The organism is Coleofasciculus sp. D1-CHI-01 (genome assembly GCF_040218875.1).
Classification (GTDB): Bacteria; Cyanobacteriota; Cyanobacteriia; order Cyanobacteriales; family Coleofasciculaceae; genus Coleofasciculus.
Window position 1 is genome coordinate 1 of sequence record NZ_JAVJQP010000170.1, and the last position, 57,671, is coordinate 57,671.

The 57,671-nt window shown below is 44.9% G+C and carries 50 protein-coding genes; 14 read left to right on the plus strand and 36 right to left on the minus strand.

What is annotated here, in order from left to right; all coding sequences use genetic code 11:
* Positions 1 to 152 precede the first annotated feature (152 nt).
* The 3 genes from RIB93_RS29420 to RIB93_RS29430 all read left to right on the plus strand — a co-directional run bounded on the left by RIB93_RS29420 (position 153) and on the right by RIB93_RS29430 (position 2,727).
* Positions 153 to 482, plus strand: a complete 330-nt coding sequence (locus RIB93_RS29420) for a hypothetical protein (protein ID WP_446378369.1) — start codon at positions 153 to 155, stop codon at positions 480 to 482.
* A gap of 18 nt (positions 483 to 500) precedes the next feature.
* The gene (locus tag RIB93_RS29425) at positions 501 to 1,349 is read left to right on the plus strand and encodes an SMI1/KNR4 family protein (RefSeq protein WP_446378371.1); all 849 of its coding nucleotides are present in this window, start codon (positions 501 to 503) and stop codon (positions 1,347 to 1,349) included.
* 172 nt (positions 1,350 to 1,521) lie between these two features.
* Entirely contained in the window at positions 1,522 to 2,727 is a 1,206-nt protein-coding gene (locus RIB93_RS29430) for a YbjN domain-containing protein (RefSeq protein ID WP_446378373.1), read from the plus strand.
* A 99-nt stretch (positions 2,728 to 2,826) separates the two neighbouring features.
* On the opposite strand, the gene ruvA is transcribed toward RIB93_RS29430, so the two are convergent.
* The 14 genes from ruvA to RIB93_RS29500 all read right to left on the minus strand — a co-directional run bounded on the left by ruvA (position 2,827) and on the right by RIB93_RS29500 (position 17,958).
* Positions 2,827 to 3,459, minus strand: a complete 633-nt coding sequence (ruvA, locus tag RIB93_RS29435) for a Holliday junction branch migration protein RuvA (RefSeq protein ID WP_446345165.1) — start codon at positions 3,457 to 3,459, stop codon at positions 2,827 to 2,829.
* 105 nt (positions 3,460 to 3,564) lie between these two features.
* On the minus strand, positions 3,565 to 4,317 hold the full coding sequence (locus RIB93_RS29440; RefSeq protein WP_446378460.1) for a sucrose-phosphate phosphatase: 753 nt from the start codon (positions 4,315 to 4,317) through the stop codon (positions 3,565 to 3,567).
* Between the two features lie 75 nt (positions 4,318 to 4,392).
* Positions 4,393 to 7,065, minus strand: a complete 2,673-nt coding sequence (locus RIB93_RS29445; RefSeq protein ID WP_446378375.1) for a P-loop ATPase, Sll1717 family — start codon at positions 7,063 to 7,065, stop codon at positions 4,393 to 4,395.
* The gene (locus RIB93_RS29450; RefSeq protein WP_446378377.1) at positions 7,062 to 7,508 is read right to left on the minus strand and encodes a hypothetical protein; all 447 of its coding nucleotides are present in this window, start codon (positions 7,506 to 7,508) and stop codon (positions 7,062 to 7,064) included. The genes RIB93_RS29445 and RIB93_RS29450 overlap by 4 nt, the downstream gene beginning before the upstream one ends.
* 60 nt (positions 7,509 to 7,568) lie before the next feature.
* The gene (locus RIB93_RS29455) at positions 7,569 to 7,817 is read right to left on the minus strand and encodes a HepT-like ribonuclease domain-containing protein (protein ID WP_446378379.1); all 249 of its coding nucleotides are present in this window, start codon (positions 7,815 to 7,817) and stop codon (positions 7,569 to 7,571) included.
* 8 nt (positions 7,818 to 7,825) lie between these two features.
* Complete coding sequence (locus RIB93_RS29460) at positions 7,826 to 8,146, minus strand: nucleotidyltransferase family protein (RefSeq protein WP_446378381.1); 321 nt, start codon at positions 8,144 to 8,146, stop codon at positions 7,826 to 7,828.
* Between the two features lie 466 nt (positions 8,147 to 8,612).
* The gene (locus RIB93_RS29465; protein WP_446378383.1) at positions 8,613 to 9,458 is read right to left on the minus strand and encodes a DUF928 domain-containing protein; all 846 of its coding nucleotides are present in this window, start codon (positions 9,456 to 9,458) and stop codon (positions 8,613 to 8,615) included.
* A gap of 107 nt (positions 9,459 to 9,565) precedes the next feature.
* A complete protein-coding gene (gene bchH, locus RIB93_RS29470; RefSeq protein WP_446378385.1) occupies positions 9,566 to 13,426 on the minus strand; it encodes a magnesium chelatase subunit H in 3,861 nt (1,286 codons plus the stop codon).
* A 113-nt stretch (positions 13,427 to 13,539) separates the two neighbouring features.
* The gene (locus RIB93_RS29475) at positions 13,540 to 13,941 is read right to left on the minus strand and encodes an HNH endonuclease (protein WP_446378387.1); all 402 of its coding nucleotides are present in this window, start codon (positions 13,939 to 13,941) and stop codon (positions 13,540 to 13,542) included.
* Positions 13,938 to 14,327: a hypothetical protein gene (locus RIB93_RS29480; protein WP_446378389.1), complete on the minus strand. Its 390-nt coding sequence runs from the start codon at positions 14,325 to 14,327 to the stop codon at positions 13,938 to 13,940. Before RIB93_RS29480 ends, RIB93_RS29475 begins: the two co-directional genes overlap by 4 nt.
* 172 nt (positions 14,328 to 14,499) lie before the next feature.
* The gene (locus RIB93_RS29485; protein WP_446378391.1) at positions 14,500 to 15,141 is read right to left on the minus strand and encodes a DUF3386 domain-containing protein; all 642 of its coding nucleotides are present in this window, start codon (positions 15,139 to 15,141) and stop codon (positions 14,500 to 14,502) included.
* A 189-nt stretch (positions 15,142 to 15,330) separates the two neighbouring features.
* Positions 15,331 to 16,452: an alanine/ornithine racemase family PLP-dependent enzyme gene (locus RIB93_RS29490; protein ID WP_446378392.1), complete on the minus strand. Its 1,122-nt coding sequence runs from the start codon at positions 16,450 to 16,452 to the stop codon at positions 15,331 to 15,333.
* A gap of 23 nt (positions 16,453 to 16,475) precedes the next feature.
* Entirely contained in the window at positions 16,476 to 17,597 is a 1,122-nt protein-coding gene (locus tag RIB93_RS29495) for a DUF1611 domain-containing protein (RefSeq protein WP_446378393.1), read from the minus strand.
* 121 nt (positions 17,598 to 17,718) lie between these two features.
* The gene (locus RIB93_RS29500) at positions 17,719 to 17,958 is read right to left on the minus strand and encodes a hypothetical protein (protein WP_446378395.1); all 240 of its coding nucleotides are present in this window, start codon (positions 17,956 to 17,958) and stop codon (positions 17,719 to 17,721) included.
* Positions 17,959 to 18,326: 368 nt separating this feature from the next.
* On the opposite strand from RIB93_RS29500, the gene RIB93_RS29505 reads away from it, so the two are divergent.
* Entirely contained in the window at positions 18,327 to 19,061 is a 735-nt protein-coding gene (locus RIB93_RS29505; protein ID WP_446378397.1) for a helix-turn-helix transcriptional regulator, read from the plus strand.
* Positions 19,062 to 19,471: 410 nt separating this feature from the next.
* Here the strand turns inward: RIB93_RS29505 and RIB93_RS29510 are convergent, their stop codons facing one another.
* Entirely contained in the window at positions 19,472 to 21,172 is a 1,701-nt protein-coding gene (locus tag RIB93_RS29510; protein ID WP_446378399.1) for a DUF262 domain-containing protein, read from the minus strand.
* A 248-nt stretch (positions 21,173 to 21,420) separates the two neighbouring features.
* Here RIB93_RS29510 and RIB93_RS29515 point away from each other — a divergent pair, with 248 nt between their 5' ends.
* Together RIB93_RS29515 and RIB93_RS29520 are read left to right on the plus strand one after the other, a co-directional pair.
* Positions 21,421 to 22,056: a type I restriction endonuclease subunit R gene (locus tag RIB93_RS29515; RefSeq protein WP_446378401.1), complete on the plus strand. Its 636-nt coding sequence runs from the start codon at positions 21,421 to 21,423 to the stop codon at positions 22,054 to 22,056.
* Positions 22,057 to 22,136: 80 nt separating this feature from the next.
* Positions 22,137 to 22,622: an STM4504/CBY_0614 family protein gene (locus RIB93_RS29520; RefSeq protein WP_446378403.1), complete on the plus strand. Its 486-nt coding sequence runs from the start codon at positions 22,137 to 22,139 to the stop codon at positions 22,620 to 22,622.
* Between the two features lie 400 nt (positions 22,623 to 23,022).
* On the opposite strand, the gene ahr is transcribed toward RIB93_RS29520, so the two are convergent.
* Positions 23,023 to 24,024: an NADPH-dependent aldehyde reductase Ahr gene (gene ahr / locus RIB93_RS29525; protein WP_446378405.1), complete on the minus strand. Its 1,002-nt coding sequence runs from the start codon at positions 24,022 to 24,024 to the stop codon at positions 23,023 to 23,025.
* Positions 24,025 to 24,180: 156 nt separating this feature from the next.
* Here ahr and RIB93_RS29530 point away from each other — a divergent pair, with 156 nt between their 5' ends.
* Positions 24,181 to 25,848 (plus strand): dynamin family protein, encoded by a 1,668-nt coding sequence (locus RIB93_RS29530; protein WP_446378407.1) that lies wholly within the window; start codon positions 24,181 to 24,183, stop codon positions 25,846 to 25,848.
* A 142-nt stretch (positions 25,849 to 25,990) separates the two neighbouring features.
* Here the strand turns inward: RIB93_RS29530 and RIB93_RS29535 are convergent, their stop codons facing one another.
* From RIB93_RS29535 to RIB93_RS29545, 3 genes are all read right to left on the minus strand, one after another.
* Positions 25,991 to 26,179 (minus strand): hypothetical protein, encoded by a 189-nt coding sequence (locus RIB93_RS29535; protein WP_446378409.1) that lies wholly within the window; start codon positions 26,177 to 26,179, stop codon positions 25,991 to 25,993.
* A gap of 825 nt (positions 26,180 to 27,004) precedes the next feature.
* Positions 27,005 to 27,424 (minus strand): acyl-CoA thioesterase, encoded by a 420-nt coding sequence (locus RIB93_RS29540; RefSeq protein WP_446378411.1) that lies wholly within the window; start codon positions 27,422 to 27,424, stop codon positions 27,005 to 27,007.
* 141 nt (positions 27,425 to 27,565) lie between these two features.
* A complete protein-coding gene (locus RIB93_RS29545) occupies positions 27,566 to 28,657 on the minus strand; it encodes a protein kinase domain-containing protein (protein WP_446378413.1) in 1,092 nt (363 codons plus the stop codon).
* A gap of 200 nt (positions 28,658 to 28,857) precedes the next feature.
* Here RIB93_RS29545 and RIB93_RS29550 point away from each other — a divergent pair, with 200 nt between their 5' ends.
* Positions 28,858 to 29,619, plus strand: a complete 762-nt coding sequence (locus RIB93_RS29550) for a DUF561 domain-containing protein (protein ID WP_446378415.1) — start codon at positions 28,858 to 28,860, stop codon at positions 29,617 to 29,619.
* A 358-nt stretch (positions 29,620 to 29,977) separates the two neighbouring features.
* Here the strand turns inward: RIB93_RS29550 and RIB93_RS29555 are convergent, their stop codons facing one another.
* Entirely contained in the window at positions 29,978 to 30,952 is a 975-nt protein-coding gene (locus tag RIB93_RS29555) for an alpha/beta fold hydrolase (RefSeq protein WP_446378417.1), read from the minus strand.
* 261 nt (positions 30,953 to 31,213) lie between these two features.
* On the opposite strand from RIB93_RS29555, the gene RIB93_RS29560 reads away from it, so the two are divergent.
* Positions 31,214 to 33,589 (plus strand): heavy metal translocating P-type ATPase, encoded by a 2,376-nt coding sequence (locus RIB93_RS29560; protein WP_446378419.1) that lies wholly within the window; start codon positions 31,214 to 31,216, stop codon positions 33,587 to 33,589.
* Positions 33,590 to 33,747: 158 nt separating this feature from the next.
* Here the strand turns inward: RIB93_RS29560 and RIB93_RS29565 are convergent, their stop codons facing one another.
* The 9 genes from RIB93_RS29565 to RIB93_RS29605 all read right to left on the minus strand — a co-directional run bounded on the left by RIB93_RS29565 (position 33,748) and on the right by RIB93_RS29605 (position 41,820).
* Complete coding sequence (locus RIB93_RS29565; protein ID WP_006098983.1) at positions 33,748 to 34,251, minus strand: DUF3172 domain-containing protein; 504 nt, start codon at positions 34,249 to 34,251, stop codon at positions 33,748 to 33,750.
* A 311-nt stretch (positions 34,252 to 34,562) separates the two neighbouring features.
* Complete coding sequence (locus tag RIB93_RS29570) at positions 34,563 to 34,808, minus strand: helix-turn-helix domain-containing protein (RefSeq protein WP_006098931.1); 246 nt, start codon at positions 34,806 to 34,808, stop codon at positions 34,563 to 34,565.
* 185 nt (positions 34,809 to 34,993) lie between these two features.
* Positions 34,994 to 35,353 carry a carbon dioxide-concentrating mechanism protein CcmK gene (locus RIB93_RS29575; protein ID WP_446356939.1) on the minus strand — a complete coding sequence of 120 codons (360 nt, stop codon included), beginning with the start codon at positions 35,351 to 35,353 and terminating at the stop codon, positions 34,994 to 34,996.
* 148 nt (positions 35,354 to 35,501) lie between these two features.
* On the minus strand, positions 35,502 to 35,813 hold the full coding sequence (locus tag RIB93_RS29580) for a carbon dioxide-concentrating mechanism protein CcmK (RefSeq protein ID WP_446378421.1): 312 nt from the start codon (positions 35,811 to 35,813) through the stop codon (positions 35,502 to 35,504).
* A 125-nt stretch (positions 35,814 to 35,938) separates the two neighbouring features.
* Positions 35,939 to 37,519, minus strand: a complete 1,581-nt coding sequence (locus RIB93_RS29585) for an ATP-binding protein (RefSeq protein ID WP_446378423.1) — start codon at positions 37,517 to 37,519, stop codon at positions 35,939 to 35,941.
* 46 nt (positions 37,520 to 37,565) lie between these two features.
* Positions 37,566 to 38,762 carry an RNA-guided endonuclease InsQ/TnpB family protein gene (locus tag RIB93_RS29590; RefSeq protein ID WP_446378425.1) on the minus strand — a complete coding sequence of 399 codons (1,197 nt, stop codon included), beginning with the start codon at positions 38,760 to 38,762 and terminating at the stop codon, positions 37,566 to 37,568.
* A complete protein-coding gene (locus RIB93_RS29595) occupies positions 38,743 to 38,934 on the minus strand; it encodes a hypothetical protein (protein WP_446378427.1) in 192 nt (63 codons plus the stop codon). The genes RIB93_RS29590 and RIB93_RS29595 overlap by 20 nt, the downstream gene beginning before the upstream one ends.
* Positions 38,935 to 39,511: 577 nt before the next feature.
* Complete coding sequence (hpf, locus tag RIB93_RS29600) at positions 39,512 to 40,159, minus strand: ribosome hibernation-promoting factor, HPF/YfiA family (RefSeq protein WP_446378429.1); 648 nt, start codon at positions 40,157 to 40,159, stop codon at positions 39,512 to 39,514.
* Positions 40,160 to 40,350: 191 nt separating this feature from the next.
* The gene (locus RIB93_RS29605; protein WP_446378431.1) at positions 40,351 to 41,820 is read right to left on the minus strand and encodes a glycoside hydrolase family 13 protein; all 1,470 of its coding nucleotides are present in this window, start codon (positions 41,818 to 41,820) and stop codon (positions 40,351 to 40,353) included.
* A gap of 148 nt (positions 41,821 to 41,968) precedes the next feature.
* Between RIB93_RS29605 and nrtS the strand changes: the two genes are divergently transcribed.
* On the plus strand, positions 41,969 to 42,202 hold the full coding sequence (nrtS, locus tag RIB93_RS29610) for a nitrate/nitrite transporter NrtS (protein WP_446378433.1): 234 nt from the start codon (positions 41,969 to 41,971) through the stop codon (positions 42,200 to 42,202).
* A gap of 144 nt (positions 42,203 to 42,346) precedes the next feature.
* Here nrtS and RIB93_RS29615 read toward each other — a convergent pair whose 3' ends face one another.
* The 4 genes from RIB93_RS29615 to RIB93_RS29630 form a co-directional block, all read right to left on the minus strand.
* Entirely contained in the window at positions 42,347 to 43,072 is a 726-nt protein-coding gene (locus RIB93_RS29615) for a phosphate/phosphite/phosphonate ABC transporter substrate-binding protein (RefSeq protein WP_446378435.1), read from the minus strand.
* A gap of 358 nt (positions 43,073 to 43,430) precedes the next feature.
* Positions 43,431 to 45,338 carry a hypothetical protein gene (locus RIB93_RS29620; protein ID WP_446378437.1) on the minus strand — a complete coding sequence of 636 codons (1,908 nt, stop codon included), beginning with the start codon at positions 45,336 to 45,338 and terminating at the stop codon, positions 43,431 to 43,433.
* A gap of 6 nt (positions 45,339 to 45,344) precedes the next feature.
* Positions 45,345 to 45,899 (minus strand): GAF domain-containing protein, encoded by a 555-nt coding sequence (locus tag RIB93_RS29625; protein ID WP_446378439.1) that lies wholly within the window; start codon positions 45,897 to 45,899, stop codon positions 45,345 to 45,347.
* A 300-nt stretch (positions 45,900 to 46,199) separates the two neighbouring features.
* Complete coding sequence (locus tag RIB93_RS29630) at positions 46,200 to 46,643, minus strand: hypothetical protein (protein ID WP_446378441.1); 444 nt, start codon at positions 46,641 to 46,643, stop codon at positions 46,200 to 46,202.
* Between the two features lie 160 nt (positions 46,644 to 46,803).
* Here RIB93_RS29630 and RIB93_RS29635 point away from each other — a divergent pair, with 160 nt between their 5' ends.
* Positions 46,804 to 47,004, plus strand: a complete 201-nt coding sequence (locus RIB93_RS29635) for a hypothetical protein (protein WP_446378443.1) — start codon at positions 46,804 to 46,806, stop codon at positions 47,002 to 47,004.
* Here the strand turns inward: RIB93_RS29635 and RIB93_RS29640 are convergent.
* Entirely contained in the window at positions 46,988 to 48,370 is a 1,383-nt protein-coding gene (locus tag RIB93_RS29640) for a PAS domain-containing sensor histidine kinase (protein WP_446378445.1), read from the minus strand. The genes RIB93_RS29635 and RIB93_RS29640 overlap by 17 nt on opposite strands.
* Positions 48,371 to 48,584: 214 nt before the next feature.
* Between RIB93_RS29640 and RIB93_RS29645 the strand changes: the two genes are divergently transcribed.
* The 3 genes from RIB93_RS29645 to RIB93_RS29655 all read left to right on the plus strand — a co-directional run bounded on the left by RIB93_RS29645 (position 48,585) and on the right by RIB93_RS29655 (position 50,384).
* The gene (locus RIB93_RS29645) at positions 48,585 to 49,262 is read left to right on the plus strand and encodes a response regulator transcription factor (RefSeq protein ID WP_446378447.1); all 678 of its coding nucleotides are present in this window, start codon (positions 48,585 to 48,587) and stop codon (positions 49,260 to 49,262) included.
* 207 nt (positions 49,263 to 49,469) lie between these two features.
* The gene (locus RIB93_RS29650; RefSeq protein WP_446378449.1) at positions 49,470 to 49,859 is read left to right on the plus strand and encodes a hypothetical protein; all 390 of its coding nucleotides are present in this window, start codon (positions 49,470 to 49,472) and stop codon (positions 49,857 to 49,859) included.
* A gap of 222 nt (positions 49,860 to 50,081) precedes the next feature.
* Positions 50,082 to 50,384 carry a DUF1830 domain-containing protein gene (locus tag RIB93_RS29655; protein WP_446378451.1) on the plus strand — a complete coding sequence of 101 codons (303 nt, stop codon included), beginning with the start codon at positions 50,082 to 50,084 and terminating at the stop codon, positions 50,382 to 50,384.
* Between the two features lie 79 nt (positions 50,385 to 50,463).
* Here RIB93_RS29655 and RIB93_RS29660 read toward each other — a convergent pair whose 3' ends face one another.
* Together RIB93_RS29660 and RIB93_RS29665 are read right to left on the minus strand one after the other, a co-directional pair.
* Positions 50,464 to 51,549, minus strand: coding sequence for a DUF3616 domain-containing protein (locus RIB93_RS29660; RefSeq protein WP_446378453.1), 1,086 nt, complete (start codon positions 51,547 to 51,549; stop codon positions 50,464 to 50,466).
* A gap of 512 nt (positions 51,550 to 52,061) precedes the next feature.
* Complete coding sequence (locus RIB93_RS29665; RefSeq protein ID WP_446378455.1) at positions 52,062 to 57,179, minus strand: WD40 domain-containing protein; 5,118 nt, start codon at positions 57,177 to 57,179, stop codon at positions 52,062 to 52,064.
* Positions 57,180 to 57,671: the final 492 nt, after the last annotated feature.

The following is a 57,671-nucleotide window of genomic DNA, read 5'->3' on the forward strand; positions in this document are numbered from 1 at the left end:
TAATCCTTGCTACGCAAGAATCATGGAGATTAAAAAAAGCAATTCTAATAAAACAGGCTTTTGATTCTGTTAGAGCCTTTGCTACTTAAGGGTTTAAGCTCATTTAAATTGCTAATTTGCCATAACCAGTCTAAGAGAGCCGGAAAAAAGAATTGGAAGAAGAGTTATTAGGTATACGTCAGCAATTGACAGAATCCACTAATGAAGAGGCTCCTTGGCTAGACGAGCAGCAAGATAAGGTACAGCAGCTAAAGCATCGATCTTCTGAATTCCAGCAGAGGCAGGAGCAAAAACTTCAGGAAGTTATTAATAACTGGGAAATCTCTGGAAAAATCATTATAAATGATGAACAGAAACCTTGTGACTCCTGTAGTGGAATTCTTCAACAATTTGTTAATAAATTTGATCCAAGTAGAAAGAATATTGATATTGATGTTACTAAGGGGGTAAAATACTACTATGGAAAAACTGAACCGAGATAGCATCCAAAATTTTAATTTATGGAATATAAATTTATTAGAGATACTGTTGATCTCATAACAAAAGTAGGCAATTTTGACGAACGTGAATTTAGAGGATGTACTGAAAGCCAAATCGAGGCTTTGGAACATCTTTTGCCCGAATATTCATACCTTCCTGAATCTTACTATGAATTTCTTAAATTCGGAGGTAATGGAATATGCAGTATGTTAAGTGGTACAGATTTTTACTTTCCCCAAGTTTATGCTTTAAGGGCAGAACGAAAATTACAAAATTTGAAATCTGCGGGATTCTTTTCGGAAAAATTTGATTATGATTCTTACCTAAAAAATGAACTTTTTTTATTTTATTATCATCAAGGTTATTTTGCTCGATTTTTTTATATGGACGGTAGTGACGATCCGAATATTTATTACTATGAAGCAGGCCTACCTTATGATTTTTTGTTAACTCAAGAGCAATCATTTTCTCAATATCTTTACACTGAAGTAGCGAGTTTTATAACACAATATCAACAAAGCATAGTAAATGTAGATATAGAATTGCGAAACCGAGTAAAGTTTTATCGTAATGGACTCCTAGATACGTTAGATGCACTAGAATCTATTCCTGTTTCTACAGGTACAAAACTTACTCAAGATGCTAAACGGCGATATGCCGAAATAATTCGCAATACATATCGCTTACTGTTCGATTATCCCTTTTACGCTCTATATGAATACGACTATGTATTTTCTCCTAAAAATTATTCTCAATCTCCAGAAATGGGAAATGATGACTTGCAAGAATTAGTAGAGATGATGTACGAATTAGAAAAAGAAGGTAAAGATATTATATTTTATGTTAATGAACTTAAAAAAAATGGCTGATAGACTTTGAATATCGATAGTGATACTATTTTAGGCAATGCCCATTAACAAGGTTTGATGATGGCAGTAGAGTAAAATTTAGTATCGCTATATTTGGTAGCCCTAATTATAATGTGTAAATACACCAGCGCGTAGCGCTAATAACTTCAGTAAAGACTAGAAAATAGCTTCCATGGACGCAAAGATTACAAATCATAAATTAGGGAGCGAACTGACGTTGTATACCCTTTCACGATCGCCTTTAACTAGACGATCGCCTTTAACTATTCACGCTGTTTCCCTATCCCTAACCCAACAAGACAACGAAGTCATAGACTGCCATCTCACATTCCAAGTAACCCCCGAACTCTACCACCGCATTGACACTGAATCCCTATTTAACCTCAAACCAGAAGTCCGCACTCCCCTCACTAACGGCGACTTCCAACCCTCACCTGACATCCAAATCGAAGCTAGCCTAAAACCCGACTTACTTCCCCTCCTCCTAGAAAAAGCTACCAACCCTGAAAAAGCCGCAGCTTCCCTTGTAAACCTCAGTCAACAGCAACCTGAACTAACATCCGATTCCAGTAACAAAAAAGTCGATACACAGGAAACTGACAAATCACCTGACAATTCCCAATCCCCCTACTGCTTACTATCCACCGAAAGTTGGTTAGCTCTATCAGTCAAACAGCAACAGGAATCAGGCGAAACAGGCTACCGTACCTTTTGGTCTTATCTTAGTCCCCAAGCTTTATCCAAAGAAACACCTGATTCTGAAGAAATCTCTGAAAGCATCACTAATTTCTTCACCGATTTAGTCGGTGGTAGTTTGGATACGGTGGCTAAAGACTTCGCTAATGAAACAATCGGGGCAATATCTAACTTCTTCCAAGAATTAGCTCAAGACACCCCAGAACCAACACCTCAAGACACCATTACAACCCAACCCATTTTCCAGACAATGGTCAACTTCTTTACAGAAGATGATTGGTCTTATGCCAAAATTCAAGGAGAACCCGCTTTGTACTTGGCATTTGAGGGAGATAATGGAAGCTGGAACTGTTACGCTAAAGCCAGAGAAGAAGAAGAGCAATTTGTTTTTTACTCAATTTGCCCCATAAAAGTGCCAAAAACCAAGCGTCGAACTCTGGGAGAGTTTATCGCCAGAGCCAATTATGGCATGATGATTGGTAATTTTGAATTAGACTTCACCGATGGTGAGATTCGCTACAAAACCAGTATTGATGTCGAGGGGGATAGACTCAGTTTTGCTCTTATCCAACAGCTAGTTTATGCCAATGTGACAATGATGGATAAATATCTACCTGGGATTAAATTAGTCCTTGAAAGGGGTATGTCACCAGAAGACGCGATCGCACAAATCGAATCCTGATTCCGATCATGTCCTGATGATTGCCCATAATTGCCATGCCATAAGGAGTTTACGCCATTTTGACTCAGGGTATTTGACCGGAGATGATCACCCCCACAGCTACTGACTCAACCATGCGATCGCGCGTCGAATCCATTCCTCGGCGTTGGGGTTTTTCGCCAGCAGTGCATCCTGACTAATCGCGTTCAGCGCCTGGGTAATTTCGGCGGTTTCATACCCTAGGGCTAGTAGGGTCATTTCCACATCTTCTAAAATAGCGGGGGAGGGTCCCGTTGCACTGGCTGGAGTTTCCACACCCGCGAATTTTCGCCATTCAGATAACTTGGTTTTTAGTTCCAAGGCGATGCGTTCAGCGGTTTTGCTACCCACTCCTGGAGTTTTGGCTAAGGTGCGAGTATTCCCGGTGACAATCGCCTGAACCAGATTCTGTAGTCCTAGGGTATCAATAAGTGCGATCGCTAATTGGGCGCCAATCCCACTCACACTCACCAACTGGCGAAATAAATCCCGTTCTGCGGCGGATGCAAAGCCATAGAGGATTTGTTGATCTTCCCGAATTTGCAGGTGAGTAAAAACTTGCACCACTTGTTCTGATCCGATCTGAACCTCTTGGGATAGCTGTCGAGTAATTTGCACCTCATACCCGATTTGGTTAACCTCTAGAATCAGAGTAACTCGATTCCCATTCCCTTTCTGAATCGTCGTGACTGTTCCTTTGAGATAACTAATCATTAATTATAAGTATCCAAATTTAGACTGACCGTTACATCAGTAGAGACGTAGCATGCTACGTCTCTACACTGTTGGCGATCTTCTCTGTTCCTGCTTGCCCAATTCCTAAGTCAGAAATCCAAAATGATGCAGACCTTCTAATATACCATCTGCATAATCGGCTTGAGCGAAATAGTGATAATCTTTTTTGTTCTCCTCATACCATTGACGCAGTTCAGGTTTAGCATTTCCCACCAGAATACCCCGTTCTTCCCCAGCACTAAACAGGGCAATATCATTACCAGAATCACCACAGACAACCGTTTTTGTCGCGTCCATGTCCCATTTTTGCCGCAGGAATTGTACCGCTAAACCTTTATCCCCTTGACGAGGTAAAATATCCAAGTCTTGACCCCCACTATAGATCAGCTTGACATCTAACCCTTTTTCCTTTAATGAGGATTCAAGACGGGGCAAAACCTCTGAAGAAATTTCTTCACTCAACACATAACTGACTTTAAAAGGGCGCTGTTCTGTCTCAGGTTGCAGCACAAGGTCAGAATAATGGGCAGCTATAGCCACAACCGCGTCCCGGTTCCACCCTTGTGCCAGCATATCTGCCCATTCTGGATCAACGATTTCTTCCTGCGGATTGAAGCAAATTTCGGTGCCAACTGAGGTAATCAGCGCATCCGGTGACAGTAGGGACTTTTCGCTAGTCAGTTTCCGGTAGAGGGCAGGCGATCGCCCAGTAGCATAGACTATCTTAGTACCATAGTCTTGGCGATGCTGCTCTAACTGCTGATTGAGTTCCTTCAGGGCATCGTCATCGCCAACTAGAGTGTTATCTAAGTCGGTTATGAATAAAAATGCAGTCATCACAATCTCGCTGATGATTAGAGTTTGCATCTGCATTATTTCGCATCAGCGTGGGATTAGCCAAATCAAGCAATGTTAACGCTGTCCTTTGCGTACCATATTCAATCCATACAAGTACAGTTCAGCCACCGCATAGACACGAGGCGGTGGATCATTGGGACGAGAACGTTCGGTGAGAATACAATATTCTATCATATCCCTGATAGTTTCAGTTAATTTGTTATCCTCCACTTTCCAAATTTCCGCTAGTCTTTCTTCATCAATCGGAGAACGTTCAGTTCGTAATCTGTCCAGATAGACTTGAAGTTCAGGATACTCGTTGCGGACTTCATCAACACGTTGCTCTGAAACATAGGGAAAAGAATCAATCAAAGCTTTGGGGCGCAAGACTATCTCTTTACTATACTCTGTCGAGAAATCTTTTTCCCGTTTAACTGCTTCTTGTAACAATAAGACTAAACTTCTCGGAAAACAGTTCTTTTGACCGTCAGCAATACGAGTCCGCACCCAATTATAAGTATACGCTTTTTTCGTCCGCCCCATCCGCTCACCCCATAGAGGATACAAGCTAGTCCGAAGTTGTTCTAGCTCAATGGCATTTAATCGTTCCACTGTTACCCCCAATTTTTGCTCCAAAAATTGGCTAAGAGTAGCCGAACTGGTTAAAGCTTGGCGTAGCACAAGTCTCCACAGATCAGCCTCATCCCAACGGAGTTGGAGTGACCGCCCAGTGTAATGTCCTTTGTTGGTAAAATTAAGTTGATTCCAAATATCTTCCCGTAAAAATATTTTAGGGACAATACATCTGAGACTTGTCCCACTCTCCAGCCACCAAGCCAGTAACGCTTCAAGTGCTTGTTTGCGACGAACATAGTCTTTTTGAGTCGAACCAAAACCAGCATCTAACTCATCATAAAGTAGCCATACGACCTCTTTATTCTCTTGCAACCAACGGTCAATTGCTCGTAGTTCATCAGCCGCTTGCGACCTAGCTTGTGGAGATTGAGTGCGATGGACTAACCACTCAACAATTGGGGAATGGGGAGGGTTTTCTTGGGCTACTAATGCAACTAACTGTTGATCTGATTCAGGGAGTGAACGTAATTCTGGTATCGAATAACACAGTTGCAACAGAGCATAGTTTAGCCAAAAAATTGACCAACTGTTTTCACCCACTTGCTGCTCATAACTCTCTAAATCATTACTTTCTAAGATGGGACCAGGTAATCTCGGTTGACCATGGGCGGCTAAAAACTTAACATTATTTAAGTTAACCTCAGAATGGGCTAATTCTTTCGCTTTTTGTGATTGTTCGACAAACAGACGAAACAGCAAGCTTTTTCCAGTTCCTTTAGCCCCCCGAATTAACCAGTTTTTGTTGCTTAAAAATCGGGGAAAATCTTCAGTGCGGTGAAATATATTTGGGATATTATCCGCTTCTATTTCTTGGGCAGTTGCTGCATCAAAGCTTAATTCATTTAAAATGGATTCACGTTTTTCTGAAGTTTCATCTTTTTCCAGTTCCGGCTTGACATCAGGTAAACTTGCATCAATAGCATCAGCAATTGGCAAATAATCATTCAGTAAACTTCTAGGAATATCAATTAAACTGGATAAAGTTGTAATGCTGGGATTATAGGGAATTTCGTAGTAAAGTTCTCCAACAGTTGTCTCACTCGGTAAACCCCAGTTTTCCTCAATCCAATCTTCCACCCTAGTGATCCAAGTTTGACGCTGTTCTGGTGCAACTAGAGGCATAGGCGTAAGCAGAAAGCGAAGATCAGGTTTTCCTTGATAGTCACGGTGTTTCCGCACCCCTTTTACAACCCAGCGTAATCCTTCAAAACTCTGGTCGGTGGGTGAAAAGCACAGGATACCCGTATCAGCGAGATCAAAAAGTGCGATCGCGCTGGTATCATTAAATCCAGGACGTGCATCAACCAAAATAACATCTGGGTTTAACTGAGTTTTGATATCTTCTATAAGCTGATTAACTGGATTGGTTTCACCTTGATAGAACTTTTCTAGAGTGTGTCGATCCAGATCAGCTAACCGATGAATATAATTTTCATTATACTCTCCCACTGGCACTAAAAACAGTTCACCACGAGTGGGTAAATTGATGGGGTAGATACAACTCTCAATCTGGGGAATATTCTGATCAGGAGTCAAATAGCGTTGGTGCAAGTAATCCAGGACTCCGTAGGTTTCTCCGTTAAACGTTTCTGTATTTGAGCGGAACATAATCGAAATTCCCGGCGCTTCTAGGTCAAAATCGACCATAACAACTCGACGATTACGCCTTGCCAATATACTGGCGACTAAGCCTAGAGCAGTAGAACGTCCTACACCTCCCTTGAATGAGTAAAACGTAACAATCAAAGGACGCTTAGGACTATCTTCATCGATCTGAATCGGTTGGTCAGATTCTGGAGCCATTAAGATGTCTGACCACAGGGGTAATTGGATAGTAGCTGAAGGTTTTTCTGTTGCTTCTTGGGGAGTTAACAACTCATAGCCAGCAATGGGATATTGACCAAGATTAGTATTAATAGTCTCTAAAAAAGAATCAATCTTTTGTTCGCGCCATTCTAAGGGATAGTTTGCAAACAAATGAGTAGTCACTCTAATTTTCAGCCCTCCTAGTGAAGTTGGCTTTATTTTTACCTGTGCATCGGGATCTTCAGATTTTAAAGAATTAATAATATGGTCTTCAATCTGTTGAGAAAATTGAGTTGAATGGGTCATGACGTCTCCCCTTGTTGATCTAAAATAAACCGATGCAATACTTTAATAGCTTTGATAAAGCGTTGACTCTCCTGCTCATCTCCAATTTTATCTGAATAGCGTAAGGAATCATTACGCCAAATGCCTGAAACTGTATTCCAGGCATCTCGATAACGATTAGTGCGGTCTAATTCTATCGCACGTTGTAATGCAGGTACACTTTCCAGTAACTTGCTCAGACTATGTAATTGTGAACCAGATAGTCCCCGTTTAAATACACGAGTATCTTTAAAGTTAGTTTTTCCTTCCCTGTCACAAATAAGAGATTTGAGAGAGCATTCAATGGCATAGCCCCCCAAATAAATAGAACCTGTCCAACGCCCTTGGTCATTTAACACTTGAGCATCTTCAAACCGACGCCGAGAAGCACCAAGCTGGCAACGTCTATCATAAGTATCGGGCAAGTAATAGTCCTCCGATATGATTGAGCCATATTTTCCTAGCGAATAAGGACTATTTTAGGACTATTCTATTTCCGGTGGCAAGGGTGGTATCAAAGGTTCTAATTGAGTAATCAGCGTGGGAATATCTGACGTCACTACAGACCAAATTCGTTCTTGCCTAATCTCTTCATACTGATGGGCAATAACATTCCGTTGTCCGATAATATCACTCCAGGGGATTTCCGGATGTGCTTGACGGAAATTATCTGACATTCGTCTCGCCGCTTCGCCTAGAATCTCTAACTGTCGCTCAACGGCACTCTGAAGCAATATACTCTCTAGATAAGCTTCATAAGATAAATCACCTGTTTTGTACTTAGAATTTCATAACGCCGGAAAGGATTACGTAAACACTCCTTTTCCACTAAATCCACTTTCCGCCTAAACATCGTTTTCAGTTCTTCTTTCATCTTAATGATGTCCCACAGACTCCATTTAGCCTCCGGCGCAAAACTGACCAGTACATCGACATCACTATCGGGGCGAAAATCATCTCGTAAGATAGAACCAAATAGGGCAAACTCAGTAATTTGCCAGCGCTGGCAAAACGCAGCAATCTCGTCCCTAGATACCTCAACCTTTGGGCTAATTGTCGTCATATTGTTTGTAGTAAGGGCTTTAGCCTTATATTTTATTAGCGTTATACTCACATATTAAACCTTGATCAGCCAGCCCAAAAACCTGCAATATTTTTGAGTAATGCTGCGGCAAAATCATTGAACAATGGTGCGTTACGCTACCCTACCCTACCCTTCGGGAACGCTTCGCGAACGGGAACGCTGCGCGAACGCTAACGCTGCACGAACGCTAACGCACGATGGCGGCGTGGCACAGCTAAAATGGTGGAATAGATTTGACCATTGAATCGGGCGCAAGTCTTTGCGCCCCTAAGTCTCCGGGCGTAATTCTAATTCATCGAATTAAGTGTGCCACGCCACTACCTTGAAAAAAGAGCGATCGCGTAATAAAAAGCGCAGTCTAATAAAGGGCGCACGTCGGTGCGCCCCTACAATGTTTATCCATCTTGTTTAATCGGCTATTTGTTAGTTTTATGCATTCTTGAATTTAGCTAAATTCAGCTATAAAGGTATACGCATCCAACTCAACTGATTTAAGCAATTTGTTCCAGGCATCGGTGACATCTTGATCATCGGGACGTTCACGTCGTAGTTCCATTAAAGTATCTACAGTCTCGTACCAAATTCGTTCTTTAGTGTAGAAAGCCAAACGTTCTTCCAGAGTTGCCTGGGTGAGAAAACGTTTATCAAAGGGATTAAATGGGACTCGTTTAATAGCTCCACCCATAAAAATATCACCTGAAGCATCAGGCGGATCGCATATTATTCGTAACCACCAGTGATATTGTTGACCAATTTTTAAGGGAGGAAGTAGTGGGGGACGGGTAGCCAAACCAGGAAGTGTTAAGCTGATAATACCTGGAGTGCCTACTGCTATTTGGATGTCATCACCATGGGAAGTTATTTCTGTGTAATGAGTAAAGGCATACTTAGCGGAATAAACTTCTTCCCTATTAGTATTCATCAACACAAATTCTATTCCCCAAGCGAATGTCTTTGGTATATACCCAAATAAAGTTGGATACTCAGCTACTGTTGTACCGATTCCGGACAGTGGAACTAAGGTTGTCGCAGGAGTTCCGCGAGGGACAACACAACCACCACACGGTCCTACGCCTTCTCGATTACTGGGAAGTGAAGTATCTTGTGAATCAGTCGCAGGTATAACTTCCCATTGCTCAGGAATCAGGCTGCTAAGTGGCGGAGGTTCAGACTGTGCTTGTACCTTAACTGGTAATTTGATAGCTAACCCCAAGGTTAAAACTAAAGTCAGTAAAACTAAGACGACTATGCGGAAGCGGGGTAAGCGGGGTAAGCTAGTTAGAATCGACATATTTATCTTATTTTTGTTGTATTTTATACCTATCGATGCAAATGTGCTAGCACTCAATCAATCTTGAATAGCCCGTTAAGGCTGAACTTTAAAATAGGTGAACACAATTAAACCGTCACTCCTTCTAATTCCTCATCCGTCAACTCATACAACGCCTGCAACTTCTGTAACTTCTCCTCACTCGGTTGCCAAAACCCTCGCCCACTTGCCTCCAACATCCGGGCGACAATATTCCGAAATGCCTCTGGATTTGCTTGTCTTAACCTCTCTGCCATTTCTGTATCTAAGGCATAGGTATCTGCTGCTTGCTCATACACCCAATCATCGGTAAAATCTGCGGTTCCCCCCCAACCAATTAACGCCGTCATTCGTTGGGAGATTTCATACGCACCACCTGAACCCTGACTCGCCATTGCTTCTGCCCATTTTGGATTCAGTAACTTGGTGCGATATTCTAACCGCAGTAAGTCATCTAATTGGCGCGGGGTTGTATCTTTAGAAAAGCTTTCTACAAAACTGGCACTCACTTTCTTTCCCCGTTGTTTCTCAGCCGCTTTTTTCAATCCCCCAGTATTAGCATAATATTCCTGAATATCGGTTAAACCGTATTCCACAGAGTCAATTTCCTGAACCACCTGGCTGGTGGTTTTTAATAGCTGACTTAGAACCTCTGGACGCGCTTGTCCTTTATCTTGACGCCCATAACTAAACGCATTGCGACTTTCCCAGGTTTTGCCTAATTCCTCTCCCGATTCCCAGTTTCCATCTGTCACTTGGTCATTCACGAGAGAACCAAAATCACCAGCCGGGTTAGAAAATAATCGGGCGGAATTATTCTGGATTCCTTGGGCTTGTAACGCTAAAGCGTGTTTCCGAATAAAATTCTGATCTTCTGGTTCCTCCGCCTCCGCCGCCCGTTTAAATAAATCATCGAGTAATTCAATAATATTCACAAAACTATCCCGGAAAATACCCGATAGATTTGCCAATACATCAATCCGGGGATGTCCGACGTCTGCTAGCTGTTGTAACTCATAGCGGACAATTCGTCCTGTTCCTTCTTTGATGGGTTCTGCACCTACTAATTCGAGTAAAATTCCCAGGGATTCTCCTTTAGTTTTAATCGCATCCAATCCCCATAACATTACCGCTACCGTTTCTGGATAGTCTCCCTGTTCTTGGAGGTGTTGGGCGATAATTTGTTTGGCAATTTCTCGTCCTCGCTGATAGGCTCCCGGTGAGGGCATCCGATAGGGGTCTAAGGCATGGATATTTCGTCCGGTGGGTAATACGCCGACACCATCTCGTAATAAGTCGCCGCCCGGTGCTGGGGGAATATATTCTCCATTTAATCCCCGTAATAAGTTGGTCAGTTCATCGGTGTTTTGCTGTAATAAATGGGCAATCGTTTCTATTTCAGTAGCAAGGGAATCTGATTCGCCATTTTTATCCTTAACTAGAGATGTCGCCGATAATTGAGTCGTTTGATCATCTCCTATTTTATCTATTACCTCCTTAACTAAATCTGCTGCGCCATTGTCGCCAAAATAAGCGTTTAAGTAGCTAGCTAACGCTTCTGAGTTCGGCGGTTCACCCAAGGTATGTAATCCGGATGAAAACAGGCGTTGTTCAACCACTTGCAAGTATTCATACAATTTGACCAGATAATGATTAAATGCCTCAGCACTGAACAAGCGCACATTATCAGGTGTGAACGGAATGCCTAATTTCTTCGCCTCATCAAAAGGGCAATCTGTATCTAAGCCACTATCCACAATTTTTTGACAAATGTCAGGCTTCAACGCATAATTCTTTTCTGGGTCTTCCCGATACTCGGTAATTAAATCTCGCAGTGCGACTAATTCTTTATACAATCCCGCCCGCCCATAAGGGGGTACATTATGGGAAATAAGGACGCCATAACCGCGCCGTTTTGCTAAAATGGATTCCGAGGGATTATTGGCAGCATAAATATAGAGATTGGGAATATCTCCCAGCAAAATATCTGACCAAGAATACCCCGTATTGCCTAAGGGAGAACCGGGTAACCATTCCACGGTGCCATGCATGCCAAAGTGAACTATAGCATGAGGTTGAAACTCCTGTTGTAGCCATTGATAAAACGCGGCATATTGAGGATGAGGGGTCATATCCCGTTCAAACATTAACCGCATTGGATCACCTGAAATACCTAAGGGGGGTTGCACGCCTATCCAAATATTTCCTAATTGAATTCCACCAATTTGGAACTCATCCCCGTAAGTTTTAATTCCGGTTCCAGTGAGGGATTTCCACTGCTTTTCGATGCGAGTGGTAAAGAGATAGCCGAGCCATTTTTCTAGGGTTTTAACGTTGACGGAGTTTGTCGGTGAATCCTCATGACTCATCGCTTCATCGGCTGCTTTTACCTGGCGGATAAGTTCTTCGCCATCGTCAGGTAACTCGCCAACAGTATAGCCTTGCTGCTTGAGGGCGTGGAGGACTTTCAGGAGCGATCGCGGTACATTGAGTAAAGCTGCTGTTCCTGTCGCCCCATATCCGGGCGGGAAACCATAGAGAATGATGGCAATTTTCCGTTCTGAGGCGGGTGTCTGTCTCAGTTCAATCCAACGCTTCAGACGCCCAGTTAACCGTTTCACCCGTTCGGGAATCAGATAAATATCCTCTCCCACCAATCCCCCCAGAGGAACTGTGTCAATTGCCCCATCTAATTCCGGTAATGCATAGAGTACGACCGATTGCAAGCCGCCAATTCCTTGTCGCGTCCAAGAGTGAATATCCTGAATTAGTAACGGTGCGGCGACAAGATAGGGAACATTTTTGGCTGTGAGGATGCGTTTTGCCACCTCAATTTGACGCCCCGCCTCCATAGAACCAGCGGGTCCGCCGACTAATGGAAAGCCAATTGTAGAGACAATCGCATCAACTTCAACCGCGTCTTTTGATAAAGATGGTGTATCAATTTTACCCTGTTTGCGTTGGGCAGTTTCATCCGCCGATGTCATCCAATCTCGCACCGCCACATGTCCTTCCACACCATTAATAAAGATAGGGACTGGAATTAATCCAGCGTTCTCAAACTGGCGAATTAATTGGGGAATATACGGTTGTTTAGAGACAACATGTTTTCGGTAAAGAAGAATACCAACAACGGGAAGAGATCCCCCCCAGTTCCCAGGAGAACTCGAAGCGAAGTCTCCACTGGTTTCCGGTGGTTTCCCCCTTTTTAAGGGGGACGGAAGGGGGATCTCAAGGGGGGTGTTAGAGAAAGATGGGGAAGAAGCATTATTGTGCTTTTGCCAATACCACTCCAGATAGTGCCGTGGCGAGGTAAAATACCCGTCATAATCAGGATGCAATAAACCCATATTTGGGGTTTCGACTGGGGGTGGAATGTCTCCCACTTGTAATCCTAAGTATTTTTCAGCGAGTACCCAAAACATTGAAGCGACGTTTTCGGAACCGCCAGCATTCCAGTAGCCGTAGATAATCAGCCAGTTGCGTAAATCTTGAACTTTTTTCGCCGGAATATACTTCAGCAGCTTGGGACCCGTCTTCAGAAAGCTGATGTAACCTGCGAGTTTATCTTCTTCTCGTCCATTGCTAAATTTATCCAGAATAAACTTAATCGGCTTGGGCATTCCTTTGGGCTTATCGCCAATTTTAAACGCCCCGATTTGAGTCAGACTCATTAATTCTAGGGCGGATTCAAAGACGAGGCGGATGGGGATATGTTGCGTTCTCTCCCGCAGCCATAATACTTGGTCATAATCAAACAGCAGACTGGCGAAGAAGACATCAGCATCTTGGAGGGCGGCGGCGACGATATCCGGTTCTGTGGTCAAGGATTGGTCGCTAAATACGCGAATATCCAAGTCTGGACAGCGCTTTGTCGCCCAATCAGCCGCTTGGCGGTACAAATCCGCGTTGAATGATTCAAACCCAGCGATTAAGACGATGCGTTTCATAGACCCAAGCCTGAACGATTTCTTCATACATTGATCTTAATGGGTCTAGGAGATAAAATCCTTTCCTTTCCAGATTTTAGAAACGTTGCAGGCAAATGTCTCTATACTTCAACCTAAGGAAACAAGCTTAAACGAATCCATAGCTGCCGTGCCGTTACTTGTGCTTGACTGTTCATCTCTAAATGAGTGATCGTTACTCTTGCAGTAGGTGTTTTAGCCACAAGTGTTCCCGAATCACTGTCTACTTGGAAATGGTCGTCCCATAGATCTTGCCTTGGGTGAAACAGAGGAACGTCCTGATTGGATTCAGGATCGAGTCCACTGATACGAGTTCCTTTACGAAGATTGCAAGAACGACAAGCGAGAGCGAGATTGAATTCGGCATCAACGCCGCCTCGGTACAAGGGTATGATATGTTCGACTTCAAAGGGGAAATTGAAAACTAATTCAGGCGCATGACAATATTCACATCGATGAGTAGCACGGTCAGCAACTAAAGTATAGAAAGAGTTCATTGGCTCAATTGCTGTACCAAAGCTGCACTTCGGGCTGTGGCTGCTTTCAATTCAGCCTCGACAAGACTATCCAGTTCAGCTTGTTGTTCTGGAGGTAGCATCTGTCCGCGATCGCGTGCTGTTCGCCATCGATTCATCAATTCAGATAAACGCTGTTGTTCAAAGGCACTAAAAAACCAGTCAGGGCGAAAACTCTGGAGAATCAGTAGGGTATCTAATTCATTCCCTTCTAACTGAGCGGTCAATGCATCTAGCGCTTCACCTGCGGTTTTACCTGTTGATTGCTTGTTACCTGCAATCGCTCGATAAAGCCTATCACCGCTTGCATCGGATACTGGCAAGATAGCAACTGTCGTCATGTCTTTACCGGAGAGTCTGTTGTTCACCAATTATAGTTGGTTCAAGGCTGTTAAAACCCCTCCCTAACCCTCCCTAAATCAACCCCTCCCTAACCCTCCCCTTGCCAAGGGGAGGGAACTCGAACAGCTAAAATCGCAAAACCAAACAAACAAAGTCCGCCGAGGCGGACTCAGGAAAAATTAGGGAATTATTCACCATTTACAGAAGTTTGACATTTGAGAAGTTAAACTCCTGAACGGACTCTTTTCCATCGGTTTCTGTACGAATAATCCGCTGGGTCAGGATAACATAGTCGCCAACCTTTTCGTAATTATCTTCAAACACACTTTTACCGCCCTTTTGTTCACCCGTTTTGGGGTCATGGTAGACGGAATCATAACGGTGAGAAAGATAACCTTCGCCTGTGTTGTGGGAACTAAAGGTGTTAATCGTGACGACAACGCCGTGGATGTGACGGTGGACGTGGGTTACTTCATTATCACGGACTTTATAGCGATCGCCTTCTGATTTACCACCCATTAACAGTTCCACAGCACCCGTCTCATCGGTATCTCCGAAGGTGAAGGTATTCTTTCCGTGGGTGTCTTCAAAGGAACGGCGAACCCGATGAATCGCGGTTTCCCAGAGTTGAGAGTGAATCGCTTTCTTGGCGTCTTCGTCTTCGACATCAAAGACTTCTGCTTTCATATCCGGGTTAACCCGAACCTTCCCTGTAACCACCTGATCATCCTGTTTGAATGTCACATCTGCGGTGTAACCGGGGAAGTTGTTATCCCAGGTGTAGCGGTTTTCATACGCCGCCCGAAAGAAATCACGAGCTGATGTTTGAACTCCAACCATCTGCCTCTCCTATCATTTTAGTTGCTGTAAACTAGCATAGTCGGGACTATCTAGCCTGTATAGACCCCAAGTGGGTACTGTCTGTGTCAACTACGCCATCGGGGAGATAGGGGAAAATAGTGAGTGGTGCAAGATGTGACTTAAACGGCAAAGATTTTAACATCAACCCCGTTTATTGACTTACAACTTCTAATTTATAGGTGAGACAATTTTTAACGTTTTAACCACAGGAATTATAGCTTCAGTTGTCAGGATAAATTGCTTTCTAATAAAAGGAGAAGTCATCGCGGACAGAAGACCCCCGTAATCCAGGTTAAAATTCACTTCATCTCCAACTTGTAAGTTGTGGTTCTTGCCGTCGAGAATAATATGATCACTGCTAGCTCCTAGTATTTCTAGCTTTTTCTTCGATTTCAAGCTAGATACCAGAACGTCCTGCCTTCCCAAAGCAATAATCACTCTCTGGCTAATTCCTCGATCTGAGAAACTAGGAACGTTTCCAAAAGCATCTTGACAGATCTCGCCAAATGGTAGGGAGGGCTTTGTCTTGGACTCAATAACTTCGGCAACGAGTTTGAATGCCTCTGTGTGTAAACCTGGAATCGCTTTTCGGTTCACAGTTTCGCACCCTAAAAGGATGGATTCACCCAAGCGAAGATTGTTGATATTGCCGATATATTGAGCCGATTTATACCATTCATAATTAGCCGAATTACCGCCGGATATTATTTCCAAATCAATCTGAAATTCTTTTTTGATGCCATTAACCAGTTCAGACAATTTATGCATATTTTTATTGTCTGGCTTTACTCCACCATAACAAGCCAAATTGCAGCCAATACCAACAATTTTTATACGGGATAGAGAAAGAATTTTCCTGATAAATTGAGAAAGATCACCAGGAAGTACGCCTTCCCGCAAATCTCCCAACTCTACCATCACAATTATTTGATGATTTATATTATGTACTTTTGCATAATAGGAAAGTTGCTTAATCGTCTCGATTTCAGTGTTTAGACTAATGTCTACACTTGTAACCACAGCTTCAGCCTGACTTAAAGGAGTGCGTAGAAGCACAAACTGAGTGGATATCCCAGCCTTTTTCATTTTTTGAATGTTTTCAATGCGAGAGTCAGCAATAAATCTGACTCCACCTTGAATCATTGCCTCGACAATAGAAGGTTCTCCTAGCACTGCTTTGGAAACTCCCATCAATGAAATCCCTCTGTGCCCATAAAGTTCACATAGCATTCGGGCATTGTCCCGTATTTGAGATAGGGAAATTTCTATCCTTGGCATAAACAATTTCATTGATTATTTCCAGACGATTACGTCTACCTCATTCCCAATACAGGCATTTTTTCTAAAGTCTTCCCCTCGATGCTTTGATTCAGGTTGGGAAAATGATCACATAAGGCTTGAATGATTTTTTTGCATCCATGATTCAAGACATCCATTGTCGGCAATTGAAACTGCTTCTCATAATCCTCTATGATTGTCAAAATCTCTTCATCTGCTAGGTTTTCATGGCTTAATGCAATCGCCATAACTTTAGCTTGAGAAATCGCTTCAATCAGTTTGATTTCGCTCTCAACAGTTGGCATTGGCAAATGAGGAAAATCGCACCGAAATTTCCTAGCTGGTGGATGTTGAAGGATAATACCATCGGGCATACTTCCTTTCAAGATGCCGAGAGAACTCATAAAAGCGGGATGACTAACGGCACTCTGTCCCTCAACTAAAATGATGTCGGGATATTCGTTCTCAAAGGCTTGAATAATAGAGTTTTCTATTTCACCAATCACAAATTGGGAAACTAAAGCATCAATCGATATGCCATACATTGCTCCCTGCATCAAACCAGTTTGACCCGTCGCTACCAATACTGACTTTATGCCGAGAGTCTTGAGGGACTTGTTGAGTTCTATTGCGGTTGTCATTTTGCCGCAAGCACAATCTGTACCTAATATGGCGATTACAGGAACATTAATTTTAGAGACTTGACCCGTAAAGACGTGCAAATCTTGTAATTGTGGAGGTTTTCTGATATCTTTAATTTGGATATTATGTTGGGCAGCCATCTGGGTAAACTCTTGATCTTCAGAGAAAAACTGATGAAGACCGTTAATGATATCCATTCCTTTTTCCATGGCTTCTAAGATAAGAAACCGTTCTGGCTGGGATATAAAGCCATCTAAAGGAGCTTTGCCATAAATGTAACAGTTGGGAACCTCTGAAAGGTTAATTAATGCTTCATTTAAATTAGCAAAAATGGGTATACCATTCTTTTCTTGCCCTAATTCTTCCCCTGCGTCTTTACCCGCTCGTGAACTATCAATCACCCCAACAATTGTATACAGTTCAGAGTGTCGAACCAACCCAGCGGCAGTTTTTCCGTCGGCTAAACTAAATTGATTTTCGCAGTAAACTAAAGCCGTTTCTTTTCTGATTGTCATTTTAAGTTAGTTTCTTTCAATTTCTTTTCACGAATCAGGATACTTTTTGGTGATTGCCAAGCATTTCGACAATTTATAATTTTATCTACATACTTGAAATCCTTTCCTGGTAAGATTCCTGTTAAATCGTCTTGGAAAAACTTCTGTTTAAGCTAGCCATTTCAACCACAGCCTCTCGCTGAAACTGAATCACACAAGAGGCTGATTCCCGATAATGGATACGGCTACAGGTGGATACTTTTAGTGTGATCGTGTTGGGGGTTGAATCGAGTAACCGTTGCACCGTACAAGGTTGCATCTTATTCTTACAGTAGGCAATGATGCGATCGCCAACTTTAATATCGAGTGCTTGAATGTTCATGAATACTCCTCCTTTGGGTCAATGAGTTGGCTGTGTCAGTCGTATCCAGTACGAAAAACGGTTTATCGGTACGACTCAACCGAGAGACCATTAATTGTCTTGGAGGTGTCGTGATTGGCTACGGCTTTTATCGCTCAAAGCCCGTCAGATCATCAAGAGTAGATTCTTGCTCCTAGCTACTCTACTGTTGTAGTACCTCTTCAGAGTAGCATATAAAAATGGCTAATTATATCAAAGTTAAATTTTTATCGTCAAGATAATGTCGCTATACTGTAATTACTGTTCACACAGATAAAAAAATGAACTCTCCTAAGCGTTCAGGTTAAACTATGCTGACTTATTTAACAATTCGTTCAAAATGATAGATTATGACCGTGCCAAGTACGATGAACCGTTCTCTCCACAGTTTCTTCCAAGCGATCGCAGAGGCTCGTGATGAGCAGGAACTTCGCCTGCAAATCATGGACGAATTAGGGGAGCATTTTCAGGCGCAGTATTGGGGGCTGTGTCTGCTCAACGAAGATTCTCACGCGGCTGAGGTGCAGATGCAAGGGGGAGCAGATACGGAGGGGTTTATGGCAGATTACAATACGTTAGCGCGAAAGGTCGATCCGGTGTTACGCTACGTCATCGAACACCATGCTCCCGCCCATGAACAACTGGTATTCTCTCCAGAGGTTTGGAAACAATCTGAACTGTACCAGAATTGTTATGCTCGCTACGATCACGAACACGTAATGATGGGTCCGATTGTCAGTGGAGGGCGTTTAATGGGTGGGGTATATTTTGCCCGTGCTTCTGATGCGCCTGCGTTTGATTATAAAGACTTGGCTGATTTAACTGGATTATGTTTGCATTTATCCTCACGTCTGGCTACCTTGCGATCGCAAGCCAAAAAATCCCAGTCTCTCGTCGCTAATCGCCTCACCCCACGGGAACGGGAAATTGCTGACTTGGTTGCCAAGGGGTTGACAAATGCAGAAATTGGTGCTGAACTTTGGATTACCCAAAATTCCGTGAAGCAGGCGTTGAAACGGATGTTCCGTAAACTGAATGTATCAGCGCGTGCAGAGTTAGTAGCGCGATTGCAAGATACTGTGTAGAGACGTTGCATGCAACGTCTCTACAATCGTGTAGGAAAAGGGTTCAATAATGTTATACAACCCTAGATATTGCCAGAAGGAAATCAGTTGACAGGAAAATTCCAATGTAGGGGCGGGTTTAGGAAATCAATGAACGGGTAAATGAATACATTTCATACAAAACCCGCCCTTCAACGGTATTGAACCTAACCGATAACCTCAATTCAAAATCCACCCATTACGGTTAAAAATAGGGCGGGTTTCGTTGTTTTATTTGGGGTGTGTCCACTGATTTAATCCCTAAAGGAAGTCCCTACATATTGGGGTGCGATCGCGGCGGTTATCAATGGCGTTAAACAGATGGTTAATTTAACCGACAAACATCAATTTATTTATTTGCCCTCATGTTTAAAATATTAGCAGAGTCTGAGCTATAAAAAATCCGATTGCCAAATATGAACAGCACGTTGGGCAAAATGCCTCTGGCGTACAGCAATTGTATCCGGGTTCCATTCTTCAGCCGTAATTCGTTGAGTGAGCTGATAGACGCTCTGCTGATATTTTTCTTGCTTACTCTGATAGTTTTTTTGTCCAATATCCCGATTAAATGAGGGTTCTAATAGCGTCAGATTTCCCAGACGATAAACCATTTCCTCTAATTGCCGCTCCGTAAAATATTGCCGCCATTCATCGGTTGGTACTTCCGGAAGAATATGCTCAATAGAGAAACTATTTTCCTCTACCTGTATACCTGATGCATCTGCCTCTAACTGACTGAGGATATAACGAACGAGTTTACGCTTTTGCCCTTTTGTCGAGATTGAGAGCAAAGAAAAGTCCTGTTGAAATTTTTCGTCGGTGACATATACCGGACGAAGAGTATCAAATACTTGTCGTGGCGTTGTGATAGTTCCTTCAGCAATATTAGTGGCAACAGTATTGTAAAATGATTCTAATTCATTCGGATTTAAGCGGCTAACAATACTATAGCGGAACGAGATGACAAGGATGAGCTTGAGTAAGCGCGTGAAATTTTCCGGAGAAAACTGCTGATAGGCAGCAAATAGAGTCGGGTAAGCCTGTTTGACTCGAAATAAATTCAACTCACGGATGTAAGGTTGGTTCTCCGGAGTATCACGCCAGAATTCATCATTGGGATTGCTAAGGGCGACATATAAACTACTAAAGTTCTCAAGCTGATCCAATAAATCAAACGCTTTGGTTGCATCATTAACCGATGATCGAACCAGCTTGAATAAACGTTCACGCCGCACTCGAGTATGGTTTAAACTCAAATAGTAACGCAGAAATTCTGGGAACTTCTCCATCTGAACTGTATTGATAATGCGTCGCCATTGGCGCTGTGCTTCTTGTAAGTCATCGGGTCCTCGAAAGAGTGAGAAGAGGTAATTTTTTAACAGATCAGTGGAGGTTAACTCTATTCCTCTAGCATTTAATGTCTCAAAAACCGTATAAGCATTCAGTTCATCTTCAACGCTGATTTGAATTAACAGCAGTCCTTGAGCCACTGTATCGGTAATAAACATTGCCAATTTTTCGCCATCTTGAGTCACCTCTGGCAGTTTTTCTAATTGAGTGAAGAAGTATTCAAAAGCTTGCCATAGGAGTTGATTGGATTTCGAGAGAGAACGAATATTTAGGGGTTTTCTCAGGTTAACTAAATTACTTTGATAAAAATCATTATTATTTTCATTCAAAATCAGTTTACTTGAGTATCGTAGAGAACGAGGATCGCGATCACCGAGATAAGTCCGCTTGAGAATTTCTTGTCGTTCTTGGTTGGCTTGAGGCTCAATATCTTTCTCGACAAGCTGTTGGAGCATTTTAATAACAGCAACGGCAATAATACTGAGTGTGGCTAGGCGTTGCTGACCGTCAATAATGGTAAATGATTGATCAGTTGTCCCAGAACGTTGCAGGACAATTGCTCCCATATAATGACTGATACTAACATTATTATGCAGCATTAAAATATCCTGCCAAAGGTCTTCCCAATTCTCCACCGTCCAGGAATAATCCCGTTGAAACGGCGGGACTCGATAGATTTTTCCGTTGCTAATTAAATCGCCGAAGCTAGTCGTGCGAGTATCTAGGAGGTTAATCCGAACCATAACAAAAAGGTAGAAGGTAAACGACAGAAGGATGTGCAAACTAGATAGATTATCAAGGGGGTAGTCAACTCAGATTTGGTATCACTGGCTTGGAGGAGATGGGGGATCTTGAACACAGGACTTACGCAGACACACCACGGATGGGGATAAAGGTGCGTTACGCTACGCTAACACACCCTACAAATAGAGCCTTTGCGTAAGTTCTAGAACAGTTTGCTAAACTAAGGTTAACAAATAAACAGCAACCGATGGTTACAGGTTTAGGGATTACTGATACTATAAAAAGCTTAAATGATCTGCGGGTGCGCTGTAATTTGCGTCAAGCGGATGATGATAACTTTTTCAGCGAGTGGGTTGATGATTTACCCGAACTCAACGAACGGGAACAGGCGGGTGTTGCTCGGATTAAGCAACGCTATGATTATCATCACGGCGATGGTTTGTTATTGGAAGGTACAATTAATCTGGTGGTAGTTTCGCCACTATTGGAACTTGCAGGGTTTCTTGATCCACCTTTCCGCATTCGTTCGCCTTATGGGGTTGGGTTAGAACTTGATGATCCTGAAGAAACGATTCGCGGTTTTATTGATACGCTAGTTGTACAAGAACAACTTTGGATCTTGGTGATTGAGTCGAAGCGAACCAGTATTCCCGTTCCGGCGGCTTTACCGCAGTTAATGGCTTATATGTTAGCGAGTCCCCAGCGGGGGAGTTCAGTGTTTGGTATGGCGACAAATGGGGATGAGTTTGTGTTTTTAAAGCTGAGTCAAGGAGATAGTCCAGAGTATGATGTATCGCGGACTTTTTCGCTGTTTCCCAGGCGACATGAGTTAAGTGAAGTTCTACGGATTTTGAAACGGTTGGGACAAGTTGTGGTGGAGTGAGAGTATTCTTCGTAAAACGGCAAAAGTAATAAATTGTGCTACATTGGTATAAATGTACTATAAAAATGGTTCTCTAAAAAATGGCAGTCTGCAATCTTTTCTCAAAACGTCACAAAAAACTGAAGGGGGAAGTTCCTGATGTCTATCAGTATGACAATATCCCTCGTCCGCTCCGCGTACAGATTGTTCATATTATGCACGATGCTATGGGTAATGTCCATAGTCGGCACACTGAAAATATATTTCAGTTGATTCATGATATATTGTGTCGTGAATATGGGAAATTTTCTTTATCAGATGACGTTTATGTGAGAGGTATAGATCACGACAATGATGTATTAAAATTTTTGATTAACAGCAATGATGTGGAGCAAGTTCTGGACGTTGTAGAGCTTAGCTTTAAAGCCATTGACACATATTATCGAAAGGAAAATTTCAGACACTTTACTCAATCTAAAATAACCCCCGATGAAGCAATTGAGGAGTTAAACATCAGGTTTAGGGAACAGGGCGTAGGCTATCAGTACGAGTCGGGCGAAAGTTTGATACAAACATCATGCGCCTAGTTGGTCAAAGTAATCCAATAATTATTAGGATAGGACTTACATAAAGCCTCTATTCGTAGGGTGTGTTAGCGTAGCGTAACGCACCTTTGTCCCCATAAGTGGTGTCGCTGCGAAAGAGTACAGGGCGACCCGATTAAATTGAGTGGACAATGGTGTTGATTGGTGCAAGCGGGTCGCCCCTACAATGTGCTATATTCCTTGGAGCGATCGCCTGAGTTTTCATGGCATAAATCCTTGGCAACGCTTGTCGGACATGGCGTGTGATTGTGTAGGGGCGGGTTTCACGATTATTCTTTCGGTTACACCTAGATGTGACTAAACCCGCCCCGACTTCCGCCGATTTCGAGTCTTTTGGTGAAACACTGATCAAAGCACATCCCACAATCGCAATTGTTTTATTCTAATGCTTCAACACCAAGCGATAGCGTGGTTTACCATGGCGCAGTTTTTCCATCGCTTCATTCACCTGCTCAAAGCTGAAGGTTTCCGTAATCGGCTCAACACCCTGTCGTGCAGCGAAATCCAGCATTCGCGTAATGGTGACTGGACTCCCCAGGGGACTGGCTGAAATTGACTTTTGACCAAGAATCAGGGGGAAAATGGGGGTAGAGAGGGGATTGGGGATGACTCCAACAAAGTGTAACCGACCTTTGGGACGTAATGCAGCGATGTAGGCGTTCCAATTGAGGTCAGCACTAGCCGTGGAGAGAATAAAGTCAAAGGAATTTTGCACGGCTTCTAAGGCGTTGACATCGCCCGAATTGATAAAATGAGTTGCTCCCAATTCCCGTGCTTCTGCTTCTTTGTCCGGACTACTGGAAAATGCCGTGATCTCACACCCCCAAGCCTGGAGGAAACGCAGCGCGATATGACCTAATCCACCAATACCAATCACGCCAACGCGATCGCTCGGTTTAATGTCAAACTGAACAATAGGGTTAAATACGGTAATCCCGCCGCAGAACAAAGGACCAGCGGTAGCGGGATTGATCCCATCGGGTAGGGGAACCACCCAACTGTGATCCGCACGAACCTTATCCGCGAATCCACCATGACGACTGACAATGGTTCCTTCTGCATTCGCGCAAAGGTTCTGATTCCCTGACATACACCATTCGCACGTCATGCAGGAACTCGAAAACCACCCTAATCCAACTCGTTGTCCTAGGTTGAGGGTGGTGACTTTATCGCCCAATGCAGCAATTGTACCTACAACTTCATGACCTGGAACAAAGGGATATTCAGTCATTTCCCACTCATTGTCCAGCATACTCAGGTCACTGTGACAAATCCCACAATACTCGACATTAATCTCTACCTCTTCATCGCCGAGACTACCGGGATCGTACTCGAAGGGTTGGAGTTGTCCTCCGGGTTCATGAGCAGCGTAAGCTTTAATCATGGTGAAATCTATAATAGTTGCTGTCTTTAATATTAAAGGATTGAACCACCTTCTATCGGAAAAATGGTGTACCCTTAGTTACGGTTGATGGCAACAAACCAAACTATACTAATTTATATAAAGATTCCTCAAACTCTGACATAAGACGAATGACCAATGGAACAGGACGTTTTCCGCGAACTTGCTAACACGCTGCGATCGGCAATTGGTCTACTGGATGGGGAACAGAACGCCCAACTCCGCCAAGACGCGATCGCACTGTGTGATTATCTGGAGAATCCGATTTTCCGTATCGCTGTTTTTGGTCCGTTTAATTACGGGAAATCGACGTTACTCAATGCTTTACTAGGGAAACGTACCCTACCTATCGACTTAATCCCCACTACAGGCGCGGCGATTCATATCCGTTACGGGAACGAATTACACACGCGCATTACGCTCTCTAATGGTCAACACATCAGCGAAAACGGTACAGATGTCCTGAAACAGTTTGCCATATTAGATGACCAACGGCGGATGCGAGAGGATGTGACCAATGTTGAGGTATTTTGTCCCCATCCGTTCCTAAAAACGGGGGTAGAATTGCTGGATTTACCGGGAACGGATGATCGGGAAGCCCAGGAAACCTTAGTTCGCGACCAACTGCTCACCGCTGATTTAATTGTTCAGGTTCTCGATGGTCGTAAGTTGATGACATTAGGGGAGCGAGAACACCTAAGAGATTGGCTATTGGATCGGGGAATTACTACGGTCATTTTTGTGGTTAATTTTCTGAATTTATTGGAACCAGACGAGCAGAAACAAGTCTATAACCGTCTACTTTTTGTGGCAGAAAGTTTCCGATCACAGCTGCCCAATAATATCAGTAATATCTATCGTGTGGATGCTCTCCCCGCCTTACGCTATCGACTCAAAGGTGATACCGCCGCCGCCCAAACCACGGGCTTAGATATGTTTGAATCGGCGCTACAAAGCATTGCCGCCACGCGCCATGAGAGCCTCGCCATCCGCTTTCCCCGTGTGCAGGCGATCGCGTCTCAAATCCAACAGGCTGCAACCGTAAAAGTGCAAGCCATTTCTGCTGAAATTACGGTGGCGGAACAAAAGCATCAAACTAAATTAGAGATTAAAGAAAAAGCCCAAAACTTGATCCAAAAAGGCTTCGCCGCCAGTGTGTCTGATTTCCAAGGATGGCTATATTTACCTAAACTGTTAGAACGGTATCAATCGGAACTGGTTGCGGCGCTACAACATGGCACATTTAATCTGTGGGAACAAGGCGGTTTTAAAGAGGCGATTCAGGAGCATCAACAGGGAATTGTTAAATGGGTGCATCAAGCCAGTGAATTTTTTGATCGCCAACCCCCGACTGATCTGACAATTCCCTTTCCCAAACCCCCAGAAGTCAAGCTTCCGGAACCCCCACCCCAAGCCAAGGGAACTAAGGGCGTTACTCCAGTTGCGATCGCGACGGGATTGGGTTGGGTATTTTGGGGACCTGTTGGTGCGGCGGTGGCTGGTGGGGCGACGTATTTGTTAAAGAAAACTCCTAGCGATGCTGCACCGCCAAAATCTTCGACGGCTTATGTAGAACAAGTGAATCAAGCTTACACGGATGCGGCGACAGAGTACCTAACTTGTTTTAGCCGCGAGGCGGTTTCCGCTTTGGAAGCATATATGAAATTGGCGGAAACGGTGATTAATGTTAATTTGACGAATGAACCGTTAAAACTGATAATTGAGCATCATCAGTTACAGTTATTGCAAAATGTTTTAGCGAATTTGGAGCAAGAATTGGAGCGGGTGCGGTTAGCCCTGAATTAAAGCCCTGAACTCAAGTACTCGAAGAGAAGCCGCTTCGCGTCTAGGGGCTGAAAGCTCGCGTCCCGTTAAAACGGGTTCAAATCTTTTAATGGAGTAAGCTTTAGCTTACTTAAGCTTTAGGTTCCGGAAATTTATTTCCCGGCTACTTTTGATAACGCCATTTTTGCGCCCGAAACACACCAACTAATTTAATTCCACTCTCAATTTGAGCAAATCGCTCTTGTTTGACGGATCGCGCTGAACTCTCCTGCACGGAGGTTAAGCTAAAACTCAGGAGTGCCAAGATTAATGCCGTGGCGGTTAAATTACACGTAAATCTTATGTTAAACATTGCCCTGAAATAACCTTACTCAATCACTGGCAAGACTCCAGTGGTAAACTCAGCTATGACTTGGTGATGGAAAATCACCGGAATAAAACTCCCTGTCAAGTAAAATCATAAACTAAAAACCCTCTTAAATAGCTTCAGTAAACTTACTGAAAAACTTGCGGCTCTTTTATCAGCCATTTCGCGTATATTCACCGAACAATCTTCATTTTATGAAGATTTGATGAAGATTATGGGTAGTTTACCGATCACTTGGGCGACTCAGCTACGACGGTTAGGCGATGGCTAAATAGGGCTGACAACGCCATAACCGTTCAACTGCCAGTCAAGCTCAAATTAAATATGATCATTTCTGGTTAAAACTTCCAGCATGAATATAATACCCAAAAGCATCACAATAAGAACAGATTCCATAACTAAATCTCCTGCTGTCAATACTTCAACAGTAGAAAAATATAGTTGGGTTTAGAGAGGATAATAGGTAACTCTTTTGATTGACTATTAAATAACCAATCCATCTCACCCAATCTGTAGCTTTGGTAACATCTGGATATGTACAGTTTGCCAATTGGCACGGCTACAATGGCACTTCTCGATTGGATGCCATACAGACTGGGGCAGGGTGTAGGGTGTAGGGTGTGGAGTGTAGTGCTTCAAATGAGAACCGCTATATATTCCGCTTCCCTCCCCTCGCAGGGGAGGGTTAGGGAGGGGTCTCTTAGGGGTTTGAGGAGAGGTCTTTCACCGGACATAATATAGCGATACTCAAGCAGGTTAAGACATTCTCTATTGTTCCCTGTTAAGAGTTCCCTAATCTCAACTGATGTCCTAACGTTTCTTCGTAGTGCTATATAACCAATTAATCATCGCGTCTGGCAAGATAATTTTAGTGCGAGTGTTCGGATCAATACAAACATGGCGAGTTAAGGCATCTGCTAGGTGTCGTTGCGGTGAAGCAGCATCGATAACCTGATACTTAATTTCAAACTTGCTATCACTTAACCGTTGAGGTATCCCATCAATCAGCAGCTTGTCCCCACAAAACATGGGCTGAAAAAAGTCTACACTACTGTGGATAATTGGCACAGCCACAGCAGCGTTACTAAAAAATGTCTTGAGATTAATACCCGCCTTGGCTAGAGAGTCTTCATAGGCTTCGTGACACATCGCCAAAACATTGGCAAAGTAAACGACACCAGCAGCATCGGTATCTTGAAAGCGGACGGTGCGATTATAGGTAAAGGACATGGCACGCTGGTTTAGGACTTACGCAAAGGCTCGATCTGTAGGGTGTGTTAGCGTAGCGTAACGCACCTTAACCAATATATAGGGTGTGGCTGCGTAAGTTCTGTGGTTAAGGCTGGTGGGCAATGCCCACCCTACGGTATTTCACTTAGAAGTCCCCAATGGCGGTTGACTCGGACGCCACCGCTTTTTTTCTCGCCGTTGTTTCCAGTCCCGAATGGCAATCGCCTTTTTTGCGGCGGGAGTGCGATAACCCTTGCGGCTACTTTCATCTTGATTGGCTGAGGTGCTAGTTTTCGGGTGGGGTTGTTTGACTAAATACTGCGCCAGATCATCGTAGGGTGATTTAAAATTCAGGTCTTGCAGAATGTGCCGAACTGAATGATAACGATTCGTCAGCGATACATTCGTCATTTTCCGCAGCACTTGAGTCAAAGGCTGACTGATATGTACCAAGCGTTTCCAGTATAAGGTACCAGTTTGGCGATCGCTCTCCAAATCCATAGGTGCTTTTCCGGTTAGCAGGTAAAGACAGGTCATCCCTAGGGCGTAGATATCACTGGCAAATACCGGGCGCAGCGAAAACTGTTCGGGTGGGGCAAATCCGACGGTGCCGATAAAATGAGTTGAGGCGAGTTTCATGCTACTGTCTAGGGCTTGCACCAACTTCTCCTTAACCGCGCCGAAGTCAATCAACACCAGCCGACCATCGTCTTCACAGCGGATAATGTTTTGCGGCTTGATATCTCGGTGAATCACGTTATTGCGGTGAATGTAGTCAAGTAGGGGTAGCATTTCCGCCAAAAACTGTCTGGCGGCTACCTCCGATAAACAGCCACTCCGCCTGACTAGCCGCGCTAAGGTTGAACCACGGATATATTCCTGAACCAGAAAAAATTCTCCCCCAGTCTCAAAGTAATCAAGTAGCATGGGGATCTGAGAGTGGCTACCCAGTTTACCGAGAATTTTTGCCTCTCGTTCAAAGCGCTGGCGAGCATTCTCTAAGGCTTTCGGGTCATCAACTTTGGGGCAAAGTTGCTTAATCACGCAAAGCGGTTGACCCGGTAACTCAGCATCTTTGGCGAGAAAGGTCACGCCAAACCCACCGCGCCCCAACATTCGCAAGATCTGATAGCGATCGCAAAATCGTTCATTTTGACCGCAAAGCTGACCAAGTTGGGTTTGCTGTAAAATTTCCGAGTGGAAGGAAGACAGGTTTCCCGGCGCAAAATTCATTTTTCCAGAATCCGATGGTACAAGCTCTCCAGCCTGTTCTTAGTTTAGGCAAAGATCTTATCTTTCTTCAAATTTACACGACGCCCCGATAAGTGGCACAATAGATATTTCATATTCATGAATAAATGTAGGCGACCTGAGCGATTAACTTCGACAAAAATAAACGATAGATCGTTAGTATATAGAGCAGACGTGCAACGATGACTATGCATCCAAAACTACAAAAAGCTTTTGAACACCGCCAAGTCCTCAAGGTTATTAGTGGCTTGAATAACTTTGACTCCCAGCGGGTGAGTGCTACCGTTAAGGCGGCGGATCGGGGTGGGGCGACGTTTGTCGATATCGCCGCTGATCCAGATTTGATTCGTTTGATTAAAGGATTGACAAATATACCGATTTGTGTTTCAGCCGTGGAACCCCATCAATTTGTCAGTGCCGTAGAAGCCGGGGCTGATTTGATTGAAATCGGGAATTTCGATAGCTTCTACGCCCAAGGGCGACGGTTTGAGGCAGCAGAGGTTTTAGCCTTGACCCAACAGACGCGATCGCTCTTGCCCGATATTACCCTATCTGTTACCGTTCCGCATATCCTGACGTTAGATCAGCAAGTGGAATTGGCAGAAAAACTGGTGCAAGCTGGGGCAGATATTATCCAAACCGAAGGCGGTACCAGCAGTCAGCCTCGTTCGGCGGGAACCTTGGGCTTGATTGAAAAAGCCGCCCCCACCTTAGCCGCTGCATCCGAAATTTCTCGCGCCGTATCTGTACCTGTACTCTGTGCGTCTGGCTTATCCAGCGTTACCGTACCCATGGCAATTGCCGCAGGCGCGGCTGGCGTTGGCGTGGGTTCGGCGGTAAATCAGTTAGACAACGAAGTGGCGATGGTTGCGGCTGTCCGCAGTTTGGTGGAAGCCTTGGCAACGGTTGAAACCGTTGGGGCGCACCGACGTGCGCCCAAGTGAATCGGCAAATCGATCCCACAATTTTAGCTGTGCCACGCCAGTAGCATCCGGAAGCAGGGCGCACGTCGGTCATCCGTGTCAACTTAAGCTCAACCCCTCTCCCCCAGCCCCTCTCCCACGCCGGGGAGAGGGGAGCAAGAGAATCCGGTTCCCCTTCTCCCCTGCCAAAAAAGCGAAGCATCCTTTGTCCTCCCCCCTCTTGTAGGGGGGAACGAGGGGGGTAGGGGGGAACGAGGGGGGACCGGAGTTGGGGTTAGGGGATGAGGGGGAAAATGTTGAGGAGTAGATAGAAACAGCTTAAAACATTGCCAGCATTGACTTTCACCTTAAGTTGACACCAATGCACGTCGGTGCGCCCCTATCCATGATCATCAACTAAAAGGGTTTGAATCGCGGCTACAATAATTTCCGGTTCATCAACCCAGACAAAATGACTACTCCGAGTCGCAGCTATTTGAGTACAATTGCTTGACAGCTTAAGCAGTTCAGCGTGCATCTGATCCCGCAACGTATCAGCCGCTTGAATTGGCATATAAAAATTCCAGATTGAACGCTTGAAGAAGGTACTCGCTTTGATACTTACCAGAGGAATATTACCTAAACTTTTCACCTGACTCACTTGATAACTACTTCGGTCTAAATTCCACAATTCACGCCACATGGTTAACCAGTGACGATAATGATAAAACGAACGCTTGACCTGTTGTCGCGTTTTTGGCGGAAATTGACGCAGCTCTTTTTTCAGCAACTCAAATATGCCAATTGTGCCTAAAATTCTGACAATTCCCAGGATTGAACCCAAGATTGACATCGCAAATCCTGACAGAAAAAATAATTTTAATCCCCGCAGCATCAAAGGCATCTTTAACATGGCGACTTCATGAAGTCCATCTGTTAGGACAATCCCCACCACTTTTTCCGGGAACTGGTGAGCATAAAACCTGACATTATAACTCCCAAACGAGTCTCCGACCAAAATATAAGGTGGCTGAATTTCCGCTACATTGAGTAGATTATCTAATTCTTGGACAATCTCTTGTGTCGAACGCGGTTTCGGACTAGAATCGCTCCAGCCATAGCCAGCGCGGTCATAAATACAAACCTGGGTCAGTTTAGCGATTTTGTCGATAAGGAAATAACCATCAATTCCGCCAAGACTATGGTCAATGATAACCGTTGGCTTGCCTTGCCCTTTTGAGTAGAGGTGTACCTTGTAACCGCCAATATCAATCCGTTGACCAGGGGGTTGAGACGTTTTATTGTCCCACCACCGGGCTAAACCATGGTAACTGGTTGTAAACAATAGAATCAACCACTGGATAGGAATTTCCATAATTAATTGTTATCAAAGTTCATAAGGATGGTGTCAACTTGTCCAGGTATTAGCTGGATTGGTGGTTGAGTTTCTTTATGAATCGCCTGAATTTTTTCGGTTAATGCAGCAACATCATAGTCCTTAAAACTCATCGTAGTATACTGTTTAAGTTAAAATATTAATAATTTGTGAATAAAAATTGCCAACTCTGAATTAACCATCCTTAACGTTTTACAGTAGAAATGCCTAACACCCAATCAACAGTTCTGAGGCATGAGCATGGTAAATCTGGACACCCGATGGGACGCGATCGCAAGCTACGCAAGTTATGATAACTCCAATGATTTCAATCGGGCAAAGCCATCAGGGAAGAAGGCTGTGTCTGGGAGAAACCCTTGTCGCTTGGTGCATTCGATTCCGGGACGGGTGCGATTTCGTGTGCCTCGGTTGGCGAATGATGCCGATTATGCCCATTGTTTAGAAGCGTTGATGGCATCTCAAGATGGAGTAACTCAGGTGCGTGTGCGTCGCGCCGCCGCCTCTATTGTAATTGGCTATAACACTCAGAGGCTGTCTGATGTTCAGATGGGTGAGGTGTTGCTGGAGTTGATTCAAACATCTCGAAGACGAGACAGGGAGCAGGGGAGCAGGGGAGCAGAGGAGCAGGGGAGCCAATTTGTAGGGGCAGGTTTGACCGATAACGTTAGCCAAGAAACCGCTAACTTGACTAAACCCGCCCTACTTGGGGAATCCCAATCCCCAAATCCCAATCCCCAATCACTAGACGAAAATGACTGGTCAGAATTGAAACGTCCCGCCTTAGCTACTCTCCTGGCACTATTAGCCGGTCCATTACGCCTTCCCATTCCTCAATCGCTGGTGGCGGGTTCTGTCGCGGTGGCGGGATTACCTGTGGCGAAACGTGCCATCACCAGCTTGTTGGGGAAACATCGCCTGACGATTGATTGCTTGGATTTGGTGGCGATTACTTTATCTTCAATTCAGGGAAACTGGCTGACACCCGCCCTGATGATGACACTGCACGAATTAGGAGATATTATCCGCGATCGCACGGCTCGTTCGTCTCAGGCTCAAACCACGGATTTACTCGATTCTATCGGACAATATGCGTGGGTGGAGTGTAATGGGGAAAAACAGCAGGTTGCGTTGACTGAAGTCAAACCGGGGGATACCGTGATAGTCTATCCCGGCGAACAAATCCCTGTTGATGGCATGGTATTGCGGGGAAATGCCACGATTGATCAGCAAAAACTCACTGGGGAATCGATGCCTGTGGTACGAGAAGCCGGACAAACCGTCTATGCATCCACATTAGTGCGATCGGGTGAATTATATATCAAAGTGGAACGGGTTGGTGCAGATACCTGCGCGGGTGCGAGTATTCAGTTAGCCCAGCAAGCCCCTGTCCATGATACGCGCATGGAAAATTATGCGGCACAACTGGCAGAACGGTCAATTATGCCTGCGTTTCTCCTAGCCAGTGGGGTGTGGGCAATTACTCGGAATCCAGCGAGGGCAGCCTCTATCCTCACCCTGGACTTTGTTACCGGGATGCGCGTCTCGATTCCCACCACCTTTCTCGCCGCCCTCACCCATGCTACGCGCCATGGTATTTTAGTCCGTTCAGGACGGGCATTGGAACAACTTGCCCAGGTGGATACGATTGTTTTCGATAAGACGGGAACGTTAACTCAGGGGAATATTCAAGTTGTGGCGGTGGAAACCGTAACTAATCGCTTGTCGGCACAACGTATCTTAGAACTTGCAGCAGCAGCGGAACAACGGTTGACTCATCCAGTGGCTGAAGCGGTAATGCGTTACGTGGAGGAACAGGGTATTGATATCTTACCCCGTGGCGAGTGGCAGTATGAAGTCGGATTGGGTGTGCGGGCGGAGATTGACGGCGAGAGAGTATTAGTGGGTAGCGATCGCTTTTTGCGGCAAGCTGGGATTAGTGTGGATTGTTTTTATGATCAACATCCCTGTTGTCGTCAACTCTGGGGGTGTCAGCACGATTGTCCGATTTCGGCTGATTCTTCCTTAATTTATGTGGCGTGTGAGGATGAATTCCAAGGGGTAATTCAATATAAAGATCCCTTGCGAGGAGAAAGCCGCCGGGTGATTCATCAGTTGCAACACGAGTATGGCATGGAGATTCATCTGTTAACCGGGGATAGCCAAACTAAAGCCGTCGCCGTGGCGCAGGAATTAGAGATTCCCTTGTCGCAGGTTCACGCTGAAGCCTTCCCTCAAACCAAAGCTGATGTGGTACGTCGGTTAAAAGCAGAGGGGAAAACCGTGGCATTTACGGGAGATGGGTTAAATGATTCCGTGGCGCTAGCTTATGCGGATGTATCGATTTCCTTTGGTGATGGTTCAGCGGTGGCGAGGGAAACAGCAGATGTAGTGCTAATGGAGAATGATTTAGCCAGTTTACTGGATGCGATCGCGATCGGCAAGCAAACCCTGGCAATTGTGCAGCAGAATACCGCCTTGGCGGTTACGCCTAATGTGGCGGCGTTGGGATTGGCGTCAACGGTGGGACTTCATCCCCTAGTTGCCACAGGGGTGCATAATGGAAGTGCGATCGTCGCTGGATTAAATGCACTACGACCTTTAATGCATCAGGATTAGTCATTGTTTGTAGTAGGCACTTTAGTGCCAAGGCTTTAATGGTTATGTCCTGATGATTGCTGCTTCAGCAGCGATAGGGGTAAAACCCGCCCCTACACAACAAATGTAGAGACGTTGCATGCAACGTCTCTACATCCGTAAGGTGGGCAAAATGGGCGTTAAAACTTATCGGTTTCAGAGGGTGAACTGCCTCCTCCTGGTTTGGTAAGGAATAAGTTATCCTCTACCTCATTCTGATAGATACATTCAATTTCTGGATTCCCTTCCAAGGGACCGGTGAAGCCAAAGGTATTCATCCGATTTTTACAGGATTTCACTTGATCCGAAGTAACCAGGTTCCGTTTCTCTAAAATTGCCCAGTTGTTCCGGCGCAAAACACATCCAGGGCGCATACTCGGCTGGGTGACGTAAACGTTAAAGGGGTTGAGAGTAACGAAAACCCGCATATCTGTAACCATCGCACTGGCACCATACTGGATACACAATTCCGGATTGGGGGCACTGCGGTCAATGGCTTCACGGGATGCCACATTTTCTAGATTAGGACTCGCTGTAGAACTAAAGGCGATACCGACGCCAATTCCCAGGATAAAAATCCCGCCGAGGATGGCGAGGGTGGTGGCGTTCAGGATAGAAGCGATGGGGTTAGTTCGACGTCTCATAGGGGTTGAATCAACTTTACTAAAATTGCCAGGGAAGGATTAGAGGGATATTAAAATACCAGACGGTCACTTTTAAGACCCTATACAGGAACTAAGTATATTTTATCGGGATTGACACTCCCCGACCATGCTACTGCATAGACGGGGATTCTTGGTTCCTTGACTCACCGTTAACCTGAAGTTCCCCTTTGACAAATCGCTACACTGTATGCATATCTTGGCTTAGGGCGATTTGGCTGACGGCTTCACTTTTGTCAAATCACATTTGGCTAGACTTAATGTTGTCTACTAAGACCACATTAAACGTCCCTTCAATCTTCCTCATCACTCTTGAGGAAATCACCCACGTACAGTCGGATAAATTCTGCTGCTGCATCAGGATTGAGGCTATGAAGTGCCTCAGCAATCTGCACCACGGTTTCGGCTGAGGGATCTCGATTTTCGTGAAACCAGTGAAATACAACTGAACGATCAACCTTCAAAGTTACGGCTAGCTTGTTTTGACTGATGCCGTATGTCTTCAATGCTTGTCTGAGAGCTTTTCCCGCTTTTCCCATACCTCTAATCGTGTCAGAGGATGATCCGCAAGTAAATGTTGTTGGAACTCACAACGTCTGGCAGAATTGATCTAGACTGAGATGGGGTAGGGACACGATAATATCGTGTCCTGATATAGCTAGATCAAACCATTAGCTTAAGCGAATTCCTCAACCTACCAGAGACAAAACTTTCCCTTATTTTCCTAACGTTGCAACCCGTTTCCTCTACCTTGGACTAATGGATTCTCAACCGCTTCTCTGTACTGCTCAACCTCTTCTGTGTACGCAATTGGCAGAACACACTCCACATTTTCATGAGGGCGGGGAATAATCACCCACGATTCTAAGGTTGCACCATAGGTTTTTTCAACGGCTGCAATTCCAGCATCCATGGCGGTTTTCACCTCGGAAACATCGCCACGAATATTCAGATTAAAACGAGCGCTACCAACGCGGATATAGCCGACTATGGTCACTCGACCCGCTTTAACCATAGCATCTGCGGCGGCTAATATACCGGGAAAGCCCTTGGTTTCAATTGACCCAACTGCTACTATTGACATTGCCAATCTCCTCAATCAATGAATTAATGAACTCAAAAACTTATTCTACGAATTATGGGTATTTTTTCAGAAACATACTCTTTGTCTTTAGCTTTTAATCGCGAACCAGACCTAGAGTCACTGAAACATTTCCCCTTCTCTTACTCAGTTAAAATGAGCGAAACTGTTCAACTTGACTGGTATATTCAATCGGTAGAACGGTGTCAACATTTTCGTGGGGATTAGGAATGATGTAGTAACCGGTTATCTCAGCGCCGTGTGTTTTCTCCACCGCTTCTAGACCCGCATCTACAGCCACCTTAACTTCAGATATTTTGCCCCGAACACTGACCATAAAGCGACCACTTTCATTGCGATCAAACTTCACCAGGGTAACCGCGCCAGCTTTGACCATAGCGTCTGCTGCGGCAAGTACCCCAGGAAACCCTAATGCTTCAATCGTCCCAACGGCTGCGGGCATGATTGCTCTGTTACCTCCACCTCAAAAGATTCTATCAAACTATATTGTACGGGGCTTTATCACCCATTGCGGCGAAATTATAGATTATTTTTTAGATGGGATAAAACTTGATCAATTGATACGTCTTAATGGGTCGCATCTCCGGACGACGGCTTGGCGTTGACAGGTAACGTCACCGTCACCGTTGTCCCTTTGCCTACCTCACTCGCGATCGCAATCTGCCCCTGATGCAAGTCTACACAATTTTTAACAATAGACAATCCCATCCCCGTCCCGGCAATTGTGCTGACATTGCTGGCGCGAAAAAAGGGGGAAAATAATCGCGGTTGCTCCGATTCGGGAATACCAATCCCTTGATCTTGAACCTGGATGATCAGGGTGTCATCCTCGCGGCGTAGGGAAAAGGAAACCGTAGTACCTTTGGCAGAATACTTAATCGCATTGCTGAGGAGATTGGTGACAATATGTCGCAGCATCTGCTTATCCAACTCAGCTTCACCAGACGAGAGTTGAGGATTATAGGTCAACGTATAGCGATCGCCAACCATCAGTCGCTGTTCATCTACCAATTGCAGACAAAAGTCTTCCATATTCAACGGTTCGGGATTAAACTGAAGTTCGCCAGCTTGGGCTTTATTAAACGTGAGAACCTCTTCCACCAGTTGAGCCATCTGCTTGACGCCCATTTGAATTCGGTCTAAATAGGTTTGTTGTTTCTCCTGTGATAACTGGGTACTGTAGCGTTTAAGGAGTTCCGTTGAGGTTAAAATGACTGCCAAGGGCGTGCGGTATTCGTGGGAAATCATTGCCACAACCCGAGATTTCAGTTCGCTCAATTCCTGTTCAGTGGTTAAAGCTTTGCGAATTTCGGCTTCAGCTTTTTGACGTTCGGCGACTTCCGTTGCCAGTTTAACCCGTTCCAGTTCTAAGGCTTGGGCTTGACGACGTTCGCTGATATTGCAAACGACTAAAACAGCCCCCTTGATGTCATCATCATTAGGGCGCATTAAGGAAACGTGATCGACGATGGGCGTATTGGTTCCATCTCTAGCAATCAACAGGCGATTATGTCCTTGATTCGGCACAGGTTCACCCCGCAGCAGCAGTATCACCGGGTTTTCCACAACTGTATTCGTGGCTTCATCGAAAATTTGCATCACTTCAGTAACAGGTTTGCCCATCGCCTCAGTAGACGACCAACCCGTTATGGTTTGGGCGATAGGATTCATATAGGTAATCCTGCCTGTTGCATCCGTTGCGACTACCGCATCATGGGTTGAGTCGAGAATCGTGGAGAGAAATTCCTCGCGTTCGATTAACTGCTGTTGGGTTTGATGCTTGTAAAGCGCGATTTCGATGGTAATTCCTAAATCACGCTGATTAAAGGGCTTGACAATATAGCCAAATGGCTCTGTCACTTTCGCACGCGCCAAGGTAGCCGCCTCGGAGTGAGCCGTCAGGTAAATCACGGGTATTTTAAATTGGTTGCGAATCTGCTCGGCGGCTTCAATTCCATCCATGTCTCTGTGTTTGAGAACAATATCCATCAACACCAGATCTGGACAAGTTTCCGCGACTTTAGCGAGGGCGGCTGTACCTGAATTGGCGATATCCACCACATCGTAACCCAATCGTTTGAGTTGACCAGCAATGGCTTGAGCGGTAATAATTTCATCTTCGACAATTAGAATCTTTGCCCTTGCCACGCCACTAATCCTCGATGTACTACAGATACATTTAACCCGGAAAAATCTAGCAATTGCTGGAAATTTCTGAGTAGGGCACAATCTGGAATGAGGCGATCACGCCAGATGCGGAGGTATCTCTCAAAGCCTTCAACAAAATGTTGAAAGCGCCATTAATATCACGCCCAATTGCGTGACCACAGTCGGGGCAGACAAAATGTTTGTTGCCTCCTAGTTTTGTGTGGATATGACCACATTTTGAGCAGGTTTTGCTGGTGTATTCTTCCGTTACGTCTACTACAACACAGCCATATTTAGCTGCTTGATGCTTCAACTTCTGCTTGAAACGATAATGGGACCAAGTAACAAGCTTACGGGCTGTTTGGGTTGATAACCGTCGCTTACCCCGCTTCACCATATTTTTAGTTTCAAAGGTGGGCAAGAATATCACCTTGTATTTAGTACATAGGTAATTAGCCGCTTTTGAATGCAACTCGTCTACTAAATTACGAATTTTAATCCGGATTTTTTGTGCCGCCTTCCGTAGCCGATACCGTAGCCGCTTAAACTGGCGTCCTTTGGCTAGAGCAATCCGTGACATCAACTTGTCAAGATGGCAAGCTAATCGGTAAATGCGTCCCATATCATACTTGCCAATTTCCCAAATTTCGGAGCCATCAAACCCCGTTAAAAACGTTCTGACCCCAGGGTCAAGGGCAATGGCTAATTGGCTCTGATTCGGCTCAAACTTAGGCACGTCTTGAGCGTAGCAGATAAACCAGCGTCCTCTGTCTAGTACCAAGGTCGGCTCATGGTGCATTTGGGGAGCAATCGGTTCACTTGCCTTGAAAGAAAGCCCCTTGGTCTGTGTTGGATAAAACGTTCCTTTTTTCCAGTTGTCTTTTTGAAAGCGGATAGATTTAACGGGTTCACGTACTGACCGGAACTTGGCTACTCCTCCTGATTTTTTAGCCGATGAGTGCGCTTCATAAGCTTGAAATACCGCTAATTGACGGGGATTATATGGGGTTTGACTTACCCAAGATGGAGCCAAACCCATAACTGTTTTTCTTAAGTCGTACTTGCCAATTTTTTGGCTCTTGAGTATGGCTATTGCCTGATTGAAGCACCATCGAGCTGCTCCTATCCATTGAAACCAAATAGATGCCAGCTTTTTTTGAGGGTAGACTCGGATCTTCTTTGATAGCAGATTTGTACTTTCTTTTTCCCGACAATCGGCAACATCAGACCTGGACGATGGCAAGGATATCTTCAACCCTTTGGAGTTGATTAGATAGGTAACATCTGTTGAGAACCACGAGTTTGCCGTCTTTTTGCTTAAAAGACCATTCGATGAGGTTAAGACCGAACCTGACAAGTCGTTCTTGGCGGTTGACCACAACTTCTCTGACGTTTCCTGACAGAACTTGTCCCAAAAGGGATAGAAGTCCTTTGCGCTTTTCCTTGAGCGACTTGCCGACTTCTTTGACGAGCTTTTCATCTGTGAACAGTGATTGTAAGTGGGAACAGGGCTATAGAGAAAAAGCGAGCTGCAACCCGATAACATCTTTAGTCTACCTCCTAACCGCCAAGGCGGTTGCGATACCGCACGCCCGAAAGATAATTCCGGAAATATCTTGAAATTGCCTGTAAATCAGGCTTTAGTCAGCAACAGTCCCAACTTAATGGTAATCCCAAAGATGGGGAAGATGAGGGAGATGAGGGAGATGGGGGAGATGGGGGAGCTGGGGGAGATGGGGAAGATGGGGACAGTCATGGTAAAAACGTACCATGGTGTATCTGTGTGTAGGGGCGGGTTTAGGGACTAATATTGATGGTTTTCCTTAGCTTGGCTGCAAAACCCGCCCTGACCAAATGACATAAGACGAATGACCAAATGACGAATGACCAATGACCAATGACAAATGACCAATGACAAATGACCAATGAGATAATCCCCCGCCTGTCACTCGGGGGAGAATCAAGAGAGGACACCAAGTTTGATAACAGATGCTATGAAACTGTTGATGTATCAGTTACCGCCTCAACATTTTGGGCAGTCTTGCCATTGGTATGATTGGTATGACCATTGCCATTGCGAGGCTGAATCACACCATATCCGCCGTGATTGCGTTCATAAATGACATTAATCTCGTCAGTTTTCGCATTCCGGAACATATAGAAGTCGTGATCAACCAGTTGAAGCTGTTCCGTGGCTTCTTCGATAGTCATCGGCGGCATGGCGAAATATTTCATCCGCACGACTTCTGTGGGCAGTTCGGGAGTGCGATCGCCAATTAAATCCTCGACCACAGGTGCTTCATGAATAACAGCGCCTGTTTTCGGTTGGGTCTGAGTTTTCTTTTGCTGCTTTTCTTTGTATTTACGCAGTTGACGCTGAATCTTATCAGCAACCAGATCGATACTGGCATACAAGTCTTCGCTACTCTCCTGGGCACGAATTACGGTTTTATTGGCATAAATGGTAACTTCGGCAGTTTGCTTCGTGTTGATCCGAGGATTACGGGCAACAGAGAGATGCACGTCCACCTCAGTCGTCATATTTTGAAAGTGATTGACCGCTTTTTCTATTTTTTGATTAACATATTCTCGAATTGCATCAGTGATTTCAATGTTCTTGCCCTGGATCACAAGCTTCATACTGACTACTCCGTCCTGTACTATTGTGTCGTAATAGAGCAGAGCTATGGCTGGTCTTAGTTGCTCTTGGAGGATACTCCTATTGTAGGACTGACTGTCGTGACTTCCGGATGTAAGCAGCAATACTTTACAAAACTGTAACTTTCCACTCAGGGAATAAGGTACAAACAGCAGACAAAGAAAATGAGGGATCAACCCAAAATACAACCTGTCCGAGGCGGTAAGTCGATCGCCAAATGGTTTTGATTCCAGGTGAAGCTGGCGTCACCGTACACGATTTGATGGCGTGGTGATAACTCTGATGGCACTTCCACCTGAACTTGGGCTGTTGTGGTTCCGGTATTAACGGCAATAATTAATTCATCTGTTTCCAGTTGGCGGGCAAAGACATACGTCATTCCCTCAGCGAACAGCACCTTGTAGCTACCTGTACGCAGCGCGGGACGATTATGACGCAGGGCAATAAGCTGACGGTGACAATCGAGAATCTCTGGATTCCATTGAGATTTTAAGGGAAAACCCCGTCGGGAGTCTGGATCTAATGCGCCAGGTAACCCCACTTCATCGCCATAATAGATGCTGGGGGCACCGAGAAAGGTCAACAGTAATAGTGTAGCCAGCTTAACGCTTTCGATCGCTTCGGCGGATGGATCGTTTTTCCCTCCTTCAGCAATAGATAGCAGTCGGGCTGTATCATGACTGGCTAGCAGGTTGAGTTGGGTGAGTTGAATTTCCCAGGGGTATAACTGTAACAGATGCTCGATTTTAGCCGCATAACCCGGTGCATCTAAAGGAGGATAGGGTTCATAAGAGGGTTGTTGGACGTATTTTTGAATCACGCGATCGCCAGCAGCAAAGGCAATGGTGGGTCCGGTGAACAGGTAGTTCATTACCCCGTCAAATTGCGTCCCATCCAACCACTGACGCGAGTCCATCCAAACTTCGCCTACAATATAAGCCTCCGGGTTGATGGCTTTGACGCGATCGCGAAATTCTTGCCAAAATCCTGGCGTTTCAATCTCATACGCTACATCTAAGCGCCAGCCATCGATGCCGAGTTTAATCCAATGTTCGGCAACCTGCATAATATATTCCCGCACGTCAGGATTATCATGGTTAAATTCGGGTAACGCCCGATTTCCTTCCCAACCGACATAGTTAGCGGGTTTGTCGCCATCATAGGCTGACAGGGGCCAGCGCTCAATTTTAAACCAATCTAACCACGGGGAATACGGACCATTTTCGAGAATGTCATTGAAGAAGAAGAAGCCGCGACTGGCATGGTTAAATACACCATCCAGGACGACTTTCATCTCCCGCCGATGACATTCTTCCAAGAGTTTCATGAATGTGCCATTTCCCCCTAATAGGGGGTCGATCTGATAATAATCGTGAGTATGGTAACGGTGGTTACTGGCAGATTGAAAGATGGGGGTAAAGTAAATGGCATTAATGCCTAAATCTTGCAAATAATCGAGTTTTTCCATTACGCCCCAAAGATCTCCGCCCTTATAGCTTTGTAAAGTGGGCAGGGCATCCCAGGGTTCTAGGGGAAGGGTTTTAGCCACTTGCGAATGGGGTTGATTGCCTTTGGCAAAGCGATCGGGAAATATTTGATAGAATACGGCGTGCTTCACCCAATCTGGGGTATGAATCTCCATTGGTAATGGTCTAGCTCTTCTCTACTAGAGTACAAGACTGGTTCGTTTAATACGATTTAGGTTAGGAAGCTAGTATTTTACCCGAAAATTGTCTTTAAGCCAAAGGAAAAGTTATGTAACGAATTTCAATGATGTCTCAATTGTGCTAATGGTGAAACCACTCAAGGACTATTGTGCAGCACTGGTTGACAACGATCTGATGCTAACAGCGCTTAAAGTCGCTGCTGTGGTTGGTTCTGTTTTATTTCTGATTAATCATGGTACTGCTGTCGTACAGGGCAAGATGACGCGCGATCGCTGGATTTCTGGATTCCTCACCTACCTGGTTCCTTATGGAGTGAATATTCATGGGCAATATATCAGTCGCTCTCGAAAACGATGATGGAATTTTGTCAGGGAACAGGCAACAAGAAACACATAATGCAAATATTATCTAAATGTCATCTGTCATAAGTAGTATATTTATCGAATTCGGCGATTCATCCCCGACCCTACTAAAAAGTTGGTTGGGGATGAATCGAATGGTTTAAGCCGCCATCATAATTTCCTTAGCCGTGCTAATTTCTTCGGACGTAGTTTTACACCATCCTTCAATATTGAGTTCTTGCAACACATCTTTTCCGGCTGGAGTCGTATTCATCTCTAAGAGAACACGCTCTAATTCACTCTTATGATCCATGGCATTGGGACTAATTTGGATACCATGAAAGATAACTTTTTCATCCGATTCAGCAAAGGCATTAACCATCGCCTTGGTATTGGCTGAGAGTTCCTGATAGGTGTCTTTATAGACAATGCCGAAAGGGGCTTCGTTTTTGGACACACTATTGATCACTCCTAACCAAGAGGATTTATCCAACAGTTGTGCAGGTGCAATTCCTTTTTCTTTGAGACTCTGTAAAGCCACCTTACTCGGTAGCATACTTTTGACAGTGGCAAGGGTTTCCCCGTGCAGCGAATCTAAGGTTGGATTGGCGATATCCTGATTGGCAATATACACCACTTCATCATAGAGATTACTCGGACGAACCACCGCAGAAAAGCCTTGTTCCCGTAGGCGGATACTATCAGCCGGGTTAGCGTAGACAATATCGGCTTGATCGAGATGTTGATGAAAATCCTGGAAATCCAGGGAAACCTCTAAATGTACGTTGACATCAAGCTGGTTATTCAAATACTGGATAAAGCGAAACCATCGATCCGGTTTCTTAGCTGTATCGTGGGGACAGATCATCAGGGTTAACTTGTTCATGGAGGGGTCTATTTTTTACGTGCATTGGCGGAAGACGATTATTGTCTTCCTCTTATTCCTTTTTTCATGGAAATTTTACACAATCAGGAATGGGAACTATGGCTTTTATGCATAGAATTTCATCAGGTGATAGAGTGAGATATATTAACCGATGAATTAAGCTGTCATGGCGTTAAATTGGGGAGCAGTAGCGGGACGCTTGGTCGCACTCTATAGATTTCGCAATTCTTGACAATCAGATTTAAATGACGAACAGTTATCGTTGGGGAGGGCGGGTTTTGTTGTTCCGTTATTGGTGAATATCTGAATTGAGTCCCTAAACCCGCCCCTACGATTGTCCCTAATTATTACTGATTACCTACTCCCATTCTGGACCTGTCAATGTGCCTCGCAGACGCCAGTTTCCTTGGGGAGAAAACACCTCTAAAAGACCACTATTTAAGTCTTGCTGAACATAAGGACTATCTAACACAGCCCAATCGTCGAGGATTCGCTCTTTCCCATTAATCTGTGCTAAACCCGCTCCTTGATTAGGTTGATAGGTCATCTGTAAGCGATCGCCAGCTAAACTGGTATAAGTAATCTGACCCATTGTCTCCCAGGACGTATCGCGAATCTCTGTTTGGTCAAGGGCTTGCTGTAACGCCTCGATTGTGGGATAATCATCAACACTGGCTACATCAGTAATCCAAGCGGTATTCCTGCCGATTGCTGCTAACGCCTGGTAATCAGAATATTTCTCCGATACCTGATTTTGCCAGTCTATCTGTTCACCCCAAGGACGGACGCAAAGGAAGGTATTTTCAATTCGCCAAATGTACCAATCCCCATAGCGCTGAGGTTGCCCATATCGAGTCGGTAAAACTAGGTGAGAACGCCCTGGTACATCGGCGGCTTTATCTCGTGAATTTAAGCGTAACTGATAAATCACTGCGCCCTTTTCTTGGACGTATTGATCTCCTGGAGAACGCCCTGTTGCCATGTCTGAATGATAGGTTCCACCCAAACTAACAACGGCATTGTTTTGTCCTTTGGGATCGCGGATGACTAATTTATAGGTAGCATATTGGGCATTAATTGTACCTTTGACTTGATAGGAACGACTGGGGTCAATTAATGTACCCAAACTATAATCTTGAGTCACATAAAAGGTTTCCCAAAATCGGTTATCTTGGTGATAACTATAATAACCCGGATGACTGGCTTTAAGCTGAAAAGGTAAGTCTATTTCCTTACGGGCAATCGCTCTCAATTGGGGCGGCGGACGATAATCACTTAAGGCAGCAGGTAATGCTACCCTAGTCACACCCCGATCCATACGCTCAACAGGCGCTAACCCTTCGGCTTCGCTCAGGGTCAAACTATCCCCCCACCAAATCCAAGCCACGCCACTCAAACCACTATCATCCCACGTCCCGCGATCAAACCCGCGACTTTCCGCACCACCTGCGGTTCCCCAACTGAAGCGCACCGCCATATTGACCGCGTACCAGTCTAATGCGGCTTTCGCCAACTGGCGCAATTCGGGAGTATCAGCAAAATCATAGAGATTCAGCAACCCTGCGATCGCATACCCATAATAGGTCGAAGAATGAAACTCTCCCTGTCCAATCGTCAGGAACTTATTCAATTCTGCCCTAAGCCAAGCCTCATTTGTCGCCGCCGTCGCCGGGAGAGGCGTCGGGAAACCACTTCCATCCATCAGCGCTAAACCGGAAATACGCTGCATGAACATATGATTTTCTGTACCCTGTTCCAGCCACTCGCGCACACGCGGCGCATCCACCATACTACGGTAAGAGGCTTTTACCGCTTTGGGCATGGTATCTCGGAATAAGAAGAAGATGCGAATATCGTAGGGGCTGCGAAAGTGATAAAGATCAGGTTTTCCTTCATCTAAACCCAAGAGTATATCCCAGATTAGCTGGCGATCGTATTGTTCCCCTAAGCTGAGGCGGGCAAGAATAACTGGAAGTAGGTATTTATGGGGGTCACTAATGGTGCGAGTACGCCACCAGGTATCCAATCCCTCTAAATCCGCCGCCGCCACCTTTTCCCGAATTGCCAAACTCCGCGCCCGAAATGCGGCTTCTGTTTCGGCTTCATCTAAAATACGGTCTTTGAGCAGGGTTTGTGATTGCCCCGATCCGCCCCATTGCCACTGTGACAACAGGGATCGACTCAGGGGGAAATTTGCAGCCCAATCCGCCGTACCGACGAGTGCGGTAAGAGTTGTCAGCGCTAGAACTAGGAATTTGACTTTCATCGATATCTAGCTATCTCGAATTGCTGGAACTGTAGCTAGGGTTTGGGCGGCTTTTTTCATGGCTTCAATGTCAGACTGTGACCAAGGATGGGTATCTTGACAATGATGAGCCGCAAGTAATCCCCATAACCGTCGCGGTGTAAGGATAGGTACGACTAAATTGGCACGTACTTTAAGGCTACCTAAAAAGTCGCGGTGACAGGGATCGATGGGTTCGGCTTGAATATCTGCGATCGCTCTTACTCGTCCTGCATAATACAACTCGGCATACTCGTCATTAAAACATTCATCGCCCCCCGTCGAGCCGAAGATGGAGTATTTGGGAGAACTCAATGACTCGAAGGTGACTTGCCCTTTCCACTCGTAATAGAAATAATATAAGACTACGCGATCGACGGCTAACACGTTTCGCAGATAGTCAGTCGTTCCTTGAATTAGCGTATCCCGTGCCAAATTCTTAGCCAGACGGTCAGCAAAGGATCGTAAACCTGGATCACCAGTGGTCATCGATTGATCAGAATCAGAGTTGGTTTGGGGATTCCCTGGCACTGGCTGATTCATGTTAAGTCCCAATTATTAGTTACACTTGCTATTTTATCGTTGGCGGGGGATTGGTGAAGTTTTGAGTCTTCACTTCGTTCGTCGGGAACCTGGTTTTAACCCTTCGCTTGGCTCAAGGGGTCTGGTTTTGTGTAGGGGCGGGTTTAGGGATTTTCTTTTCGCTATGGATGACTAATGTTTGTTCAAAACCCGCCCTGACCGATGTTTAGGGGCTGGTTTCACTACTATCTTTCGTTGTCACCCTGATGTTAATAAACCCGCCCTCATCTCCCCCTGCTCCCTCTGCACATCCACTCAACATCACCGTGAATCAGAGCGCGATCGCAGATAATTGAGTAGCAACGCTGTCATGGAAAATACACATAGACTTTTCCACACAAATAACCACCAAGGACGCCACCAGGCTCCTGTCTGCACTTCGATGATATCCGATAGTCCAAAGAAAAAGAAGGTCAGAAACGCCATGAGTGCTTGATATCGCTCTGTTCCCGAACGGCGAATGATTCGGACTCCAAATCCGAGTGCGATCGCAATCCAAATCCCCGCCTCAATATAGTTCCCCTGAGTATAAATAGCTTCTAGCAGCTTAACTTGAGCGGCTGCCTGTTGGGGACTTGTCGGTTCCGAAAACGTCAATCCTATCCAAATTCCTAAACTTACCAATAGCAAAAATAATATTATCAGCCTTATCTTAGCGGCTTTGGTAATAGCAAAATGGTTATGTTTCGCTGGTTTTTTACTCATTACTCTCACACTCAATTTATAGCCAATTCCCTATTTAGTAGTTTATTAATAAAGGCGGGTTTTGTTGTTCATTTATTGGTGGAGAGGGCGGGTTTTGTTGTTCATTTATTGGTGGAGAGGGCGGGTTTTGTTGTTCATTTATCGGTGAATAGCTAATTTAGTGGCTAAACCCGCCCCTACAATTGTGGCTAAACCCGCCCCTACAATTGTGGCTAAACCCGCCCCTACAATTGTGGCTAAACCCGCCCCTACACTTGTGGCTAAACCCGCCCCTACACTTGTGGCTAAACCCGCCCCTACACTTGTGGCTAAACCCGCCCCTACACTTGTGGCTAAACCCGCCCCTACAATTGACTTATGAATTCACAAGGAATTGTTACCGTAAACGTTGTGCCAACTCCCGGTTCACTGGTCACGCTAATATTGCCACCCTGTACGATAACACAAGTTTGGGCAACCGTTAACCCTAATCCTGAACCCGGAATACTATCAACATTTTTTCCCCGATAAAAGGCTTCAAATATATGATGAATATCATCAGCAAGAATGCCAATACCCTGATCGCAAACTTGAAAATTAACCTCAGTTATTGTACAATTTAGCCGTAAATCAATAGTGCTACATGGCGGAGAATATTTAATCGCATTCATGATTAAATTGATCAAAATAGAACGCAATAGGTTTTTATCTAAATCGGCACAGATACAGTCTGCCTGACTAACCAAATTTAGAGCATACGGATTGTCAGGATTACGTGGTATCTCCGCTAAAATCCCTTGACAAAACTGTTCAAGATTCACCCGCGTCGGCTGGAACTCCAATTGTCCAGTTTCCGCCCGATTGATTGTGAGAATGTTATCTAGCATTTGCCGCAGGCGTTGAGTCGCGTCTTCAATCCGTTGCAGATTTCTGAGTTTTTTATCAGGAAAAAATTTATTCGGGCAAAGTTGTAGGAGTTGAACGGAGGCTAAAATCGTACTCAAGGGGGTGCGAAATTCATGGGACACCGATGAAAAAAAGCGTAGCTGGAGTTGGCTCAGTTCTTGCTGGCGTTCGAGTTGGCGACGCATTTGTTCGGCTTGCTGGCGTTCGGTGATATCAATGCCAATCCCAATCAGATACTTGACTGCACTGTTGTCATCGAACAGAACTGTATTGTACCAGGAAATTAGACGCCGAGTGCCATCGCGGGCGATCCAGTAATTTTCATGCTCGTTGGGAAAGTGACAGGCTTGGAGTTCTTTAATAATGATTTTTACACATTCAATGTCTTCTGGAATTAAAAACAAATCCCAAATATACTTTCCCTTGACTTCCTCAAAGGAATAGCCAGTTAGTCGTTCACAGGTTTGATTAAATCGAATAATTCGTCCCTGTTTATCCAGAACGGTAATTAAGGCATTAGCGGTATCGAGAATTACGGAAACAAAATTCTGTTCTTGCAACTCAGCTTGTTGGCGATCGCGAATCTCTGGAGACAAGAATCTGCTGTTGTCATTATCTTGTTCCAGTTGCCTAAGTCGTACCCAGAAGCGATGGTAGATGCCAATTAGTAGCAGTATGCTGAAACCGTTAGTGATGGTGATTAACAACAGAGGATGTGCTAGATCCGCCTGAGAAGCGAATCCCATTAATCGCCATACATAAACAGCAATCGGACTACTGAGAATCAGTAATGCTAAACCCAAACCAGCAAGCAGATTTTTGGGTTGGATAGAATGTGTCATTTGTTACTTGTCATTTATCGTTTATTATTTGTCATACTCGCTCCCGAAAAGAAGCGAGCTACGTCATTCGTCCGATTACTTAACTGTGATCACTGGATCGATGCTCTAGAGGATGAGTAGAGCCAATGTTAAGGTTGGTAAAGTGAGAATTAAGATATAGCGCATCTGCTATATCTACTTGAGTTGGCTTACCGATTTATTCAATCAATTGGCTATGAAGATCTTGTTGGTGGAAGACGATATCGCGCTTGCAGAAGCCCTCACAGAGGCGCTTATTGATCAAAATTATGATGTTGATGTTGTCAATGATGGGGAAGCAGGCTGGCGACAAATTATAAGCCTCTATTATGACTTAATTTTACTAGATGTCATGCTCCCTAAGCTAGATGGTATCAGTTTGTGTCGGCGTCTGCGTTCTAGCGACTATCATGGATCGATCCTGATGCTCACAGCCCTTGACACTAGCACGGATAAGGTGAACAGTTTAGATGCAGGCGCTGATGACTATGTAGTCAAACCCGTTGATTTGCCAGAACTCTTAGCTCGCATTCGAGCGCTGTTGCGACGGGGAGGATGTTCAGTACCGCCAGTGCTAGAGTGGGAGCGATTACAGCTTGATCCAAGTTGTCATGAAGTAATCTATAATCAACAGCCTGTACATTTAACCCCGAAGGAGTATTCCTGCCTAGAGTTGTTTTTGCGAAATAGTCAGCGTATCATCAACCGTGAGTTCATCATTGAGCATTTGTGGTCTGCCGAAGCCACCCCCTTTGAAGATACCGTTAAAGCTCACATTAAGAGCTTGCGTCACAAACTCAAAGCCGTGGGAGCGCCCGATGATTTGATTGAGACGGTTCACAGCGTTGGTTATCGGTTGAAACCCTTTTCTTAATCTTTTCTTTAGAAAAACACTAAGTTCTCTTGAGTGTCATTCCCCAATTTTTTTACGTTTAACCTGTAAAGTCAGTAATGTTCATCGAGCAATGACCCACAGGGATATTTCCCTTTTTGACTCGATGCCCTTGAAATTCAGTGTTTCCGTGGACGACAGATCCATTCTGATCTCAGCAGGTAAGCCATCAAGTTGAGGAAATGAACAATGTCTAAATCACTGTCTAAAGCGGTTGTAGACTTGGGACTGCAATTAGTGAATGAAGAAATTGACAATGCCCTGGCAGTTTATGGTGATGAACCCTACAACGAACTATTTGCCCAGCCCGATGTACGTCAACGACTGGTTGACTACGTGATGGCGGCTATTCCTGAAACCTATACTCAGGTAAACACAACGTCGAACGGTTCTGTGCCAACGAAAATCCCTTACCATTCTTTAGAACTGCGTTTGCGGGTTGAAACGTATGCTCATTGGGGAATAGAGTATATTCTACACACTCAATCGGACTGGCATCCTCCCGCGTCCCTGGCTAACGCTCAATTCTATACCTTGCCTTGGAACTATACCCATCTTTTTGCCCCAGCTTTTTCATAAGATAAGCTGGATCAAGTCCTGTTAATTGCCCATAATAGCAATGCTGTAACAGTAAGGGTTTTAGGCTTTTTTATTATGGGTGATTTGCCGGACATCATAATGAAACCGCGCTGCGCTAGTCTTCTTAAGTCAGTCAAACTTGGGGATAAAGCGTTTTGTTAATCCTTTATCCTGCTTCTGAGTAAGACTTGTGACCAACTGATAACGTTATTGAGGTTATTGATGATGACTCAACTATTATATTCTCGGCTCAATGACAGTAGTAATCTCATGCTTTGTTACTATATCAATGGAACGGGAAAAACCTTAATTGCTCGGATTACTAATATTCCAAATTGGAGATTTGAACGAATTATCTTTCCCCAAGAACGTTTATTCTTTGAAGCCCCTCCCCAAGCTCAACTAGAACTTTATGGCAATGGAGAAACCGCAATGGGTGTAATCGATAGTATTCCCTGTCGTTACCTAAAAGTCCGGGAAGAGATGAGTCAAGTTCAAGAAACCCTATGGCATAAAATTGCTTAATTCCCAGAACATGCCCACTCTATAACTAGATCCCCCTAAACTATCCTAAATCTAGAGCATCTTAACTTATTTAGCACGATTAGTCGAAAAGGTTTCCACTAAAAACGTCTCCGTAAATCGCACTCGGTTCAATTTGGCGAATAGGATTAGGGGAATCATAAACCATTAATAGCGCATCCGATTCTCCTAAGCAGGGAAACAAGGCTAAACCTTCGGCGCGATCGCATCCGGGAATAAAGGGTAAGTCAAACAGGCGTTCTAACTCTCCGGAGGCTTGCGCCGTTATACTATCGGCTGAACGGTCTAAAATAGATTTGAGGCGGAATACCCGGATAGCACCTTCTAAATCCATTGTTGGTCCAGCCAGAATCAGCAAATCGTCTCCTCGCCAACAGAGTTCCCGCACTCCTAAACCATTGAGATCGATAAAGTGCTTGAGATAGCGTTTCCCGTTGTCCCCAATGTCTTGTAGGGTTAAGATGCCGGGTGCAGATTCAGCCACCTTAATTTCGATGATAACTGCCCAACCCCGGAGAACCGGACCCCGACAGCCCAAAAACACGCGATCGCCTCGCACCGCCAATCCTTCGATATCTAAGCCATTATCCTTACTGGGTAAGGGATGGGTGACAAAGGGACCTAAGTGAATATCCTCGATTAAGGCATCTATGAGACTATTACTCGCGTCTGTCTTTTGTAAGCAGGCGGCGGTCAATTTTTCCTCCGGATTATCGGGGAGAGAAGACACCTTTAATAATTCGCCATTCACCACGGGAATACGAGCAAGTAAATATCGATTCACATCGGTTTTAATTTTGGCAAGGCGTTGGAGATCTTTTTCTACGTTTTTCCCCTTGGGTTTGCCACGTTTCGTGCTGTGAGATCCAGTGATCCAAAGATAATTATCAGCATAATCAATTCCTTCAATATCGATTTCATCATCTTGATTAAACAATTCGATGAAATCGGCTAGACAATAGGATTGATGATTGCCAAAAACACAAGGTTCGATCAGCGATAGACGTTCAACATTGATCCCTTCATCAGCACCCAGCCACAAACTACCATCCGGTGTAAATGTAGCGGCTGATAGTTCATTAATTAGGTCTTCGTCTGACGAATTAAACTGTAAAAGGACGCGGCTGAGTAAAAAGGGATTGGACATAATTAAGGGTTAGGGATTGGGGACTGTAGAAACCTTGCCAGCAACATCTCTACAGGCTACATTTTACTACATCGGAGAAGTTGAGTCTAAATCTGTGACACAATCCATCTCAATTTTTAAGGTATGACAATTTCTAGGGCATTGACTTCACCTAGTTGTCTCATCCAATCGGGGGATAATCAGGAATTAGTTCCCCGACATCTTGAATAGTTCGGGGATCGGCTAGCAAAATCGTAGTGGCGTAGCACACTTAAAATGGTGAATTAGAATTGTAGGGGCGCACGGCGTGCGCCCAATTTAACCGTCAAATCTATTCCACAATTTTAGCTGTGTCAGTCCAGTAGGGTGCGTTAGCGAAGCGTAACGCACCATTGATCTGGTGTAAGAGGTGAGTTAAAAGGGAATTAATGGGAGTAAAAATGCCCCCATTTTTGAAAACAACCTATAATATTATCCAACTAAACATGGATTTTAATTGTTCCCTAGATAGCTATCATCGAAAATGAAATTCCCTATCTTCCCTCGCACAATGCCCGAAAATCCTGGGAATTGGCGTCATTAATCGTTGGGGATTCGGGATTATGTTGTAAATAATCCTCCAACCAATGACAACTGCGTCCAATTAAATCCGCTAAATCCAAATTCCACAGAATCACCGTCGTGTCTTGAGACGCCGATGCCAAAAGCTCACCATCAGGACTGAAACTAACGCCAAACACAGCCTCCTGATGACCGACAAAAGAGTTAATTAAATGACCGGTTTGTCTACTCCAAAGATTAACAGTTTTGTCATCACTTCCTGAGGCAATAAAGTTGCCATCGGGACTAAACGTTACCCAATTGACTGAACCATTATGTCCCTTCAATGGACGCACCAATTTTCCCTCTCGATTCCAAAGGTTCACCGTTCCATCATTGCTGGCTGAGGCAATAAACTCGCCATCGGGACTAAACGTTACCCAATTCACGGAATCTGTATGCCCCCTCAATGTTTTGATAAACCTGCCGTTACGACTCCACAATTTCACCGTTTTATCGTCAGAGGCTGAAGCAATTAAAGACCCATCGGGACTAAAACTTGCGCCCCAAACCGTTCCCTGATGACCGATTAAGGTTTTCTCCAATTTGCCATCAATTTGCCATAGTTTGACTGTTTTATCCGCGCTACTAGATACGAGTCGCTGACCATCGGGACTAAAATTAACACTGGTTACCCCATCTTTATGTCCGGATAATGTTTTCTGCCAGGTTCCATCTGGATTCCAGAGTTTAATTGTCTTATCGTCACTGCCTGTAGCTAGGGTCTCACCGTTGTCTGAAAAACTAACACTATTAACTGACTTTTGATGTGCCGCAATTGTTTTTAGTAATTTACCCTGACGAGTCCAGAGTTTCACCGTATTATCCCAGCTAGCGGTAGCAATTCTCTGACCCTTGCCGGAAAAACTGACACTGCTGATGGGTTGGCTATGTCCAGGAATCGGTTGCAACATTCCCCCCTCAACTTGCCAGAGTTTGATGGTATTATCAGCACTGGCAGAGGCTAATATTTTGCCATTGGGACTAAATCCTAATCCCAGAATTGCCTTACCATGTCCTTGTAATGTGTCAATTAATGTACCATCGAGACGCCAGAGTTTAATTGTGTTGTCGTTACTTCCAGAGGCTATCATCTGACTATCTGGACTATAAGTAACAGCAATTACAGCATCTTGATGTCCGGATAGGGTGTTGAGTAATTTGCCATCAGTTCGCCAAAGTTTGACAGTTTTATCTGCACTAGCAGAGACTAGATATTGTCCATCGGGACTAAAACTGATGTCGAGTACAGGTTGATTGTGGGCAGTTAAGGTTTTGAGTAATGTACCATCTGATTGCCACAGTTTAATCGTTTTATCACGACTGGCGGATGCAATCAACTGACCATTGGCAGAAAAACTTACATCTAACACCCAATGATTATGACCTGATAGGGTTTTCAATAGCTTTCCGTCATCGATACGCCAGAGTTTGACCGTATTATCCTCACTCGCCGAGACAATCCGTTGACCATCGGGACTAAAGCTGATACTGTGAACGCGATCGCGATGTCCAATTAAGGTTCTTAATAATCGACCCTCTCGACTCCAAAGTTTAATCGTATTATCCTCACTCGCAGAGGCTAATATCTTACCCTGAGGACTGAAGCGAACCGCATACACCCCCTGATTATGTCTCCCTACTTCGTTCAACCATTCCCCTTGCTGACTCCACAGTTGAATTGTTTTATCCCTAGACGCTGACGCAATTAAATTCCCATCGGGACTAAAACTAACACTACTCACCCAATCATTATGTTTGGTTAAACGGTTGCGTTCTTTCACGCCATATACCACCTGTTGCAATGTAGAAATCACCCGCATTCGGGTTTCCTGGGTCACTCCTAGGGCCTGTTTTAATTCTTTAGCGGCGGATAAACTTTTCAGTAAAGCGTCAAATTTACGGTTGGACGCAACCAAGGCTTCGGCTGAAGCATTCAGGGCAATTAATCGGGCATTGGTTTCACTAAATACTGCCCGAAATACCAGTCCGACGGCAATCACCGCCAGGGTAGCTAACGTCACGCCCGCAATTCGGGCTTCTTGCAAACGGCGTCGTAGAACTTGATTCAATTTCCCCTCGGCTTGCTGTTGTTTTTCCACCGCAGCCGCATGTTTTTTCGTCGCCGCTGATAATTTAGACCGCAGGCTTTTTTCCCGAATCAGTTGTTGGATTTTAGTTTGACTCTCTTTGTCTTTTTGCCGCAGTTCTTCCAGTTCTTTTCGCAAACTATTTTGTTCATTTTGGCGGATAAATTCCACCAGGTAATCATGAACTAATTGATAGCGATGGGTGGGAATTTCGGGTAACAGGAAGACTAAGCCTGATTTCTCTAATATTTCTAAAATTAAATCCAGAGGCTGGGCGTCAATATCCGATTCAATGACTAATTCGGCACGGGTTTTTAAGGGACGATTATTATTTTCATCAGTAAGCAGTTGCAACACCAGCCAAGCCGCCTGTTCGTTTTCTGCGCCACAGTCTTTTAGGGCTTTTTCCAGGAAACGTTCCGCCAGCTTTTCCACGGGTCCCCGTTGTCGATATTGCGCCAGCGTGGTGATATTTTCAGCTTGAAGCTGCGCCCCAACCACTTGCAATTCAATCGGACGCACTTCTCCCAGTTCTCGACCTAAATCTTGAACTAAGGCATCAATTAATGCGGGTTCTAAGTAAAAATGGGCGCGTTCGGTGAGGCTTTGGATTACCGCCCGGGCATCGGGACGGGAAAAGTTACCTAACGGGTAGCGATTTTTGCGATCTAATATGTTATTGTCGATTGCCTCTAGATTCAGTTTCTCGAAGTCTAATAAGTAGTGTAAGAAGTCTTCGCGAATAGAAATAATAACTTTAACAAAGGAAAGATCTAAACAAGTCTGGAAAAACTGATGAAATAAGCGCGTTTGCTGGGGAGAAGCATGTCCCAGGAAAAATTCCTCAAACTGGTCAAAGATTAACACGGTTAAGATATTGCGATCCGCATTATCTCGTAACAGTGCCAGCAGTTGGTTGAGAATGGCTTGATCAGAACTGTCGTCACCTAGGGATTCTGAGGGGGTATACGGCTCAGATTTAGGCGGGGTTAACCCAGATAGGGCGGTTCTGACGCCTTTATCCAGTTCCTTAATCCAATCGGTATACACTTGCAGTACCACAGGTAACACTAAGCGATCGCCTAATGCTCTATGCTTGAGGGCAGGAACTAAGCCAGCGGAAACGATGGAACTCTTACCCACACCAGAAGGTCCATGAATCACCGTCAATTGACAATCCGCTCGACTTAACCGTTCAATTAAACGTTGTACATCCTGTTGACGCCCGGATGCGGCAATTTCTTGTGCCACAATTTCTTGCTGTTCGACTGGGCTTAAGGTAGGATTAGATACGGCTCGTCGAGGCTGGAGACGAGCCGCACCAATGAAGGCACGAAATCCATAGAGTTGTTCGACTGCCCCTTGTTCTTGCTTAATCTGAAAGGCTTCTAAATAACGGTGTTGCTCGAAGTACAGCCGCCGTAGGCTTTCCAGCAGATATAAGTAACGTTGGGGTTCGTAGAGATAATCGCTTTTGGCAATGGCATCCGCTAAGTCTTGACTCGCTTGGTTCAAGTGCTGGGTGGCTTCTGCTGATTGACGCAACTGATGATAGGATTTGACAACGATGAGTTGATAGAGTTGAGTCAATAAATAGGGATGTAAGCCGGGGTAGTCTGAGAGAGAATCGGAGATAGAGTCTAAGCGAGAGAGAGCTTGTCGCGCCCAGTGATTGGCATCATTCCAGCGCCGTTTCACGAGGGCGACTTCGGCTAAAAAGCCGTAATCTTGCGCCAGTTGCACGGGGGAACCATAGTATTTATGGACTCGTAAGCACTGTTGGGCGACGTGTTGGAGGGAGTCCCAGCCTTCCAAATGTTGCAACACTTCCGCCTGTTGGGTAATAAACTGCGCCACTAAATCCGGACGTTCCGCCCGTTCAAACGCCTCAACCGCTTGCTGGAGATAGGGCCAAGCTTCTTCCCAGTTGCGGTGTCGTTGCGCCCGATGCAAGTCTGCATTCCGGCAATAACATAAGCCTAAATGAAATAGGAGAACGCCTTGACGTTCTAAGTTATTGGTAACGCGCCAATACCAAAGGCTTTTTTGATAACGGATAACGGCGGCATCGATATAATCATGGGCATAATCATATTGCCCTAAAACAAATTGCAGACTGGCTTCTAGTTCCGGGGTAATCGTTTCTTGGCGCTGTTCTAAGTCATGGAGGGCGCAGTCAAGTTCGGCGCGAGAACGGCAACCTGTGGCTAAATTGAGATTAGTATGGTGGGTACAGATACGCCACGGCGCATATCGTCCCGAAGTTCCTTTTAGTACAGTTTTAAATAGGGAGTCTGCTTTTTGTTGCAGCAAATCGAGGAGTTCATCGGTAGCAATTTCAAACTTAATTGGAGTCGCCGCCCAACTGCTAAAATCAGGAGCAGAGCGGACGAGTTTGTGCAATACTTCGTCATTCACCCATAAGACTAGGGGGAAGGGTAAGCGTTTGCGAAATTCATCCCGTACTTGGTTGGTGGAGGTGAGTAAATCATCCAGCGCTTCCACGGATTCGAGTCCCAGGATGATTAAGGCGGGAGGGGGATCAATACAGCTCGAATCAGCTCTAATTTTAATTTCTTCTCCCTCGGCTTTCCCTGCTCCCTCGGCTCCCTCGGCTCCCTCGGCTCCCCCAGCTTCCCCTGCTCCCTCGGCTCCCCCAGCTCCCCCTGCTCCCTCTGCTTCCCCAGCTCCCTCCGTCTCTACAGGCTGATTGTCCACATAATTCTGAATCGTGGTGTAAAGGGTGGTGACGGATTCGGGGAGAACTAATTCCTGTATTTGATATCGACCTTGAGCGCGTTCGTGCAGTTGGTGTAATATACGCTTTTGCAAACGCTTATAATTACAGCGCACTAAGACAAGCGAGAACTCACCCTGAGAAAAGGCGATCGCGCGATCGAGGGCGTTCAATGAACTCTGGTTATAGTTGGTAACGTCTTCGGGTTGTTTGGTTTCAATCATTGGGAAACGTTGTTCCTGGTTCGTCCCGCGTGGGATTGATGGCAACTGGACGACAGGGTAAAACAGCAGTAAACTTGACTTTCTTCTTTTAGTGTGATACATCACGACCGGAAAGAACAACGTTCGCTCCGATTGGTTATCCGAATAGGGGATATCTTGGCGTTAGATGTATTGAGGGTTAAGGTGCGATCAAGGTTCCTTTGGCGACTATAACCCAACCCATTTAAAATATATGCAAATGTGCAATGGGCGACCTGAGTAAGGGCGACCCGAGTAAATTGAATAGACGGGTATTATTAAGTAATGCAAGCGGGTCGCCCCTACCGATTATTAATTTGACCAAACGGATGATTCAGAGAAATTGACATGATCACAATTGTAGGGGCGAGTCGCTGCTTAAATGTGGAGGTATGAGAATTAACCTAACTCGACTCGCCCCAGTCTAAATGTAGGCGGCGTCAGAGCATGACCGAGGATGGGGGATGAATCCAA

What these genes read in the sequence shown, in the direction of transcription:
- RIB93_RS29430 (WP_446378373.1), top strand. Translation starts at nt 1,522, where the DNA reads ATGGACGCAAAGATTACAAATCATAAATTAGGGAGCGAACTGACGTTG.
- RIB93_RS29660 (WP_446378453.1), bottom strand. Translation starts at nt 51,549, where the DNA reads ATGTCCAATCCCTTTTTACTCAGCCGCGTCCTTTTACAGTTTAATTCG.
- RIB93_RS29505 (WP_446378397.1), top strand. Translation starts at nt 18,327, where the DNA reads ATGACCGTGCCAAGTACGATGAACCGTTCTCTCCACAGTTTCTTCCAA.
- RIB93_RS29445 (WP_446378375.1), bottom strand. Translation starts at nt 7,065, where the DNA reads ATGACCCATTCAACTCAATTTTCTCAACAGATTGAAGACCATATTATT.
- RIB93_RS29565 (WP_006098983.1), bottom strand. Translation starts at nt 34,251, where the DNA reads ATGAGACGTCGAACTAACCCCATCGCTTCTATCCTGAACGCCACCACC.
- RIB93_RS29655 (WP_446378451.1), top strand. Translation starts at nt 50,082, where the DNA reads ATGATGACTCAACTATTATATTCTCGGCTCAATGACAGTAGTAATCTC.
- RIB93_RS29425 (WP_446378371.1), top strand. Translation starts at nt 501, where the DNA reads ATGGAATATAAATTTATTAGAGATACTGTTGATCTCATAACAAAAGTA.
- RIB93_RS29500 (WP_446378395.1), bottom strand. Translation starts at nt 17,958, where the DNA reads ATGAACATTCAAGCACTCGATATTAAAGTTGGCGATCGCATCATTGCC.
- RIB93_RS29650 (WP_446378449.1), top strand. Translation starts at nt 49,470, where the DNA reads ATGTCTAAATCACTGTCTAAAGCGGTTGTAGACTTGGGACTGCAATTA.
- RIB93_RS29665 (WP_446378455.1), bottom strand. Translation starts at nt 57,179, where the DNA reads ATGATTGAAACCAAACAACCCGAAGACGTTACCAACTATAACCAGAGT.
- RIB93_RS29515 (WP_446378401.1), top strand. Translation starts at nt 21,421, where the DNA reads ATGGTTACAGGTTTAGGGATTACTGATACTATAAAAAGCTTAAATGAT.
- ruvA (WP_446345165.1), bottom strand. Translation starts at nt 3,459, where the DNA reads ATGATTAGTTATCTCAAAGGAACAGTCACGACGATTCAGAAAGGGAAT.
- RIB93_RS29640 (WP_446378445.1), bottom strand. Translation starts at nt 48,370, where the DNA reads ATGACACATTCTATCCAACCCAAAAATCTGCTTGCTGGTTTGGGTTTA.
- RIB93_RS29535 (WP_446378409.1), bottom strand. Translation starts at nt 26,179, where the DNA reads ATGTTTAACATAAGATTTACGTGTAATTTAACCGCCACGGCATTAATC.
- RIB93_RS29630 (WP_446378441.1), bottom strand. Translation starts at nt 46,643, where the DNA reads ATGAGTAAAAAACCAGCGAAACATAACCATTTTGCTATTACCAAAGCC.
- RIB93_RS29460 (WP_446378381.1), bottom strand. Translation starts at nt 8,146, where the DNA reads ATGACGACAATTAGCCCAAAGGTTGAGGTATCTAGGGACGAGATTGCT.
- RIB93_RS29520 (WP_446378403.1), top strand. Translation starts at nt 22,137, where the DNA reads ATGGCAGTCTGCAATCTTTTCTCAAAACGTCACAAAAAACTGAAGGGG.
- RIB93_RS29555 (WP_446378417.1), bottom strand. Translation starts at nt 30,952, where the DNA reads ATGGAAATTCCTATCCAGTGGTTGATTCTATTGTTTACAACCAGTTAC.
- RIB93_RS29485 (WP_446378391.1), bottom strand. Translation starts at nt 15,141, where the DNA reads ATGGTTGGAGTTCAAACATCAGCTCGTGATTTCTTTCGGGCGGCGTAT.
- RIB93_RS29475 (WP_446378387.1), bottom strand. Translation starts at nt 13,941, where the DNA reads ATGAACTCTTTCTATACTTTAGTTGCTGACCGTGCTACTCATCGATGT.
- RIB93_RS29465 (WP_446378383.1), bottom strand. Translation starts at nt 9,458, where the DNA reads ATGTCGATTCTAACTAGCTTACCCCGCTTACCCCGCTTCCGCATAGTC.
- RIB93_RS29510 (WP_446378399.1), bottom strand. Translation starts at nt 21,172, where the DNA reads ATGGTTCGGATTAACCTCCTAGATACTCGCACGACTAGCTTCGGCGAT.
- hpf (WP_446378429.1), bottom strand. Translation starts at nt 40,159, where the DNA reads ATGAAGCTTGTGATCCAGGGCAAGAACATTGAAATCACTGATGCAATT.
- RIB93_RS29530 (WP_446378407.1), top strand. Translation starts at nt 24,181, where the DNA reads ATGGAACAGGACGTTTTCCGCGAACTTGCTAACACGCTGCGATCGGCA.
- bchH (WP_446378385.1), bottom strand. Translation starts at nt 13,426, where the DNA reads ATGAAACGCATCGTCTTAATCGCTGGGTTTGAATCATTCAACGCGGAT.
- RIB93_RS29620 (WP_446378437.1), bottom strand. Translation starts at nt 45,338, where the DNA reads ATGAAAGTCAAATTCCTAGTTCTAGCGCTGACAACTCTTACCGCACTC.
- RIB93_RS29615 (WP_446378435.1), bottom strand. Translation starts at nt 43,072, where the DNA reads ATGAACAAGTTAACCCTGATGATCTGTCCCCACGATACAGCTAAGAAA.
- RIB93_RS29580 (WP_446378421.1), bottom strand. Translation starts at nt 35,813, where the DNA reads ATGCCCGCAGCCGTTGGGACGATTGAAGCATTAGGGTTTCCTGGGGTA.
- RIB93_RS29605 (WP_446378431.1), bottom strand. Translation starts at nt 41,820, where the DNA reads ATGGAGATTCATACCCCAGATTGGGTGAAGCACGCCGTATTCTATCAA.
- RIB93_RS29645 (WP_446378447.1), top strand. Translation starts at nt 48,585, where the DNA reads ATGAAGATCTTGTTGGTGGAAGACGATATCGCGCTTGCAGAAGCCCTC.
- RIB93_RS29495 (WP_446378393.1), bottom strand. Translation starts at nt 17,597, where the DNA reads ATGACAATCAGAAAAGAAACGGCTTTAGTTTACTGCGAAAATCAATTT.
- RIB93_RS29550 (WP_446378415.1), top strand. Translation starts at nt 28,858, where the DNA reads ATGACTATGCATCCAAAACTACAAAAAGCTTTTGAACACCGCCAAGTC.
- RIB93_RS29570 (WP_006098931.1), bottom strand. Translation starts at nt 34,808, where the DNA reads ATGGGAAAAGCGGGAAAAGCTCTCAGACAAGCATTGAAGACATACGGC.
- RIB93_RS29560 (WP_446378419.1), top strand. Translation starts at nt 31,214, where the DNA reads ATGGTAAATCTGGACACCCGATGGGACGCGATCGCAAGCTACGCAAGT.
- RIB93_RS29545 (WP_446378413.1), bottom strand. Translation starts at nt 28,657, where the DNA reads ATGAATTTTGCGCCGGGAAACCTGTCTTCCTTCCACTCGGAAATTTTA.
- nrtS (WP_446378433.1), top strand. Translation starts at nt 41,969, where the DNA reads ATGGTGAAACCACTCAAGGACTATTGTGCAGCACTGGTTGACAACGAT.
- RIB93_RS29540 (WP_446378411.1), bottom strand. Translation starts at nt 27,424, where the DNA reads ATGTCCTTTACCTATAATCGCACCGTCCGCTTTCAAGATACCGATGCT.
- RIB93_RS29440 (WP_446378460.1), bottom strand. Translation starts at nt 4,317, where the DNA reads ATGACTGCATTTTTATTCATAACCGACTTAGATAACACTCTAGTTGGC.
- RIB93_RS29625 (WP_446378439.1), bottom strand. Translation starts at nt 45,899, where the DNA reads ATGAATCAGCCAGTGCCAGGGAATCCCCAAACCAACTCTGATTCTGAT.
- ahr (WP_446378405.1), bottom strand. Translation starts at nt 24,024, where the DNA reads ATGATTAAAGCTTACGCTGCTCATGAACCCGGAGGACAACTCCAACCC.
- RIB93_RS29490 (WP_446378392.1), bottom strand. Translation starts at nt 16,452, where the DNA reads ATGAAATTGTTTATGCCAAGGATAGAAATTTCCCTATCTCAAATACGG.
- RIB93_RS29575 (WP_446356939.1), bottom strand. Translation starts at nt 35,353, where the DNA reads ATGTCAATAGTAGCAGTTGGGTCAATTGAAACCAAGGGCTTTCCCGGT.